General features: G+C 58.5%; 60 protein-coding genes and 1 pseudogene (2 of these 61 cut by a window edge). 30 read left to right on the top strand and 31 right to left on the bottom strand.

Going from position 1 to position 53,956, the window contains the following annotated elements:
* The 7 genes from rplO to rplQ form a co-directional block, all read left to right on the top strand.
* Positions 1–466 carry the 3' portion of a 50S ribosomal protein L15 gene (gene rplO, locus H4W29_RS01730; protein ID WP_112572293.1) on the top strand. It extends 8 nt beyond the left edge of the window, so 466 of the gene's 474 nt are visible here — the last part of the coding sequence; its start codon lies off the left edge, out of view; it ends in the stop codon at positions 464–466.
* 235 nt (positions 467–701) lie between these two features.
* Positions 702–2,042, top strand: a complete 1,341-nt coding sequence (secY, locus tag H4W29_RS01725) for a preprotein translocase subunit SecY (RefSeq protein WP_192727414.1) — start codon at positions 702–704, stop codon at positions 2,040–2,042.
* Positions 2,039–2,689, top strand: a complete 651-nt coding sequence (locus H4W29_RS01720; protein WP_192727413.1) for an adenylate kinase — start codon at positions 2,039–2,041, stop codon at positions 2,687–2,689. Before secY ends, H4W29_RS01720 begins: the two co-directional genes overlap by 4 nt.
* Before the next feature lie 219 nt (positions 2,690–2,908).
* A complete protein-coding gene (rpsM, locus tag H4W29_RS01715) occupies positions 2,909–3,277 on the top strand; it encodes a 30S ribosomal protein S13 (protein ID WP_183743762.1) in 369 nt (122 codons plus the stop codon).
* Positions 3,278–3,410: 133 nt separating this feature from the next.
* The gene (gene rpsK / locus H4W29_RS01710; protein WP_003547577.1) at positions 3,411–3,800 is read left to right on the top strand and encodes a 30S ribosomal protein S11; all 390 of its coding nucleotides are present in this window, start codon (positions 3,411–3,413) and stop codon (positions 3,798–3,800) included.
* A 97-nt stretch (positions 3,801–3,897) separates the two neighbouring features.
* On the top strand, positions 3,898–4,908 hold the full coding sequence (locus tag H4W29_RS01705; protein WP_018115507.1) for a DNA-directed RNA polymerase subunit alpha: 1,011 nt from the start codon (positions 3,898–3,900) through the stop codon (positions 4,906–4,908).
* Positions 4,909–5,033: 125 nt separating this feature from the next.
* Positions 5,034–5,456, top strand: coding sequence for a 50S ribosomal protein L17 (gene rplQ, locus H4W29_RS01700; RefSeq protein ID WP_112572283.1), 423 nt, complete (start codon positions 5,034–5,036; stop codon positions 5,454–5,456).
* A 76-nt stretch (positions 5,457–5,532) separates the two neighbouring features.
* On the opposite strand, the gene H4W29_RS01695 is transcribed toward rplQ, so the two are convergent.
* A complete protein-coding gene (locus H4W29_RS01695; RefSeq protein WP_192727412.1) occupies positions 5,533–5,916 on the bottom strand; it encodes a VOC family protein in 384 nt (127 codons plus the stop codon).
* A 28-nt stretch (positions 5,917–5,944) separates the two neighbouring features.
* A complete protein-coding gene (locus tag H4W29_RS01690) occupies positions 5,945–6,814 on the bottom strand; it encodes a DUF817 domain-containing protein (RefSeq protein ID WP_192727411.1) in 870 nt (289 codons plus the stop codon).
* Between the two features lie 149 nt (positions 6,815–6,963).
* On the opposite strand from H4W29_RS01690, the pseudogene H4W29_RS01685 reads away from it, so the two are divergent.
* Positions 6,964–7,378, top strand: a pseudogene (locus tag H4W29_RS01685) (ribosomal maturation YjgA family protein).
* A gap of 7 nt (positions 7,379–7,385) precedes the next feature.
* Here the strand turns inward: H4W29_RS01685 and msrQ are convergent.
* Positions 7,386–8,048, bottom strand: a complete 663-nt coding sequence (msrQ, locus tag H4W29_RS01680; protein ID WP_192727410.1) for a protein-methionine-sulfoxide reductase heme-binding subunit MsrQ — start codon at positions 8,046–8,048, stop codon at positions 7,386–7,388.
* Positions 8,048–8,995 carry a protein-methionine-sulfoxide reductase catalytic subunit MsrP gene (gene msrP / locus H4W29_RS01675; protein ID WP_192727409.1) on the bottom strand — a complete coding sequence of 316 codons (948 nt, stop codon included), beginning with the start codon at positions 8,993–8,995 and terminating at the stop codon, positions 8,048–8,050. Before msrP ends, msrQ begins: the two co-directional genes overlap by 1 nt.
* A gap of 319 nt (positions 8,996–9,314) precedes the next feature.
* On the opposite strand from msrP, the gene ilvD reads away from it, so the two are divergent.
* Entirely contained in the window at positions 9,315–11,153 is a 1,839-nt protein-coding gene (ilvD, locus tag H4W29_RS01670; protein WP_192727408.1) for a dihydroxy-acid dehydratase, read from the top strand.
* A gap of 59 nt (positions 11,154–11,212) precedes the next feature.
* Here ilvD and H4W29_RS01665 read toward each other — a convergent pair whose 3' ends face one another.
* A complete protein-coding gene (locus H4W29_RS01665; RefSeq protein ID WP_183730019.1) occupies positions 11,213–11,617 on the bottom strand; it encodes a GFA family protein in 405 nt (134 codons plus the stop codon).
* Between the two features lie 75 nt (positions 11,618–11,692).
* On the opposite strand from H4W29_RS01665, the gene H4W29_RS01660 reads away from it, so the two are divergent.
* Positions 11,693–12,151, top strand: coding sequence for a MarR family winged helix-turn-helix transcriptional regulator (locus tag H4W29_RS01660; RefSeq protein ID WP_192727407.1), 459 nt, complete (start codon positions 11,693–11,695; stop codon positions 12,149–12,151).
* 6 nt (positions 12,152–12,157) lie between these two features.
* Here H4W29_RS01660 and H4W29_RS01655 read toward each other — a convergent pair whose 3' ends face one another.
* On the bottom strand, positions 12,158–12,508 hold the full coding sequence (locus H4W29_RS01655; protein ID WP_192727406.1) for a lysozyme inhibitor LprI family protein: 351 nt from the start codon (positions 12,506–12,508) through the stop codon (positions 12,158–12,160).
* A 277-nt stretch (positions 12,509–12,785) separates the two neighbouring features.
* Between H4W29_RS01655 and H4W29_RS01650 the strand changes: the two genes are divergently transcribed.
* Both H4W29_RS01650 and H4W29_RS01645 read left to right on the top strand, forming a co-directional pair.
* Complete coding sequence (locus H4W29_RS01650; RefSeq protein ID WP_192727405.1) at positions 12,786–14,186, top strand: DegQ family serine endoprotease; 1,401 nt, start codon at positions 12,786–12,788, stop codon at positions 14,184–14,186.
* Positions 14,183–15,499: a replication-associated recombination protein A gene (locus tag H4W29_RS01645; protein ID WP_192727404.1), complete on the top strand. Its 1,317-nt coding sequence runs from the start codon at positions 14,183–14,185 to the stop codon at positions 15,497–15,499. Before H4W29_RS01650 ends, H4W29_RS01645 begins: the two co-directional genes overlap by 4 nt.
* Positions 15,500–15,517: 18 nt before the next feature.
* Here H4W29_RS01645 and H4W29_RS01640 read toward each other — a convergent pair whose 3' ends face one another.
* The 5 genes from H4W29_RS01640 to H4W29_RS01620 all read right to left on the bottom strand — a co-directional run bounded on the left by H4W29_RS01640 (position 15,518) and on the right by H4W29_RS01620 (position 17,619).
* A complete protein-coding gene (locus H4W29_RS01640; RefSeq protein ID WP_113324635.1) occupies positions 15,518–15,820 on the bottom strand; it encodes a DUF1883 domain-containing protein in 303 nt (100 codons plus the stop codon).
* Positions 15,821–15,944: 124 nt separating this feature from the next.
* Positions 15,945–16,208 carry a hypothetical protein gene (locus H4W29_RS01635; protein ID WP_192727403.1) on the bottom strand — a complete coding sequence of 88 codons (264 nt, stop codon included), beginning with the start codon at positions 16,206–16,208 and terminating at the stop codon, positions 15,945–15,947.
* Between the two features lie 23 nt (positions 16,209–16,231).
* Positions 16,232–16,417 carry a hypothetical protein gene (locus tag H4W29_RS01630; protein WP_192727402.1) on the bottom strand — a complete coding sequence of 62 codons (186 nt, stop codon included), beginning with the start codon at positions 16,415–16,417 and terminating at the stop codon, positions 16,232–16,234.
* Between the two features lie 122 nt (positions 16,418–16,539).
* Positions 16,540–17,460 carry a 4-hydroxy-tetrahydrodipicolinate synthase gene (gene dapA / locus H4W29_RS01625; protein ID WP_192727401.1) on the bottom strand — a complete coding sequence of 307 codons (921 nt, stop codon included), beginning with the start codon at positions 17,458–17,460 and terminating at the stop codon, positions 16,540–16,542.
* A gap of 9 nt (positions 17,461–17,469) precedes the next feature.
* Positions 17,470–17,619, bottom strand: a complete 150-nt coding sequence (locus tag H4W29_RS01620; protein ID WP_192730814.1) for a hypothetical protein — start codon at positions 17,617–17,619, stop codon at positions 17,470–17,472.
* A gap of 233 nt (positions 17,620–17,852) precedes the next feature.
* On the opposite strand from H4W29_RS01620, the gene H4W29_RS01615 reads away from it, so the two are divergent.
* Entirely contained in the window at positions 17,853–18,902 is a 1,050-nt protein-coding gene (locus H4W29_RS01615) for a trypsin-like serine peptidase (RefSeq protein ID WP_192727400.1), read from the top strand.
* 12 nt (positions 18,903–18,914) lie between these two features.
* Here H4W29_RS01615 and H4W29_RS01610 read toward each other — a convergent pair whose 3' ends face one another.
* Together H4W29_RS01610 and H4W29_RS01605 are read right to left on the bottom strand one after the other, a co-directional pair.
* Positions 18,915–19,925 (bottom strand): ketopantoate reductase family protein, encoded by a 1,011-nt coding sequence (locus H4W29_RS01610; protein WP_192727399.1) that lies wholly within the window; start codon positions 19,923–19,925, stop codon positions 18,915–18,917.
* A 153-nt stretch (positions 19,926–20,078) separates the two neighbouring features.
* On the bottom strand, positions 20,079–20,918 hold the full coding sequence (locus H4W29_RS01605; protein ID WP_192727398.1) for an oxidoreductase: 840 nt from the start codon (positions 20,916–20,918) through the stop codon (positions 20,079–20,081).
* A gap of 125 nt (positions 20,919–21,043) precedes the next feature.
* Here H4W29_RS01605 and H4W29_RS01600 point away from each other — a divergent pair, with 125 nt between their 5' ends.
* Positions 21,044–21,931 carry a LysR family transcriptional regulator gene (locus H4W29_RS01600; protein WP_192727397.1) on the top strand — a complete coding sequence of 296 codons (888 nt, stop codon included), beginning with the start codon at positions 21,044–21,046 and terminating at the stop codon, positions 21,929–21,931.
* A 3-nt stretch (positions 21,932–21,934) separates the two neighbouring features.
* Here the strand turns inward: H4W29_RS01600 and H4W29_RS01595 are convergent, their stop codons facing one another.
* On the bottom strand, positions 21,935–22,357 hold the full coding sequence (locus H4W29_RS01595; protein ID WP_246517092.1) for a lipocalin-like domain-containing protein: 423 nt from the start codon (positions 22,355–22,357) through the stop codon (positions 21,935–21,937).
* A gap of 272 nt (positions 22,358–22,629) precedes the next feature.
* On the opposite strand from H4W29_RS01595, the gene H4W29_RS01590 reads away from it, so the two are divergent.
* Positions 22,630–23,559 carry an alpha/beta hydrolase gene (locus H4W29_RS01590; protein ID WP_192730651.1) on the top strand — a complete coding sequence of 310 codons (930 nt, stop codon included), beginning with the start codon at positions 22,630–22,632 and terminating at the stop codon, positions 23,557–23,559.
* Positions 23,560–23,589: 30 nt separating this feature from the next.
* Here H4W29_RS01590 and H4W29_RS01585 read toward each other — a convergent pair whose 3' ends face one another.
* Both H4W29_RS01585 and H4W29_RS01580 read right to left on the bottom strand, forming a co-directional pair.
* Entirely contained in the window at positions 23,590–24,195 is a 606-nt protein-coding gene (locus H4W29_RS01585) for a carboxymuconolactone decarboxylase family protein (RefSeq protein WP_192727396.1), read from the bottom strand.
* A gap of 97 nt (positions 24,196–24,292) precedes the next feature.
* Positions 24,293–24,712 (bottom strand): NUDIX hydrolase, encoded by a 420-nt coding sequence (locus tag H4W29_RS01580; RefSeq protein WP_192727395.1) that lies wholly within the window; start codon positions 24,710–24,712, stop codon positions 24,293–24,295.
* Between the two features lie 117 nt (positions 24,713–24,829).
* Here H4W29_RS01580 and msrC point away from each other — a divergent pair, with 117 nt between their 5' ends.
* The 3 genes from msrC (at position 24,830) to H4W29_RS01570 (ending at position 26,881) form a co-directional block, all read left to right on the top strand.
* Positions 24,830–25,318 (top strand): free L-methionine (R)-S-oxide reductase MsrC, encoded by a 489-nt coding sequence (gene msrC, locus H4W29_RS01575; RefSeq protein WP_192730650.1) that lies wholly within the window; start codon positions 24,830–24,832, stop codon positions 25,316–25,318.
* Between the two features lie 183 nt (positions 25,319–25,501).
* The gene (locus tag H4W29_RS34270) at positions 25,502–25,693 is read left to right on the top strand and encodes a hypothetical protein (protein ID WP_246517091.1); all 192 of its coding nucleotides are present in this window, start codon (positions 25,502–25,504) and stop codon (positions 25,691–25,693) included.
* A gap of 198 nt (positions 25,694–25,891) precedes the next feature.
* Positions 25,892–26,881, top strand: a complete 990-nt coding sequence (locus tag H4W29_RS01570) for a potassium channel beta subunit family protein (protein WP_192727394.1) — start codon at positions 25,892–25,894, stop codon at positions 26,879–26,881.
* Positions 26,882–27,021: 140 nt separating this feature from the next.
* On the opposite strand, the gene H4W29_RS01565 is transcribed toward H4W29_RS01570, so the two are convergent.
* From H4W29_RS01565 to H4W29_RS01515, 11 genes are all read right to left on the bottom strand, one after another.
* Complete coding sequence (locus tag H4W29_RS01565) at positions 27,022–28,353, bottom strand: sensor histidine kinase (protein WP_192727393.1); 1,332 nt, start codon at positions 28,351–28,353, stop codon at positions 27,022–27,024.
* Positions 28,353–29,024, bottom strand: a complete 672-nt coding sequence (locus H4W29_RS01560; protein ID WP_192727392.1) for a response regulator transcription factor — start codon at positions 29,022–29,024, stop codon at positions 28,353–28,355. The genes H4W29_RS01565 and H4W29_RS01560 overlap by 1 nt, the downstream gene beginning before the upstream one ends.
* A gap of 285 nt (positions 29,025–29,309) precedes the next feature.
* The gene (locus H4W29_RS01555) at positions 29,310–30,389 is read right to left on the bottom strand and encodes an SAVED domain-containing protein (RefSeq protein WP_192727391.1); all 1,080 of its coding nucleotides are present in this window, start codon (positions 30,387–30,389) and stop codon (positions 29,310–29,312) included.
* The gene (locus H4W29_RS01550; protein WP_210332128.1) at positions 30,379–30,858 is read right to left on the bottom strand and encodes a Mov34/MPN/PAD-1 family protein; all 480 of its coding nucleotides are present in this window, start codon (positions 30,856–30,858) and stop codon (positions 30,379–30,381) included. The genes H4W29_RS01555 and H4W29_RS01550 overlap by 11 nt, the downstream gene beginning before the upstream one ends.
* Positions 30,855–32,564, bottom strand: a complete 1,710-nt coding sequence (locus tag H4W29_RS01545; protein WP_192727390.1) for a ThiF family adenylyltransferase — start codon at positions 32,562–32,564, stop codon at positions 30,855–30,857. The genes H4W29_RS01550 and H4W29_RS01545 overlap by 4 nt, the downstream gene beginning before the upstream one ends.
* The gene (locus H4W29_RS01540; RefSeq protein WP_192727389.1) at positions 32,561–33,784 is read right to left on the bottom strand and encodes a nucleotidyltransferase domain-containing protein; all 1,224 of its coding nucleotides are present in this window, start codon (positions 33,782–33,784) and stop codon (positions 32,561–32,563) included. The genes H4W29_RS01545 and H4W29_RS01540 overlap by 4 nt, the downstream gene beginning before the upstream one ends.
* Before the next feature lie 181 nt (positions 33,785–33,965).
* On the bottom strand, positions 33,966–37,778 hold the full coding sequence (locus H4W29_RS01535) for a vitamin B12-dependent ribonucleotide reductase (RefSeq protein WP_192727388.1): 3,813 nt from the start codon (positions 37,776–37,778) through the stop codon (positions 33,966–33,968).
* Between the two features lie 585 nt (positions 37,779–38,363).
* The gene (locus H4W29_RS01530; protein ID WP_192727387.1) at positions 38,364–38,954 is read right to left on the bottom strand and encodes a hypothetical protein; all 591 of its coding nucleotides are present in this window, start codon (positions 38,952–38,954) and stop codon (positions 38,364–38,366) included.
* A gap of 183 nt (positions 38,955–39,137) precedes the next feature.
* Positions 39,138–39,635, bottom strand: a complete 498-nt coding sequence (gene gpt, locus H4W29_RS01525; RefSeq protein ID WP_007812968.1) for a xanthine phosphoribosyltransferase — start codon at positions 39,633–39,635, stop codon at positions 39,138–39,140.
* Positions 39,636–39,803: 168 nt separating this feature from the next.
* Entirely contained in the window at positions 39,804–40,646 is an 843-nt protein-coding gene (locus H4W29_RS01520; protein WP_192727386.1) for a putative universal stress family protein, read from the bottom strand.
* A 99-nt stretch (positions 40,647–40,745) separates the two neighbouring features.
* Positions 40,746–41,522: a competence/damage-inducible protein A gene (locus H4W29_RS01515; RefSeq protein WP_192727385.1), complete on the bottom strand. Its 777-nt coding sequence runs from the start codon at positions 41,520–41,522 to the stop codon at positions 40,746–40,748.
* Between the two features lie 221 nt (positions 41,523–41,743).
* Here H4W29_RS01515 and wrbA point away from each other — a divergent pair, with 221 nt between their 5' ends.
* The 5 genes from wrbA (at position 41,744) to H4W29_RS01490 (ending at position 45,178) form a co-directional block, all read left to right on the top strand.
* Positions 41,744–42,340, top strand: a complete 597-nt coding sequence (gene wrbA / locus H4W29_RS01510; RefSeq protein ID WP_192727384.1) for an NAD(P)H:quinone oxidoreductase type IV — start codon at positions 41,744–41,746, stop codon at positions 42,338–42,340.
* Between the two features lie 351 nt (positions 42,341–42,691).
* Positions 42,692–43,915, top strand: coding sequence for a tyrosine-type recombinase/integrase (locus tag H4W29_RS01505; protein WP_192727383.1), 1,224 nt, complete (start codon positions 42,692–42,694; stop codon positions 43,913–43,915).
* Between the two features lie 239 nt (positions 43,916–44,154).
* Positions 44,155–44,448 (top strand): hypothetical protein, encoded by a 294-nt coding sequence (locus H4W29_RS01500; RefSeq protein ID WP_192727382.1) that lies wholly within the window; start codon positions 44,155–44,157, stop codon positions 44,446–44,448.
* A gap of 39 nt (positions 44,449–44,487) precedes the next feature.
* Positions 44,488–44,838, top strand: coding sequence for a hypothetical protein (locus H4W29_RS01495; protein ID WP_192727381.1), 351 nt, complete (start codon positions 44,488–44,490; stop codon positions 44,836–44,838).
* A 190-nt stretch (positions 44,839–45,028) separates the two neighbouring features.
* Positions 45,029–45,178, top strand: a complete 150-nt coding sequence (locus tag H4W29_RS01490; RefSeq protein ID WP_192727380.1) for a hypothetical protein — start codon at positions 45,029–45,031, stop codon at positions 45,176–45,178.
* Positions 45,179–45,222: 44 nt separating this feature from the next.
* Here H4W29_RS01490 and H4W29_RS01485 read toward each other — a convergent pair whose 3' ends face one another.
* The gene (locus H4W29_RS01485) at positions 45,223–46,125 is read right to left on the bottom strand and encodes a restriction endonuclease (RefSeq protein WP_192727379.1); all 903 of its coding nucleotides are present in this window, start codon (positions 46,123–46,125) and stop codon (positions 45,223–45,225) included.
* A 172-nt stretch (positions 46,126–46,297) separates the two neighbouring features.
* A complete protein-coding gene (locus H4W29_RS01480; RefSeq protein WP_192727378.1) occupies positions 46,298–46,849 on the bottom strand; it encodes a hypothetical protein in 552 nt (183 codons plus the stop codon).
* Between the two features lie 158 nt (positions 46,850–47,007).
* Here H4W29_RS01480 and H4W29_RS01475 point away from each other — a divergent pair, with 158 nt between their 5' ends.
* The 4 genes from H4W29_RS01475 to H4W29_RS01460 all read left to right on the top strand — a co-directional run bounded on the left by H4W29_RS01475 (position 47,008) and on the right by H4W29_RS01460 (position 50,284).
* Complete coding sequence (locus H4W29_RS01475; RefSeq protein ID WP_192727377.1) at positions 47,008–47,289, top strand: hypothetical protein; 282 nt, start codon at positions 47,008–47,010, stop codon at positions 47,287–47,289.
* Positions 47,290–47,526: 237 nt separating this feature from the next.
* A complete protein-coding gene (locus H4W29_RS01470; protein ID WP_192727376.1) occupies positions 47,527–48,441 on the top strand; it encodes a TIR domain-containing protein in 915 nt (304 codons plus the stop codon).
* A gap of 3 nt (positions 48,442–48,444) precedes the next feature.
* Positions 48,445–49,152, top strand: coding sequence for an adenylate/guanylate cyclase domain-containing protein (locus tag H4W29_RS01465; protein ID WP_192727375.1), 708 nt, complete (start codon positions 48,445–48,447; stop codon positions 49,150–49,152).
* A 265-nt stretch (positions 49,153–49,417) separates the two neighbouring features.
* Positions 49,418–50,284: a hypothetical protein gene (locus H4W29_RS01460; RefSeq protein ID WP_192727374.1), complete on the top strand. Its 867-nt coding sequence runs from the start codon at positions 49,418–49,420 to the stop codon at positions 50,282–50,284.
* A gap of 270 nt (positions 50,285–50,554) precedes the next feature.
* On the opposite strand, the gene H4W29_RS01455 is transcribed toward H4W29_RS01460, so the two are convergent.
* Positions 50,555–50,923 carry a hypothetical protein gene (locus H4W29_RS01455; RefSeq protein ID WP_192727373.1) on the bottom strand — a complete coding sequence of 123 codons (369 nt, stop codon included), beginning with the start codon at positions 50,921–50,923 and terminating at the stop codon, positions 50,555–50,557.
* A gap of 886 nt (positions 50,924–51,809) precedes the next feature.
* Here H4W29_RS01455 and mobQ point away from each other — a divergent pair.
* Genes mobQ through H4W29_RS01435 form a run of 3 tightly spaced genes read left to right on the top strand, consistent with a single transcriptional unit; the run spans position 51,810 to position 53,730 of the window.
* On the top strand, positions 51,810–52,895 hold the full coding sequence (gene mobQ, locus H4W29_RS01445) for a MobQ family relaxase (RefSeq protein ID WP_192727372.1): 1,086 nt from the start codon (positions 51,810–51,812) through the stop codon (positions 52,893–52,895).
* Positions 52,896–52,897: 2 nt separating this feature from the next.
* Positions 52,898–53,239 carry a hypothetical protein gene (locus H4W29_RS01440; RefSeq protein ID WP_192727371.1) on the top strand — a complete coding sequence of 114 codons (342 nt, stop codon included), beginning with the start codon at positions 52,898–52,900 and terminating at the stop codon, positions 53,237–53,239.
* 29 nt (positions 53,240–53,268) lie between these two features.
* Positions 53,269–53,730, top strand: a complete 462-nt coding sequence (locus H4W29_RS01435; protein WP_192727370.1) for a hypothetical protein — start codon at positions 53,269–53,271, stop codon at positions 53,728–53,730.
* A gap of 107 nt (positions 53,731–53,837) precedes the next feature.
* On the opposite strand, the gene H4W29_RS01430 is transcribed toward H4W29_RS01435, so the two are convergent.
* On the bottom strand, positions 53,838–53,956 hold the end of the coding sequence (locus H4W29_RS01430; protein WP_192727369.1) for a hypothetical protein. The gene runs 712 nt beyond the window's last position; the window shows 119 of its 831 coding nt (coding positions 713–831); the start codon falls outside the window, past its right edge; it ends in the stop codon at positions 53,838–53,840.

Raw genomic sequence — 53,956 nt, 5'->3', positions numbered from 1 at the left:
CAATGAAATCAAGGATAACGAAGGCTCTACCCATAGCCGCAAGCGTCTCGGCCGCGGTATCGGCTCGGGCTCCGGCAAGACCGGTGGTCGCGGTGTAAAGGGTCAGAAGTCCCGTTCGGGCGTTGCCATCAACGGCTTCGAAGGCGGTCAGATGCCCATCTACCGTCGCCTGCCGAAGCGCGGCTTCAACAACATCTTCGCAGCCGACTACGTCGTCGTATCGCTGGCACGCATCCAGGCTGCCGTCGATGCCGGCAAGCTCGACGCGAAGGCAACCGTTGATGCAGCTGCTCTCAAGGCTGCCGGCGTCATCCGCCGCGCCAAGGACGGCGTTCGCGTTCTCGCCGACGGCGAGCTCAAGGCCAAGATCACGCTCGAAGTTGCAGGCGCTTCCAAGTCTGCCGTCGAGAAGATCGAAAAGGCTGGCGGCAAGGTAACGCTTCTTTCTGCCGCAGCGGCAGAATAATAAACTGATGATATATCGCCCGGGGTGCTTCACACCGGGCGATTTTGCTCCCATATGTGAGCCTCACAAAAACCTGCTTGGACGCATCCGCGTCGAGACGGTAAGACTGAAAACGAGGGTGAGGCATAGGGTTGCGCCAGCGATCCGTCCGAAGCCCGGTTTTTAAAAGAAATTCATACTGATTCCGGTGCCGGCCGACTCGAGAGCGCCCGGAATTGGTAGCGCGGAGAAACGCATGGCTTCTGCAGCGGAACAACTGGCTTCGAACCTAAATTTTTCGACCTTCGCCAAAGCCGAGGATCTTAAGAAGCGCCTGTGGTTTACACTGGCAGCTCTCCTTGTCTACCGGCTGGGTACCCATATTCCGCTTCCGGGCCTCAATCCACAGGCATACGCCCAGGCCTTCCAGGGGCAGGCCGGCGGCATTCTTGGCCTCTTCAACATGTTCTCGGGCGGCGCCGTACAGCGCATGGCGATCTTCGCGCTCGGCATTATGCCTTACATCTCCGCTTCGATCATCGTGCAGCTCATGACCTCGGTCGTGCCGGCGCTCGAAAACCTGAAGAAGGAAGGTGAGCAGGGCCGCAAGATCATCAACCAGTACACCCGCTACGGCACGGTCATCCTCGGAGCGCTCCAGGCTTACGGTATTGCCGTCGGTCTAGAAAGCGGCAACGGCCTTGTCGTCGATCCGGGCTGGTTCTTCAAAATTTCGACCGTTCTGACGCTGCTCGGCGGCACCATGTTCCTGATGTGGCTCGGTGAGCAGATCACCTCGCGCGGCATAGGCAATGGCATTTCGCTGATCATCTTCGCAGGCATTGCCGCCGGTCTTCCGACCGCTCTTGCCGGTACGCTGGAACTCGGCCGTACCGGTGCGCTGTCGACGACGCTCATCCTGGCCGTTATCGTCGTAGCAATCGCCGTCATTGCCATTATCGTCTTCGTTGAACGTGCGCAGCGCCGTCTGCTCATCCAGTATCCGAAGCGCCAGGTTGGCAACCGCATGTTCCAGGGCGATACCTCGCACCTGCCGCTGAAGCTGAACACCTCGGGCGTCATCCCGGCTATCTTTGCATCTTCGCTGCTGCTTCTGCCGGCGACGCTCGCAGGCTTCGCCAGCACGACGGCGATGCCCGCCTGGGCGACCTCGGTGGTTGCAGCGCTTGGCCACGGCCAGCCGCTTTATATGGTGCTCTATGCGGCCCTCATCGCCTTCTTTGCCTTTTTCTACACGGCCATCGTCTTCAATCCGAAGGACACGGCCGATAATCTGAAGAAGCATGGCGGCTTCATTCCCGGCATCCGCCCGGGCGATCGCACCGCCGAATATATCGACTACGTGCTGACCCGTATCACGGTGATCGGCGCTATCTATCTCGTCTTCGTCTGCATCCTGCCTGAGATTCTGGTGTCGCAAACCGGCATCCCATTGGCCCTTGGTGGGACTTCGCTTTTGATCGTGGTTAGCGTAACTCTTGATACGGTGGCACAGATCCAGGGCCATCTGATCGCACAGCAGTACGAAGGCCTGATCAAGAAATCGAAGCTGCGTGGAGGAAAGAGGGGGCGATGAGACTTATACTTTTGGGGCCGCCGGGCGCGGGTAAGGGGACCCAGGCCCAGCGGATCGTGGAAAAGCATGGCATTCCGCAGCTTTCCACGGGTGACATGCTGCGCGCCGCCGTTCAGGCCGGTACTGAAGTCGGCAAGCGTGCGAAAGCTGTCATGGACGCCGGAAATCTGGTCTCGGACGAGATTGTCAATGCCATCGTCTCCGAACGAATCGATCAGCCCGATTGCGCCAACGGTTTCATCCTCGACGGCTTCCCGCGCACGCTCGTGCAGGCAGATGCCACACAGGCGATGCTGAAGGCCAAGGGTCTCGATCTCTCTGTTGTCATCGAACTCCGCGTTGACGACAAGGAACTGGTCCGTCGCGTAGCGGGCCGTTACTCCTGCGCTGAGTGCGGTACTGTCTATCACGACTCGGACAAGGTCCCGGCCAAAGAGGGTGTCTGCGACAAGTGCGGTTCGACCCACTTCAAGCGTCGTCCCGACGACAATGCCGAGACCATGACCAAGCGTCTCGAGGTCTACTACAAGGAAACCTCGCCGCTGATCGGCTACTATTATGCCAAGGGCAAACTGAAGTCCGTGGATGGCATGGCCGAAATCGATCAGGTTACTACCGAGATCGAACGCATTCTTTCCGAGCTTTAAAGCTTTGAAAATAAACTTCGCGGGAGCGGTTGCTTTTTTGCACTGATTCCGCTAAACCGCGCCAACTCGCGACATTCCCTGCGATCGGCGCGGATTTCCCGAAGGAAGTCCGGGGTCGATCGTTTTGTGATGTTACGAACCCGAATTTAATCGAGTGGCCTCTGGCTGCATAACGAAGCCCTATTGCCGGATGGCAACTGGAATGCAAGGAGAATAGGCGTGGCACGTATCGCTGGCGTCAACATCCCGACTGCAAAGCGCGTCGTCATCGCGCTGACCTACATTCACGGGATTGGATCGAAATTCGCGCAGGAAATCGTCGAGAAGGTCGGTATTCCGGCTGATCGCCGCGTTCATCAGCTCACGGATGCTGAAATCCTTCAGATCCGCGAAACCATCGACCGTGACTATCAGGTCGAGGGCGATCTTCGTCGCGAAACCGCGATGAACATCAAGCGTCTGATGGACCTCGGCTGCTACCGCGGCCTGCGTCACCGTCGTGGCCTTCCGGTCCGTGGTCAGCGCACGCACACCAATGCTCGTACCCGCAAGGGCCCGGCAAAGGCGATCGCTGGTAAGAAGAAGTAATTTCCGGGAAACCGGGATGAGGAGGCTGGCGGTCTGCGCCGGCCTCTTTTGAGTTTGGGACGGGGTCGTATAGGCGCCGTTCCGGTGTAGCCGCTGGGATTACGGCGGTGAAGAGATCCAAGAAAGGAATACCATGGCTAAGGAAGCCGTCCGCGTTCGCCGTCGCGAGCGCAAGAACATCTCGTCGGGTGTCGCTCACGTCAACTCGACTTTCAACAACACGATGATCACCATCACCGACGCGCAGGGCAATGCGATTGCCTGGTCGTCTGCTGGCGCCAAGGGCTTCAAGGGCTCGCGCAAGTCGACCCCGTTCGCTGCCCAGATCGCTGCCGAAGACTGCGCCAAGAAAGCTCAGGAACATGGCATGAAGTCGCTGGAAGTCGAAGTCTGCGGCCCGGGTTCCGGCCGTGAATCGGCTCTGCGCGCGCTCCAGGCTGCCGGTTTCATGATCACGTCCATCCGCGACGTGACCCCGATTCCGCACAATGGCTGCCGTCCGCGCAAGAAGCGCCGCGTCTGATCATCGCTATCGTCACCGGTGAGCGCCTCAGCGCTCCCGGTGGTTTTCAAGCTCGGTTGCCACGATTGGATGGTGGCAACGAACGGAAGGCAAAATTATGATTCAGAAGAACTGGCAGGAATTGATCAAGCCGAACAAGGTGGAGTTCTCTTCGAGCTCGCGCACCAAGGCGACTCTCGTTGCAGAGCCGCTTGAGCGCGGTTTCGGCCTCACCCTCGGCAACGCGCTGCGCCGCGTTCTGCTCTCCTCTCTGCGTGGTGCCGCTGTTACGGCCGTGCAGATCGACGGCGTGCTGCATGAATTCTCCTCGATCCCGGGCGTTCGCGAGGACGTTACGGACATCGTGCTCAACATCAAGGAAATCGCCATCAAGATGGACGGCGATGATGCCAAGCGCATGGTCGTGCGCAAGCAGGGCCCGGGTGTTGTAACGGCTGGCGACATTCAGACGGTCGGCGATATCGAAATCCTCAACCCCGAGCATGTCATCTGCACGCTCGACGAGGGTGCCGAAATCCGCATGGAGTTCACCGTCAACAACGGTAAGGGCTATGTCCCGGCCGAGCGCAATCGTGCGGAAGATGCTCCGATCGGTCTCATCCCGGTCGACAGCCTTTATTCGCCGGTCAAGAAGGTGTCCTACAAGGTTGAAAACACCCGCGAAGGACAGGTTCTCGACTACGACAAGCTGACCATGACCATCGAAACCGATGGCTCTGTCTCCGGCGAAGATGCCGTCGCTTTTGCGGCTCGCATCCTGCAGGACCAGCTTGGCGTCTTCGTCAACTTCGACGAACCGCAGAAGGAAGCCGAAGAAGAAGCAGTCACTGAACTGGCCTTCAACCCGGCGCTCCTCAAGAAGGTGGACGAGCTCGAATTGTCCGTTCGTTCGGCAAACTGCCTGAAGAACGACAACATCGTCTACATCGGCGACCTCATTCAGAAGACCGAAGCAGAAATGCTCCGCACCCCGAACTTTGGTCGCAAGTCGCTGAACGAAATCAAGGAAGTTCTCGCTTCCATGGGCCTGCACCTCGGTATGGAAGTGCCGGCATGGCCGCCCGAGAACATCGAAGATCTCGCAAAGCGTTACGAAGACCAGTATTAAGAACCAAAAAGGCAGGCTCTTTACGGCTGCCTTTCCCCGTCAAACAGCAGGCCTATCGCCTGCATGTGCCAGGAAACGGCAGGCCCGGTAGCAAAGTAAGGGCACTGCATTAAAGGAGAATAGCAATGCGCCACGCAAAAGCCGGCCGCAAGCTGAACAGAACCGCAAGCCATCGCAAGGCGATGTTTGCCAATATGGCTGCTTCGCTCATTACCCATGAGCAGATCGTCACGACGTTGCCGAAGGCCAAGGAAATCCGTCCGATCGTCGAGAAGCTCGTCACCCTCGGCAAGCGCGGCGACCTGCACGCTCGTCGTCAGGCGATCTCGCAGATCAAGGACGCCGCTGTCGTCTCGAAGCTCTTCGACACGATCGCTTCGCGTTACGCCACCCGCAACGGCGGTTACCTGCGCATTATGAAGGCTGGCTTCCGCCAGGGCGACAATGCCGCTCTCGCCGTCATCGAATTCGTTGACCGCGACACTTACGCAAAGGGCGCAGCCGACAAGGCCCGCGTCGCTGCTGAAGAGCAGTCTGTCGCTGCATAAGATTTTCCGGTTACGGAAACAGGAAAGCCGGGCTTTGCCCGGCTTTTTTCGTTTATGCGTTTGAGATCGTTCCCGCTCAAGCTTTCTCAAGCGGCTGATTGATCATGGCTTCGATATTGTAGCCGTCTGGATCGAGAACAAAGCAGGCATAATAATCAGGCGCGTAGTCCGGGCGCGAGCCAGGTGCACCATTATCCTGCGCACCGGCTGCCAGCGCGCTTTGATAGAAGGTGTCGACTTCTGTCCTGTTATTGACTCGAAAGGCCACGTGGACGCGTGTCAGCGGCGCAGCGCTATCGGCTTGCTGGATTTCAAACAGGCAGCCGTTGCCGATGTCGAAAGCCCAGAACACCTCCTCTTTCCCAAAGGACAGCGTATACCCCAAAGGCGCGAAGGCTTTCTCATAAAAGAGCCTGCTCTTCGTGAGATCGCTGACGGCTACGGTGATATGGTCAATCAAGTCTCGTCCTCCTCATGTCTCGAGAGGTTCAATCGGGCACATGGATCTTGTGTTTGATGTGCTTCAGATTGGCGACGATCGTAAAGGTCATGATCACCAGCAGGCACCACGAACTCCATTTGCCGATATGCACGGTCGACCACGCGCCTATCTGGTTCGGATAGCGCCACACGCCAAAGAAGGTGCTGATGTTTTCCGCAAGCCAGATGAAGAAGCCGATCAGGACGAAGGCGAGAAGCAGGGGCATCTTGCGGTCCTGATCATAGGGCCTGAAGATGACCGTGGTGCGCGCATAAAGACCGAGTGTGCAGGCGGCGATGTACCAACGGTAGTCGCCGATATAGTGGTGGGTGAAGAAATTGGCGTAGATCGCCAATGCCGTGAGACCGGCCATCCAGTAGGACGGATGATGTCTCACACGCAGATCGAAAAGGCGCCAGGCCTGAATGACATAGCTGCCGACAGCCGCATACATGAAGCCTGAAAAGAGCGGGACGCCGAAGAGCTTAGTATAGGCGAAATCCGGATAGCTCCATGACTGAATGCTGCCGGACGTCTTGAAGACCTCCAGTGCAAAACCAATCAGATGAAAGACGGAGATCGCCTTCAATTCGTCGATGGTTTCGAGCTTTGCCCAGACCATCCAGGCCTGGATTGCAAGAGCGATGATCAGCAGCAGATCGTAGCGCGGGATACCGACAAGGCCTGAATGCGGCACGAGAAAAACCGACAGAAAAAACAGACCCGCGAAGAGGCAGGCTCGAGCTTCCTTGACGCCAAAATAGAAGAATTCGACGATGAAGCGCCCGATGCCGTTGCGTTGAAGATCGGCCGGTCGGTCGATCAGATGCCTGTCCAGTAGAGGAAGCAGTCCTTGAAGCGCGGCAACTTTCGGCATGTTCTTGCGAGTGATCCCAGACTCGTTTCGAAGCAGTAGGAAGCTATCAGGCTCGGTTACGCTAGGACAGCACCAGCTTGATAATTTGCCGTTTCACAATTAGGCGTTCAAATCAGTTGAGATCATGTGGTCGATTGCAATTGCGCGGAATGATTCAAGGCAAACAGTTGCAGCGCCTCGCGGCCCTATTCCTGATCATCATTTCCGGCCTGCTGCTCAGGCGTCGGCTACTCCATCGATCTGCCCTTCGTCGTCGTCAAATATGGCGGTTCGCTGCTTTGGGCATCGATGGTGTATTTCCTGCTGGCATTTGCTGTTGGAGGCCTTAATGCAAGAATTCCGCCTGCAGGAATTGCCACCATCGCACTCGCTATCGCCATATGCGTTGAGCTCTTCCGGCTCTGCCACACCCCCTGGCTCGATGCCTTCAGATTGACGACCGCAGGCGCCTTGTTGCTTGGGCGGGTATTCTCGCTCTGGAATATTGTCGCATACGCTTTCGGAACAGCGGCCGCCTATGCGCTTGATCCTGCACGCAGGCAATCATCGCCCTTGAGGCCTTAACGCGGCTTTACGGAGCCGATGAAGCCATGGCACGGGCGCCACGTGCTCGTCCTTGCCCCTTCTTCCGGCTCCGCCCGATCGGTTTGTAGGAGCGATAGAGGATCAGCGCGATGATCAGCCCGACATAGATATATTGTTCGAGGCCGAGGATCTTCGTGGATAGTGCGAAGTGCAGCGCGGCACAGGCGCCGATGATGTAGATGAGGCGATGTAGCCAGATCCAGTTCTTGCCGAGCCTGCGGATCGAAAAGTTGTTGGAGGTGATGGCGAGCGGCACCAGCATCGCCAGTGCACCCATGCCGAACATAATGAAGGGGCGCTTCACTACATCGTCGATGACAGCGGCGATATCCAGCGCCTGATCGAGCACCATGTAGACGGTGAAATGCATCAGCGCATAATAGAAGGTCAGAAGACCGAGCGCGCGGCGATAACGCAGATAGTTCCATCCGAGAAGATCGCGGGCAGGGGTTACGGCAAGCGTCAGGATCAGGAAACGAATGGTCCAAATGCCCAGGAAAAGCTCGAAGGTTTTTACCGGATCGGCGCCGAGCTGATCCGTCGCGCCGAGATAGAAATACCAGGCAGCAGGGACTAGACCCACGACGTAAAGCAGCCAGACGGAGGCCGGCAGCCAGCGCTTCGGAATGGCGAGCGAAAGCGCCGTCATCAGAAATTCACTCTCAGATCCATGCCCTGATACAGGCTGGCAACTTCATCACCATAGCCGTTGAAGGGCAGGGTGGGGTGGCGGTTGGCGCCGAAGAAACCGCTTTCGCCGATGCGCCGTTCGGTCGCCTGGCTCCAGCGCGGATGGTCGACTGCAGGATTGACGTTGGCATAGAAGCCGTATTCCTGCGGGTTCGTCACCTGCCAGGTATTCTTCGGCTGCTGATCGGTAAGCGTGATGCGGACGATCGACTTGATTCCCTTGAAACCATACTTCCACGGCACCACGAGGCGCACCGGCGCGCCATTCTGGTTCGGCAGCGTTTCGCCATAGAGCCCGACGGCGAGCAGCGTCAGCGGGTGGCGTGCCTCGTCCATACGCAGGCCCTCGACATAGGGCCAGTTCAGAGATTGGAAGAGGCCGGCCTGGCCGGGCATCTCCTCGGGGCGCACCACGGTCTCGAAGGCAACATATTTGGCGCTGCCCTGCGGCTCCACCTTGTCGAGAAGCGAGGCGAGCGGAAAGCCGTCCCATGGAATGACCATCGACCAGGCTTCCACGCAGCGCATGCGATAGACACGCTCCTCGATCGGGAATTCCTTCATCAGCGCCTCGATATCGAAGGTGCCGGGCTTGTTGACCATGCCGTCGACCTTAACCGTCCAGGGCAGCGGCTTGAATTTGCCAGAAAGTGCTGCGGGGTCACCCTTGTCGAGGCCGAATTCGTAGAAATTATTGTAGGTGGTAACGTCCTTGATCGGCGTCAGCTTGTCATCGACCGTGTACTTGCTCTTGACGGTCGTAAGCGCCGCCGCATTCGCCTTGCCGGCGCCGTAGAGCGCCATCGCGCCAAACGTTGCAGCGCCGAGAAATTCCCGGCGCTTCAGGTACACCTCGCGCGGCGTGATCTCCGAGGAGCGGATTTTGGGCGGACGATAGGCTGGCATATCGAATTCCTCCTGGGCGGGGCGACCCGTGAATCTTTAGACGCAGATAGCGCGCTTCGGATCAGTGTGTATGCCTTGAATCTTAGGGACGAAAAGCCAATTTTTTGTGTTCGTCCGTGATGGAATAGACCGTAACAAAAGTGTCCTGGCATCCGTATAAGCCTGATGGTGCCGCCCGTACCGCTTTGGGCATTCCCGGTAGTGACAGCTTGGGCCGATTGGATTAGGACAATTCCAAAAAGCAGCGACTGCCTGGCCTTCGCAAATCCCTTGCCGCCCAGCATCGCCAGACAATTCCTGGATCTTGAGGAAGACACCGATGCCAGCTTATCGTTCCAGAACCACGACCCACGGCCGCAACATGGCGGGGGCGCGCGGCCTTTGGCGCGCCACGGGCATGAAGGATTCGGATTTCGGCAAGCCGATCATCGCTGTGGTCAACTCCTTCACGCAGTTCGTGCCCGGCCACGTGCACCTCAAGGATCTCGGCCAGCTCGTCGCCCGCGAAATCGAAGCGGCAGGCGGTGTCGCCAAGGAATTTAACACAATTGCCGTCGATGACGGCATCGCCATGGGCCATGACGGCATGCTCTATTCGCTGCCTTCGCGCGAGCTGATCGCCGACAGCGTCGAATATATGGTCAATGCGCACTGTGCCGACGCCATGGTCTGCATCTCCAACTGCGACAAGATCACCCCCGGCATGCTGATGGCCTCGCTGCGCCTCAACATACCCACGGTCTTCGTATCAGGCGGCCCGATGGAAGCCGGCAAGGTTGTCCTGCATGGCAAGACGCATGCGCTCGATCTTGTCGACGCCATGGTTGCTGCTGCCGACGACAAGATTTCCGATGAAGACGTCAAGGTCATCGAGCGTTCGGCCTGTCCGACCTGCGGTTCTTGCTCCGGCATGTTTACCGCAAACTCCATGAACTGCCTGACGGAAGCACTTGGTCTGTCGCTGCCCGGCAACGGCTCGACGCTTGCAACGCACGCCGACCGCAAGCGCCTCTTCGTTGAAGCCGGCCACCTGATCGTCGATCTCGCTCGCCGTTATTACGAGCAGGAGGATGAGAAGACACTGCCGCGCGTGATTGCCTCCAAGCAGGCTTTCGAGAATGCCATGGCGCTTGATATCGCCATGGGCGGCTCCACCAACACCGTTCTGCATATCTTGGCGGCCGCCCATGAGGGCGAGGTGGATTTCACAATGGCCGACATCGACGCGCTGTCGCGCCGCGTTCCCTGTCTTTCCAAGGTTGCGCCGGCCAAGTCCGACGTTCATATGGAAGACGTTCATCGCGCTGGCGGCATCATGTCGATCCTCGGTGAGCTTGATAAGGGTGGCCTCCTCAATCGCGACTGCCCGACGGTTCATGCAGAAACGCTGGGTGATGCGATCGATCGTTGGGATATTACCCGCACCAACAGCGAGACCGTCCGCAAGTTCTATCGTGCGGCTCCCGGCGGCATCCCGACACAGGTCGCCTTCAGCCAGGAAGCCCGCTGGGACGAGCTCGATACCGACCGCGTCGGCGGCGTCATCCGTTCGGTCGAGCATCCTTTCTCCAAGGATGGAGGCCTTGCAGTTCTCAAGGGCAATCTGGCGGTCGACGGCTGCATCGTGAAGACGGCCGGCGTCGATGAATCGATCCTGAAATTCTCTGGCCCGGCCAAGGTCTTCGAAAGCCAGGATGCCGCCGTCAAGGGCATTCTCGGCAACGAGGTCGTTGCCGGTGATGTCGTCGTCATCCGCTACGAAGGTCCGAAGGGCGGCCCCGGCATGCAGGAAATGCTCTATCCGACGAGCTATCTGAAGTCGAAGGGCCTCGGCAAGGCTTGCGCGCTGATCACCGACGGCCGCTTTTCCGGCGGCACCTCCGGTCTCTCGATCGGCCATGCGTCGCCGGAAGCTGCCAACGGTGGCGTCATCGGTCTCGTGCGCCAGGGCGATATGATCGACATCGATATCCCGAACCGTACGATCAGCTTGCGCGTCAGCGATGCGGAACTTGTCACCCGCCGCGCCGAGCAGGATCAGAAGGGCTGGCATCCGGCCGAGCCGCGCAAGCGCAACGTCTCGACCGCGCTCAAGGCCTATGCGGCCTTCGCAACCAGCGCCGATCGCGGCGCCGTTCGCGATCTGAACGCGCGATAAGACGTATAGTATTTCAAACCTACGACCCGCTGATTAAGAGTCAGCGGGTCGTGGCGTTTTCAGAGATGCCGCGTTTCGGTTGGCACATTCCACCAGCTGTTGTTCCTGCCGTCGAAATATTGCACCGGCGCTTCCGCAAGCTCGGCGGGATCGAGATCGTCAAGGCAGGCGAGATTGATCGAGACATAGGCGCCGCCGACCGCCTCGACATAGCCGTCGCCATAGGCCGCCACCCCGCAATTGGCGCAGAAGCGGTGATGGCCGGAGAAGGTGCCGAACTGGTAGTCGCTGATGCCGGTCTCTTCGCACAGAAGGCGGAAATCCTCGGGCTTGATATTCGCGCCCCAGTAGCGGCGCTTCCAGCAGATCGAGCAATTGCACTTTCCGGTTCCGGCCTGAATGTCGATATCGGCCTCGTAGCGGATCCGGCCGCAATGGCAGCTTCCGTGATAGGTCTTCTTCATATGCTCCTCCTTGCAGATTACTGCATCCTATGACAACATATTGTCACTATTAACGAATGACAATATGTTGTCAAGATGACGAGAAAACGTACGCCTGATGGTGATGCCTTCGCCGCCCTCTCCATCGCGGTGATCCGCCTGTCCGCACACTTGCAGGCTGAAGGCGATGCGCTCGCCAAACCTGCCGGGCAGACCAGTGCGCGCTGGCAGGTGCTCGCTGCGGCCGATCACGCGCCGATGTCGGTTGCCGATACGGCGCGTGCGCTCGGTCTTGCTCGCCAGGGCGTGCAGCGCATCGCCGATCTTCTTGAAGGAGAGGGACTGATTGCCTATCGGACCAACCCTGTCCACCAGCGTGCCAAGCTGATGGAGTTGACCGAGGCGGGGAGGAGGGCGCTTGCCGACATCTCCGCCCGCCAGGCCGTCTGGGCAGATGAACATGGCGCTACCTATGGCGAGGAACGGCTGCGCCAGGCCGCAAGCCTCATCAACGAGATGATTGTCGATTTCCAGCGCCGGGGAGATCAAGACTGAACCTCCTTAGAGGGGGCGATTGATGTTCTTGTAGGTCTCGCCGAGTTGCTTCAACCGTTCCTGATAGGCAGCACCGATGCATGCGGTATCCGCGCCGCAGGCCTGCCGCTTTTTCAGCCAGGCTGTCTGCTCGTCCTGAAGCGTACCGCGCGCACCCATGGCGAGCAGGCCGGACAGAAGCTCGAAGGTCGTCACCATCTTCACATCGGCATCGTTGAGCGACCGGTTCTCACAGATCACCTTCTCATCCGGCTGCAACTCCTTCGCATCGCAGTTGAAGCTTGCCGCCTGTACGCCATACGGGGCAAATACGAGAAGCGCGGCGCAGGCTGCGGCTGACGGAATGGTGGTTTTCATGATTTCTCCTGCTGCAGGACACTCTGTTTCGGCCTGACGTCAAAGATGATGCGGGTCCGGTTCAAGGCAAGGATCAACCCATACGCCTGCTTCCAGGGCAATGTCCCTATGCGGTGACTGCTCGCCGCTTTTGGACTTAGATATCAGTAACCTGTTTCATTTTCCTGATTCAGATTCCCAAATCCGTGTGGCCTCGATCTTCCATGCTTCCGCCCTCTTTCCTTTCTAGCGTCGGGCGCTACAACATTTTTCGTGAGAGCATTTCAAAAGGATTCCCATGCAAGGCCTGTTCAAACACGCCTCCGTTTCCCTTCTGGCATTGACGCTTCTGATGCCGGCAGCCGCCGAAGCACAGACCAAGACCGTGCCGGAAAGCCAGATGCAGATGCAGCTTTCTTTCGCGCCGCTGGTCAAGCAGACCTCGGGCGCCGTCGTAAATGTCTATGCTGAAAAGACCATTCAGCGGCAGTCGCCCTTTGCCGGCGATCCCTTTTTCGAGCAGTTCTTCGGCCAGCAGATGCCGAACCGCTCCGAAAAGCAGTCTTCGCTCGGCTCCGGCGTCATCGTGGAGGCGAACGGTACCGTCGTGACCAACAATCATGTCGTCGAGGGTGCCGACGACATCAAGGTGGCACTGTCAGACGGTCGCGAATTCCCCTGCAAGGTCATTCTGCGGGACGACCGCGTCGATCTCGCGGTGTTGAAGATCGACGGCAAGGCTGATTTCCCGGCACTGCCGATCGGCAATTCCGATGGAGTGGAAGTGGGTGATCTCGTGCTGGCGATCGGCAATCCCTTCGGCGTCGGCCAGACCGTCACCAGCGGCATTGTTTCCGCGCTGGCCCGCAACCAGGTCGTCAAGAACGAGTTCGGCTTCTTCATCCAGACGGATGCCTCGATCAATCCCGGCAATTCCGGCGGCGCGTTGATGAACATGAAGGGCGAGCTGATCGGCATCAATACCGCGATCTTCTCGCGCGGTGGTGGGTCGAACGGTATCGGCTTTGCCATTCCCGCCAATCTCGTCAAAGTCTTCCTCGCCTCGGCCGATGCCGGCGTCAAATCCTTCGAGCGGCCCTATATCGGTGCGAGCTTCGATCCGGTGACCTCTGAGGTTGCCGATGCGCTCGGCCTCGACAAGGCACGCGGCGCACTGATCGCCAAGGTCAGTGCGGATAGCCCGGCGGCCAAGGCCGGCCTCAAGGCGGGCGAGGTCATCACCGCCGTCGATGGCGTCTCCGTCGAACATCCTGATGCGCTTCTCTATCGATTGACGACTGCCGGCCTTGGCAGGTCGGTTAACCTGTCGGTCATGGAGAACGGGCGCGAGCAGCAGATAACGCTTGCCCTTGCCCGCGCACCCGAAACCCAGCCTCGCGATCAGCGCACGATCGGCGGTCACACACCCTTTACCGGTGCGGTCGTGGAAAACCTTTCACCGCGTGTGGCCGATGAGCTGAGGATGCCGCTCGATTCGACGGGTGTGGTCATCTCCGACGTCGAGGGCGGATCCCCTGCTTCCCGGCTCGGATTCGAGCCGAAGGATATCATCGTTTCCATCAATGGAGCCGAAGTGAAAAGCAGCCGCGACCTGCAGGAGATCGCCGATTCCGATCCCAGCCTCTGGCGGGTCGAGATCGAGCGTGATGGTCAGCGCATCAGGCAGTTCTTCCGATGAGTGATGATCTCTTCGCGCCGCGTGTTCCGGAAGAGGTCGCCAGCCGGCGGCCGCTTGCCGATCGCCTGCGGCCGAAGACGCTTGGCGAAGTCACCGGTCAGGAACATCTGACCGGTGAAGACGGCGTTCTGCGCCGAATGATCGAGAGCGGCTCTCTCGGCTCCATGATTTTCTGGGGGCCGCCCGGCACCGGTAAGACGACGGTGGCGAGGCTTCTGTCGGGCGAGGCGGGTCTGGCATTCGAGCAGATCTCGGCGATCTTCTCCGGCGTTGCCGATCTGAAGAAGGTTTTCGAGGCCGCTCGAATGCGCCGCATGGACGGCCGCCAGACGCTGCTTTTCGTCGACGAGATCCATCGCTTCAACCGCGCCCAGCAGGACAGTTTCCTGCCGGTCATGGAGGATGGCACCGTCATCCTCGTCGGCGCAACGACGGAAAACCCGTCATTCGAGCTCAACGCCGCTCTTCTGTCGCGCGCCCGCGTGCTGACCTTCAAGTCGCACGATGAGGAAAGCCTGGAGGAATTGCTGCAACGCGCCGAGACGGTTGAAGGCAGGCCACTGCCGCTGACCGAGGATGCGCGCGCCAGCCTGATCCGCATGGCTGATGGCGACGGCCGCGCGGTGCTGACGCTGGCTGAAGAAGTCTGGCGCGCCGCTCGCGAGGGCGAGACTTTCGACACAGAAGGCCTGACACGCATCGTCCAGCGGCGGGCACCCGTCTACGACAAGGCGCAGGACGGCCATTACAATCTGATCTCTGCGCTTCACAAGTCCGTCCGCGGCTCCGATCCCGACGCCGCCCTCTATTATCTCGCCCGGATGTTCGATGCCGGCGAGGATCCGCTCTATCTTGGCCGGCGGTTGGTGCGTATGGCGGTGGAAGATATCGGGCTTGCCGATCCGCAGGCGCTGGTAATCTGCAATGCCGCCAAGGATGCCTATGACTATCTCGGTTCGCCGGAAGGCGAGCTGGCGTTCGCGCAAGCCTGCGTCTATCTTGCGACCGCCCCGAAATCCAATGCCGTCTATACCGCCTTCAAGGCGGCTACGATCGCCGCCAAGCAGAACGGTTCGCTCCTGCCGCCCAAGCATATCCTCAACGCACCCACGAAGCTGATGAAGGGCGAGGGATATGGCGAAGGCTACCGCTACGACCACGATGAGCCGGATGCCTTCTCAGGCCAGGATTATTTTCCCGAAAAGATGGGCCGCCAGACTTTTTACGATCCGCCGGAACGCGGTTTCGAGCGCGAGATCCGCAAGCGGCTGGACTGGTGGGCAAAACTCCGCAAGGAACGCAATCCGCGCTGAGATCGGGTAGCGCTGATCTCAGGCGCGCTTCTGCGCAGCCGGAGCGGTAATCAGCTTGACGGAAGAATCCGCCAGTCCGTGATGGCCTTCCATGTCGACGACGATATGCCAGTGGCCGCTCTCGGGAATGGCGAGCCTGACCGGAGATTTGCGCGCGATACCGCCGATATATTTGAAATCGAGCACTTCGGTGAACCGCTGGAAGTTCGGAGCCGTCATCAGCCGGACATTGTTCACGGCGCTCAGAGACACCTCGACGATCGTTCCGGCGCGCTGTTCCTTGATATCGTAATGGGTGAAGCGGAAGTTCGGTTTCGGCATTGGTCTCGCGGCACAAATAGTCTCTGCATGCGGGACTCTATCAGGGTGGCAGTTAAAGAAAAGTTGGAAATCCGGGGCCTGGGGCCGTTCCTGCTGTTTCAAAATGGCAGGAACGGCGCAGTATTTAGTGGATATTGCCGGTGCCGCGCATAAGAGGTGCAAAATCGAGCACTATGCCCGTTGCGGCACGGCAGATCTCATTAGGATTGTGGTTGCACTCTTCCGCTGCGAAATGGAGGGCCGCGGCTTCATTGATGAAGAGACCGCCGACAAGCCCCTCGCGATCCTGGACGATCCAGCGGCCGCCCTTGTCGCGACCGACGGTAAAGCGAGCCGGACGATTGGTGAGGGGAGCCGAAATCTGCCGGCGTTGCTGTGCATTTGCCATAGTCGTAATCCTCTGTCCGGCGCTTACTGGGAAATCAGGTGGAAGCTCATCTGCACGAGCCCGGCGAAAGCCATTACGGCGCCGAGCCGCGGTGCAACAGCCACCAGGCCGGCAAACAGCGGATGGGAAGGATCGACCGCAGCCGCAGGGGCACGTTCACCACGTTGCAGCGGGTCAGTCTTGGCATGCGTATCAGTCAGGCGTGACATCGTTTGTCCTTTCGAAGTCTAACTCAACCGCCGTTTGGTAGCCGCGGCGGTGTCACGCTCATCAAGATAGATGCCGGCGGATAGGGTTTCCATTTGGCACCCGAAGCGAAAACATTAAAATCTCATAGGGATAGCGTCATACGCTGAGCACTGCCGCCGACAAAAGGAGAAAGCGCGGCTACAATCGAAGAGCGGCTTTCCGCTTCGGCCGGTACGAGTGGCAGGCGAAGATCGGCCTCTGTGCCGCGCAGCACCTGCAGGGCGTATTTCAGCCGGGCAGGATCACTCTCCGAACCCAGCGCCGTGAGGAGTGGATGCAGCCTGTCGCTGAGCGCAAGCGCTGCGGATATGTAGCTCCCATAAGCCGCCTGCTGCAGCGAGGTGACGAGGCGCGGGAGGATATTGGCAGCCGCCGATACGATGCCGTCACCACCCGCCAGATGAAAGGAAAGCGCCGTGCCGTCATGGCCTGACAGAAAACGGAACCGGTGTCGCAGCGCCGGCGGCATGTTGGCGAAGCGGGCAATATCACCGGTCGCATCGACGATGGCAACGATCGCGTCGAGTTCGGCAAGCCGCTCCAGCGTTTCCACCGTCAGGTCACTCGCCGTGCGAGCCGGCGCGTTCTCGATCAGAACGGGCAGATTACTTGCCGCGGCGATTTGCTGGAAGTGATGGAGAATGCCCTTCTGCCCCGGCTTGGAATAATATGGCACGGTGACAAGCACTGCGCGGGCGCCGCATTCCTCCGCATCCCGTATCAGGGTGATCGTGCTTTCGGTGCAATTGGTTCCGGCCGCGGCGATCACCGGAATACGGTCCGCCGCGGCCCGGATGCAGATGTCAAGCACCATGCGGCGTTCCTGCGGTGAGAGGCTCAGTCCTTCACCCGCCGCCGTGCAGACGGCGAGTCCGTCGACGCCGCTCAGCACCTGCCATTCAACAAGAGCTTCCAATGCTGCGCCGTCGACTTCCCCGTTACGGAACGGTGTGACGAGCGCGGTGATCGCGCCACCCGGGCGCAATCTTCCTTTGCTGTTCATGATGGGGCCTCAGAGCGAGCCGAGGATTATGTAGAGTTCCACGCAGGCGAGCACGATGCCGAAGATCGTCAACGCCTGGGCCGTGCGCTTCTCGCGCATCTGCCGATTGCCGCGTGTGATGCGGTGCGGGCGAAGCGGCAGATATTGTTGAGGGGACATGGCATCTCGCATGGCGGTAACCTTTGCTGTTGTGGCAAAGGCTACTGCCACCTCCGATAGGAAATCCATTCGGTGTGGAGATCGAAGATATAGGAATTGCATAAAGGGGAGATAAGCGGCTGCTCGCGAAGGCGCATGTCAGTAGATTCGTAGATCGTCACCTGATTGCATAGTTCTCGAACTATAATACATTGGTTGCAGGGGACGCATTCATACTGCGAGGGGGAAGCATCATGAGCGACGTCAAGGAGGCGGAAGAGCCATCCAAGCGTGAGCTTTTCGAATTCGAACGGGAGAAATTCGAAAGGGAATTGGAGGTCAAGAAGCTCACTTCGCGTGCAGAGATGATGCGCGAACGATTCAACTTCATAAAATCTCCGCTGGCGCTGGCAATACTGGGCGGCATCGTGACGATAGTGGTGAACTCTGTTGCCAGTTATTATTCCAACGAGAACACTATCGGCCTGGAAAGAGAGAAGCTGCAGTCGGAGCTTATCAAGAAATACCTGGAAGTACCCGATAGTGCCGGCAGGATTGCCAACCTGAATTTTCTGGTCGAATCCGGCCTCATTCCCAACTACAGCGGCCCGGTCTCCGCCTATTTGAAGAAGAACCCGGCCCTGGCTCCGCAAACAGTGCCGACGACAGCGTCCGCCGACAATTGGCGCTCCTTCGGTGGCAACAACGTATTGGACGGCGGCGTTCTGAAGCGCGTCCAGAACGCGGGAAATTCGCTTGTTGTCATCATGACACGGCAGAGTATTCGCGAATGGCAGAAATGCACCGGCTTCCTTGTCAACGACAGGACGATAGCCACGATCGGTTATTGCGTGCCGGGCGAATTATCCGCGGGTTCGCCGAAGCTCAGTGATATCAGGCTGCAGGGCATTGCCCCCGCTGGGGCCGTCGAACCGCAGGTCGTGAATGTCGCTTTGCGCGGCAAGGGCTCGTCCGATCATCGGATTGCCCTTTTGACGCTGTCATCTCCAGTCCAGGGAAAACAGGTCCTAAAGATTCGCGCGGAGGCGCCTGTTATCGGCGACCGGCTGATTATGCCGTTCCTCAAGGGAGATGCTGCCGAATTCAGCGCCTCTGTGGATGACGAATGCAGCATTAGCGAAATCGACGAGGAGTCCGTTATTGCCTATCGTTGTGACGGCGATATCGGCTCGGCCGGCGCCCCGCTGGTCTCCTTCGTGACCGGGGAGGTGATTGGCATCCACTCGTGGTCCGGCGAAAAAGCACGCTTCGGTATACGCTTTAATCCGTCGGACCTGCTGTAGAAAAAGCGGCAATCAGCGCGTCGCGCTCCGCTGGTTTTCCTTGTCGAGTTGCGTCACCAGCGCCAATATCACCTCCGACACGGGCGTCGGCACGTTCGCCGTGCGCCCTAGCGCGACGACCATGCCGACGAGCGGCACGATTTCCAGTGCCTTGCCGGCCAGCAGATCCTGCAGCATCGAGGTGCGCACCGGGCCGATGTGACGCGATTGTTGCAGTCTCTCCTCGATAGTTATGCTGAATTTTGCTCCAAGCGCACTGCCGACCGCGCGCACTTCGTTCATGATCTTCCCAACCATGTCAAAAAGCGCAGGATCGGCCATGATGTCGGTCATCAGGGCCCGTGTCAGCGCGCTGATCGGGTTGAAGGCCGCATTGCCTGTCAGCTTGCTCCAGATCTCGTCGCGAATGCGCGGCGTGGTCGAAACATTGAGGCCTGCCCTGGCAAAGAGGCCGGCAACGGTTTCGAGATCGGCCGACATCTCGCCCGAGGGTTCGCCAAGTACGAAGCGACCAACATTGGAAAGGCGGATCTCACCGGGATTGACGACTTCGGCGCCCTGCAGCGCCACGCAGCCGATCACCCTTTCCGGGCCAACCAGTCGCCATAGCTTGCCGCCGGGATCGAGCTCATCGAGTTGCAGCTCGGCATGGCCGCTTTGCGTGTCGCGATGGAAATACCACCAGGGAATACCGTTGAGCACCATGACCACGCGTGTGCCGTCCTTCAGCAGCGCTGCCATGCCCTCCGCTGCCGGGCCGAGCTGATGGCCCTTGAGGCCGGTGATGATAAGGTCTTGCGGTGGTAGCGTCGTCGGATCGTCCGTTGCGGTGATCCGTACATTGATCGGCCTGTCGGCATCGGCTTCATGAAGTGAAAGGCCGCCTTCACGGATCGCCTCGAGATGCGCACCCCGCGCGACGACCGAGACGGTCACGTCATTGCCGAATCGGCTTGCCAGCTTGACGGCGATCGCGCCTCCGAGTGCGCCAGCTCCATAGATGCAAATGGATTTGATAGTCATGCCTTGCCTTTCCGCATTCGTGATGACGCCCGTAGATTTAGGTCATCGCAGCGCCAGCGCGAGTGAAAATCCTGCCGATGCGACGATCTTCACGCCGAAATGAATGAAGCGCGCCGGAGGGCGCGCTCGTTGCAATGGGAAAGCCAAGCCTTCTCAGGCGGTCCGTTCGAAATCCGTGGAGACGGCGAGTTTGCGCCACTGGGCCAGCTCCTTTTCCACGCTGGCATGTTCCTCTTCGATCTTGGCGACCGTATCGCTGCCGAAAGGCATGCGCAGCGGCGGGTTGGCGGCGTTCACCATTTCGATAATGCCGGCGGTGAGCTTGGCCGGGTCGCCCGGCTGAGCGTGGTTGGCGCTCGCTGCAAAGTCGCGCATGTTGCCAGCCGGAGTGCCGACATAATCGGGGATGGAAGCCGGGCTGATCGCCAGTGAGTTGTCATGCAGGAAGTCGGTGCGGAAGAAGCCGGGCTCGATGATCGTGACCTTGATGCCGAACGGTTCGACTTCGGTCGCCAGCGATTCCGAAAGGCCTTCGACGGCGAACTTCGTCGAGCCGTACACGCCCCAGCCAGGAAAGCCGTAATAGCCGCCGATCGAGGAGAAGTTCAGGATATGGCCCGAGCGCTGGCGGCGCATATAGGGCAGCACGGCGCGTGTGACCTTCAGGAGGCCGAAGACGTTGGTGGCGTAGATCTTCTCGATCTCCTCTGCCGTTGCTTCCTCCACTGCGCCGAGCAGGCCGTAACCGGCATTGTTGGCGAGGATGTCGATGCGGCCGAAGCGGGCAACGGCAGCAGCGGCGGCCTCTTTGGCCTGACCTTCATTGGTGACGTCGAGAGCGACGGCAAGCAGGTTCGGATGATCGCCGAACTGTTCGGTGATGTTCCCAGGGTTGCGGGCGGTGGCAATGACAGCGTCGCCGGCAGCAAGAGCGTCTTTGGTCATCAGCGCGCCGAAACCACGCGATGCACCCGTGATAAACCAGACTTTCATAGCAATTCCCTTTCCTTGAGACTGTTTGTTTCAGCAGTGTGCTGCTGACGGAGAGGAATTTGACGCAAATTCGGCTCATGTATAAGATTTGTTATTTGAGAGACTATGATGAGTAAAATTCAGCAATGAGAGCGACCGAACTTTCCGAAATGGCAGCCTTCGCCGCTGTCGCCAGGCACAAGAGTTTCCGCAAGGCGGGAGAGGAGAGGGGTGTCACCGCCTCCGCGATCAGTCACGCCGTCCTTAATCTGGAGGATCGCATCGGCATCCGCTTGCTAAACCGCACGACCCGCAGCGTCTCGCTGACGGAGGCCGGTGAACTGCTTCGCTCCCATCTCGATCCGGCCTTCGGCGAGATCAATTCCGCACTCGATGCGCTGAATCGTTTCCGGGATACCCCCTTCGGTCGCGTTCGTATCAATGTCGGCAATTCCATTGCTCCCTTCGTCGTCGGCCAGGTCATCGGGCCGCTCCTGATGAAGAACCCCAATCTGCAGCTCGAGATCGCGGCAACGGACCGGCTGGTGGATATCGTCGAGGAGGGCTTCGATGCCGGCATTCGCTTCGGCGAACGTGTCACGGAGGGCATGATCGCCGTGCGCATCAAGCCGCGCACGCGCCTCGTCGTCGTCGGCTCTCCCGCCTATTTCGAAACCCGGACGAAGCCTGATACCCCGCATGATCTGAAGCGCCATATCTGCATCCAGAACATGTTTCCCTCGGGCGCGCGTTACCCCTGGGACTTTGAAAGGGGCGGCCAGGCCATCACTTTCCACCCGACCGGCCCGCTTTCGCTCGACGACCACGAATTGATGACAGCGGCTGCCTTGAGTGGCGTGGCACTCGCCTATGTCTGGGAGGGCAGGGTCGCGCCGCTGATCGCAAGCGGCCAGCTTATCCAGGTACTGGACGAATGGTGCCAGCCGGAGGAGCCGCTTTATCTCTACTATCCCAGCCGGCGGCATATTTCGGCAGGCTTCCGAACGGTGATCGAAGCCATCAGAGGCGATTGAGCCTTAGAGCTTGCGGAACTCCAACCTATAGATGACATCCTCTCCCGTGACGGGATCGGTGCCGTGTGCATCGCTGATGACGAGTATGTCGCCCTCGATATGCAGCGGGCGGATCAGGGGGCGTTCCCATGTCGGATTCCAGGCGGCCTCGACATGATGGATCACTTTGTCGCCCTCCAGAGTATAGGCAGCCGTATAAGCCAGCATCGTATCGAAAAGTGCGGCCTTTTCATTATCGTTGGGGGCTTTGCCGTTGGGTCTCGGCCTGCGTCGGTTGGTAACGAAGGCCATCATCCGGCCATCGGCATGATAGGCGATATATCCAATGGGATCGGCGCCCATGGCGTCGCTGACTTCTCCCGTCGCAACCACGGTTCGCGTCCACGAGATCATACGCCACGTCCCGAGCAGGGCGGTTCTGTCCAAGATCTTCCCCTCCTCAACGTATTTTAGCACAACTAAAAATACGGACTACGAACCTATGCGATCAGTCAAAACTCCCTTTTGACTCTCGGTGGCGAAGTGGTGAAGATGCGCCGCACGAAGGAAGAGCAGCGCCGGAGGGGCGAATGAGAAAGCCGGTTTTTTCCGCTGGCAATTGGTGGAAAGTGGAATGTCGTCGGACAATGCTGTCGGCCTTTGCGGCTGCGGTTCTATTTGCCGTCCCAGCGGCCGCTCAGGAAAAGGTGGCGCGGGACATGCCGGCACAGACGCCTGCCTCGCATGAGCAGGTCGAAAAACTGCTTTCTCGCTGGCAGGAACATTTCAAGGGCGCCGTAAGTCTGCGCGACCGCCGTACTGCTTTCCGCGTTTTCATGGAATCGCTGCCGGAGCCGACACGCATCCAGATCCGGCATGTCGATGCCGATGGGGTCGATGCCGAACTTATCTGGCCTGCGCGCCTTCATCATCCGATCGGCCGGCGCGTGATCCTTTTCATCCATGGCGGCGGCTTCTACGGTGGCTCCATCCGTAGTCACAGCCTGCTCGCCGGCTCGCTTGCCAAGGCCGCGTCAAGCGATGTGCTGCTCATCGATTACCGGCTGGCGCCGGAATATGGCTATCCGGCACAAGTCAATGACGCGCTGACCGCCTATCGCTATCTGCTCGACAGCGGCTACAGCAACGGAAATATCGTGGTGATGGGCGATGGTGCCGGCGGCAATCTCGCGCTTGAGGCCGTGCTGCGGCAGATGCGTTCCCGCCAGCCGCTGCCGGCTGCCGTCGTGGCGCTCAGTCCCATCACCGATCTTTCCGCTTCGGGTGCATCGGTCACAGCGAACGCGGCCAACGATCGAGTGCTGGACAAGGATGCGCTGGATACGCTGCGCAAGGCCTATCTCGGCAACAATTCCCCGACGGATCCCGACATTTCTCCGCTTTACGCCAACCTCGCCGGTTTTCCGCCCTTGCTGCTGCAGGTCGGTTCCGGTGAACTGCTGCTCGACGACACGCTGCGGCTTGCCGACAAGGCGCAAAAGGCCGGCGTCGACGTGACGGCCGAGGTCTGGCCGGGAATGCCGCATCACTGGCAGCTTTTCCCATCTGTGCTCGATGATGCCGACAAGGCCGGCCAGAGGATCGCCGAATTCGCGATTACGCATTTTGCAGACCCGCCCGCACAGTAAGGCCAATCCAAGATCGCGCGATCTGAGCTCCTACGAGTGGTTCGAATTCAGCCCTTCGATCGGCCGCCCGATGGCGAGATTCTGACGAAGCTTGGGATCGAGCCGCTCGGCATAGGCGTGATCGGGTGCGGCACCCAGCGCATCCAGCATCTTGGAGAAGAAGCAGCGCGCGGCCGCTGCCGCTGTAACGTCGAAGACCTCGGCGTCGCTGAGCCCGTGCCGTTTCAGACCATCGATATCCTGTTGCGTCACCGAGGTCGCGTCGCGCGCCACCTTGGTGGCAAAATTCATGATTGCCCGCTCGATGGCATCGATAGGCGCCTTTTCGCTGCCACCCGCCACCGCCGAAAGACTGTCATTGGTAAAGCCGTCGCGCAGCAGCACCGAACCATGGGCCAACATGCAGTAGGACGACTTGAGCTCCCTGGCTGCCGCCAGCGTGACCAACTCATAGCGCCGCTGGCTCATATGACCGCGAATGCTGGCAAGCAGCGTTCCCCAGTGCTCCATCACTTCGGGCCGGTAGCCGAAGGCGCGGTACATATTCGGCAGATAGCCGTAGCTCGCTTCGGCCGAAGCGTACATCGAAGCCGTCTTCTCGCTGGCGGATGCATCGGGGGTACGAATGAAGGCCATGGCACGATCCTCCCTTGATCCTTTGGGAGAATAGAGCGGCATCCGGCGACATCAATCTGCCCGCCGATCGCTTTCCGCAAAACGGATGCCTGACGCCTCAGCCGGCCGCCTGGCTCCGCCGATGGCGGTAGAATGGCAGGATATGGTGTTCCGTCAGCGGCGCCATGATGATCTCGCCAGGTTCAGACGGCGATACCCAGAGGACCTCCTCGATCTCCGCCGTTGCTTTGATATCGTCATCCTTCACATGCAGCAGGAAGACCTCGGCGATGACCACATGATCCGGTTCGTTGGCAGCCGTCGCCTGAAACTGACCCAGGAATTCGAGCTCCGCAGACGTCGCAGTGACGCCGATCTCCTCTGAGAGTTCTCGTGTCAGGGCTTCCTCGGCTGTCTCTCCGGGCTCGATCTTGCCGCCCGGCTGCATGAAGGCCGCCGTGCCGCGCTTGCGCACCAGAAGCGTGTCGCCATTGGCCCGCAACAACAGCGCAGCCGATATTCTGATCGTCTTCATCATGTGGAAATCTGAACGGATTCGCTGCCGCGATTCAACTGCCGTATCCTGATCGGCCGTTTGTCAAAACCTGCCTGAACGCCTATATCAGCGGCTCGGAAACAGGAAGTGGATGCGACAATGTTCCAGGCGGCGCCGATCGAAATGAATAACAAGGCCGAGTTCTACCGGGAGCTTGCCCAGCAGCTACATGGCTTGCTCGAAGGCGAGCCGGACATGATCGCCAACGCCGCCAACACTTCGGCCCTGGTGTACCAGATGATGCCCGATCTCAACTGGGCAGGCTTCTACCTGCTCAAGGGTGAGGAGCTCGTACTCGGCCCGTTCCAGGGCAAGCCGGCCTGTGTGCGCATCCCCGTCGGCCGCGGCGTATGCGGCACGGCCGTCAAGGAAGGCGCGTCGATCCTTGTGGCAGATGTTCATGCGTTTCCCGGCCATATCGCCTGCGACGCCGCATCCCGATCCGAACTCGTCGTTCCCATCAGAAACGGCGAAGAGATCGTCGGCGTCATCGACCTCGACAGCCCGCTTCCCGCCCGTTTCGATGTCGAAGACCAGGCTGGCATCGAGCGCCTGGCGGAAATCTTTGCTGCGGCAACCCGATTCTGACTGACCGGTGTGGCGACGATCCGTCGCCGGAAGGTTGGACGGTCGATTTCAGCAGACTGCGCAAATGACGAAATCTTGATCGATAGTGCTGTTCTCGGAACCCCGGCCCGGCCTATTTCCTTAGCCGACACCGACATGCATTGCGTCCGGTGTCGCCGATTATCGGCATGGGGGTAGATCAAAATGTCCCAATTTCGAAAACTGCTGATCATAGGATCAGCTCTCATCGCGGCTGTCATCAGTTCATCCTGCACGACAAGCTCGGATAGTTCGATACAAACCGGCTCTATTGGCTATGGGCCCCAAAGCACCGACTTTGGGCTCCGACCGGCGTGCCTCGGCGGATTTGGCAACGATCGCCCTTGCAGCTACTAGCGATAGGCGCGGTTTGTCCCGCAGGCCCGAATAGGCCCACGGAAAAAAGTGATGCAATAGGCCGCAGGACTTTGTGACTGCGAGGCCTCGCATATTATTGACAATAAGATAGGTTACACGAAATCAGTCATTGCCTGATTGTCCGAAGCCGGCCTCAATTTTGGGGCGGCAGATTTTATAAGTTTTGGGAGATATGTGATGGAATATCGTCGTTTGGGAAAGTCGGGTCTGAAGGTGAGCGAGTTCTCTTTCGGATCGTGGGTCACTTTCGGTAAGCAGGTCGATGGTGGCGACGCCGTCGATCTCATGAAGCTCGCCTATGACAGCGGGATCAATTTCTTTGACAATGCCGAGGGTTATGAGAGCGGCAAGTCAGAAATCGTCATGGGCGAAGCGCTGAAATCGCTCGCCTGGAGCCGCGACAGCTACGTCGTCTCGAGCAAGGTTTTTTGGGGTGGTCAGAAGCCGACGCAACGCGGCCTGTCGCGCAAGCATGTGACGGACGCCTGCCACGCAGCTCTCAAGCGGCTTCAGGTCGACTATCTCGACCTCTACTTCTGCCACCGCCCGGATATTGACACTCCGATCGAGGAAACGGTCCGCGCGATGCACGATCTCGTGGCCCAGGGCAAGGTGCTTTACTGGGGAACGTCGGAATGGTCTGCCCAGCAACTGACGGAAGCCTATGCTGTCGCCCGCGATCTGCGCATCACGCCGCCAACCATGGAGCAGCCGCAGTACAACATCTTCGAACGCCAGAAGGTCGAAGCCGATTACCTTCCTCTCTATGACCTGATCGGCCTCGGCACCACCATCTGGTCGCCGCTCGCCTCGGGCGTGCTTACCGGCAAATACAATGACGGCGTACCGGCCGACAGCCGCATGAACCTGCCCGGCTACGAATGGTTGAAGGAGAAATGGTCGACCGATACCGGCCGCGCCCAGCTCGAACAGGTTCGCCAGCTCGCCAGGCTCTCAAACGAGATCGGCCTCTCGATCACCCATCTCGCCCTTCTCTGGTGCCTCGCCAACAAGCACGTCTCGACCGTCATCCTCGGCGCCTCGCGCGCAAGCCAGCTACAGGACAATCTTGCTGCCCTCTCGCACAAGAGCAAGCTGACGGCCGACGTGCTGGATCGGATCGACAGCATCGTAGGAAACAAACCGGAAGCACCGCGTCGCTTCTAGGCAGGGCCAAAGCCAGATCGAGCATCTTTGATCTTATCTTTTTTCCAATACAAAATGGCCGGACCTTTTGGTTCGGCCATTTCATTTTTGCTGCGCTTCATCGACCACTCGTCAGAGCGAGGAGCTGACCGCTGTATCTGTCACAGGCGGATGGTCACTGTCGTTCCTGTCGGATTGCCTTCGAGAGTTATGCTCCCGCGGTGACGGCTCACGATCTGCTTCACGATGCTCAATCCGAGGCCGGCACCCGTGCTTCGCGGAGTGACCCTATAAAATGGTTCGAACACGAGGTCTCGATGCGCTGCCGGAATTCCGGGCCCTTCATCCGAGACCGAGATTCCTCCGCGTTCGGACACGCGAACCGATATCATGCCGGTATTTCCGCCATGGTCGATCGCATTGCGCACAAGGTTGCCTATGGCGCGTGACATCGCCGACGGACTTACCAGGCGATAAAGCTCGTCGACGTCACTGTCGAACGAGATCTCATATCCATTTCTGATGGCAAGCGGGGCTTGGTCGGCGACGACGTTCCTTGCGACTTCCACCAGATCGACTTGTTCAAACTGCTCCGGCGACTGCTCGCTCCGCTCGAAGTCGAGCAATTGCTCCGCCGTCTCCCGCAGACGCCCGATGTCATCCATCATGATGTCGCGAGTGTTTCCTTCCAGGGTCGTATCGATACGTGTCTGCATGACGGCGATCGGCGTGCGGAGCTCGTGTGCGGCATCGATCAGGAAACGTTCTCTGGCTGCGAACTGCTGCTCGAGGCGCTCCAGGATGGAATTGAACGCATGTATGAGCGGGACGACCTCGCTCGGAACCCGATCCACTGGCAGCCGGGATCCTGGCTGGCGCGGGTCGATCTCCGGCGCTTTCCGAACGACGTCGCTCAACCCTGAGAGCGAACGCCTGACCAGTCGCGGCACGGCGAAGAAGAGGGCGGGTAAGGTAACTGCAAGCAGGGGCACGTAGATCTTGTATGTGCCACCAAGCATCGTAAGGAATATCGACTCGTTTCCGTTGCGACCGCCATAAAGCACCCGGATCTCGGTCGTATCGATCTCGATGTCGTCGACTGAAGCCGGTACAGGGGTGCTTGCCCCCGTGCCACGAATGTCGGCGTCCTTGATAAGCGGCACGAACTTGGTGAGCTGTATGTATGCAGGTGGAATAGTTCCATATGCCACTGCCGTTCCGTCTGGGGCTGCGGCGTAGAAAAAGAGATTGGGAGTATCATTCTTCAGTGCTGTCAGCTGTTCGCTGTCTTCGATGCGAAGCCCTCGTCCGGGTTCGTAGCTCAGAGACCCTTCCAGGGCGTTCAGAAGCCGGTGCTCCATACTGACGTTCGGAGAAAGGATCATCACCCCGTAGATGCACAGGCCGACGATCACCGATGCCGTGGTGCCGACGAATAGCAGGCTGAGCTGCCAGTTCAGTCTCCACCACAGCGACGTATTCGGAAATCGCATCAAAGTTCCTTCAGCAGATATCCGACCCCGCGGATGTTGTGGATGGACACGCCGGCGTCCGCGTCAGCCAGGCGTTTTCTCAGTCGCGAGACATGAGCATCCAGCGCGTTGGATTGGATTGTCTCCTCGTAATTGTAGATTTCGGCTTCCAGCGCCGATCTGAGGACGGTCTTACCTTTTCGCTTCGCGAGGGTAACGAGCACCATCAGCTCTCGACGAGGCAGGTCGAGCTGCAGTTCGCCAACCATGACGTCCATCCGGATCGGATCCACGATCATCCGCCCTGCGACTATGGACGGCTCCGCCAAGGCAGACGGGCGTCGCAATACCGCGCGCAACCGGGCGAAAAGCTCCTCCATCAGAAACGGCTTGCCCAGATAGTCGTCGGCACCGAGGTCCAGGCCAGCTACTCTTTCCTTTGGTTCGTTTCTGGCGGTCAGCACGATGATCGGCGTTACGACGCCTGAGCTTCGTAGCCAAGGGATGAATGTGATGCCGTCGCCGTCCGGCAAGCGCCTGTCGAGTACGATGGCATCGTAGGTCTGTTGTCGAGCCAGTTCGATTGCATCCCCAAGAAGAGCGGTGTGGTCCACCGCGATGCCCTTCTTAGTGAGCGAGGCCGCAACCGCTTCCGCCAGCCTTGCCTCGTCTTCGACCAACAGGATCTTCATGTCTTGCCCACCTTTCCGATCCTATGTTCACGACGACCATTGCGACAGGATTACGGCGGGGGCGTTTCGAATGAGGGAAGTATGGGTCGCTGCGAGTTGGATAAGGGGACGAAGCGGCTTCGCTCGTCATTCAGTATGTCTTTGAAAATTTGCATCGTGGTACGCCATGCGGCTGACCAACCTTACCATCGATTTCGCAACCCTGCGCAGTAGTGGTCTTCATTTTGTCTTTGATTTGTTAATCTCCCGTTGCTCCTGCCAGCAGCACGTCGCCACGGAAGGTTGTCAGTTCCTGACAATTGACGGAGACGTCTCGCCACCGATAGGCATCCGAATTCCCCAGGGAAACTTCTTCGTGCTGTTTGCTTCGTACTGATAGACGACGATGCCGGGTAGGTTGCGCTTGTCGTAGCGGCGGCCCAGATTGAACACGACACTGTTCTGCGCCGCCAGGAGGAGGTGAATGGTCTTGACACTCTTCGCCTCGAGGAGCTTCGCTGCTTCGAAAAGCTGCTGCGCCAGTGCATTCTGTTTCGTCTGAGACCAGTGTGAAGAGTTCAGGTCCGGCAGCGACATCCGAACGACCGGAAGGTCGAAGGTGGTTGCTATGTTCTCGGATCGGACCAGGTAGGATGCGGAGATCGCCAATACGACCTCCGAAATGTTCGCGATGGCGTCGAAGCCTTCAAGCAGAAAGCGCTGTCCATCGTCGTGACCATCGAGGCTTCTCCATGCCTCGCGTGTCCTGTCCCAGTCCATCACTACGATACTGCCTTCGTCGTCGAATGCGACGCCCGTCAAGAAGGTCATCGGAACAGGCGTCAAGCCGCCGTACACGAGCGTGACGTCCTGCCTGTCGTTTTGCTTCGCATGTTGTTGGACCACCCGGCGGGTCGCATCCACTTCCGGCAGGAGTTCTGCCGGCTCAATGATGACGCCGTCACGCCGCTGCCGAAGGTCGAGGACGACCGGGATGCGATGCCCTACGATGTCCGATGAGACCGCTGCCGCAAGTGGGGAGCCGTCGTCCTCTCGTAGGCCGCGTCCCTCGACAACGACCACCTTCTTCCTGTTACGAAGTTCGTTCTCGCGCGAGAATCGTTTCCAGCCGACCCAGACACAGAAAACGAAGATACCCGTAAACAAAATGACCAACGGCCACTGCGCCCATTCCGGGATGATATTCGTCGAACCGACTTCGAAAGAATAGTCGCCTTTGACGGTGGCTTTCACCAGCCAGTTCCCGCCGAGAAGGGCGACAAGAACCGGGATGCACAAGCTGGCGATCCTGCCCTCGAATCCTTTCGGTCGGAACAGAAACTTCACGAACTCGCGAACGCCCCAGTCAATGGTTTCACGATACATGTATGTTCTCTATGTCGAGTAGGGCAGGCTCCGGCACCGTGCCACGTTGGTGGAAGGTCGCGACCGCAACGAACTCGTTCGGGCTGTCCGCTCTGACTACGAGAAGCACCGCGAACGGAATGTCGCGTTCTCCGTTCACCAAGCCTTCCATCGACTCGATGTCCGTGACGCTCGGAAGGATCGGAAGTTCGGGGTGCGAATGCCATTCGCCGATGTAGTTGAAATTCTGATAGTCGTGTCCCGTCTTGTCGAAGAACGCCCCCAGGAATTTGTTGTGATAGGCATGATCCCTAACGAAGTGCGCTCGTTGGCCGGACAGTTCGTCGACGGAGAATTCCACTATCTCAAAAGCGCCGGGCTCTCTCTGCCGCGCCATCAGGACACCGCCGATCTCTCGCCGACCGGCACGAGCGAGAACAGTCCCCATCTTCTCCACGATCGCCCGAGGAAGGACCAACTGCACCGTCACGTACGACCCTCATTCATCAGGTCGGATATAAATGAGCTGATTTCCTCGTCGGATGAACCTTCGGCCGGCAGCTCCCAAGGGTCCGTGATACGAAGTTCGATCGGCCACGTATCGAATGGCGCCTCGAATATCCATGCTTTCTTGAGCCCTATCGCGTAGCCAGAATAGGGAAAGCTCGTTTCTCCGCCTTGAAGGATGTCGATCGCGAAACGAGAGGCATGGGCAGCGATGACGGAAACGTCTGCGTCGTCCGCGATAAATGGCGGCCCGTCGTCCCTGTTCGCGTCGTAGGAGTCGGCAACCCGGAACTCCCATGGCTTATTTTGGTCTTCGCACCATGTCGTTATCTGCTTTCTAGCTGCCAGCGGATGGGGATCGGAATCCGGTCTCGCTCTGGCAATGATGCCACCGATGCCGCCTCCAAAAACCTCGGCCCATACCATCGGCCTCCGGTTCCTTCTCGCGGCGCCCGCGCACAGGTTGAACGACGTTGGATTTGCCGTCGCGTCGACGATCAGTTCGCATTCACCAATCAGTTCCAAGGTGGCTTCCATCAACGCTGCCGACGTCTGACTGCCAAGCGCCACCCTTCGGACGATCACGTCGGCGTCTGCCACTATCTGTTCGATACGGTCCGCCAGTGCCTCAACCTTGTGCCAGCCGATCGCCCGTGCATCCAGTTCGTTGCGAACGAGGTTGCTTGGCAGAAAGATATCCTCGTCGACCAGAAGAAACTTGCGCGCGCCCCCACGCGCAAGAGAAGCGGCCACCTTTGATCCGATAGAGCCGCAGCCGACGATCGCGATGCGGGATTGCGAGACGACTTCTCGATCCGATGCAGAGCGACGGGCGAGATCTGCCTCGTCAACGATCCGATAGGGAATAAGGTAGGGCTCGCCCTTTTCGCAGAGGACGTCGAACGCGGTTCGACGGCCGTTTCCCTCGATGAGAACGAGAAAAATCGGCTCTCGCGTATTCAGGAACTCCGCCAGCTCTGGTATCCGTTTTGAGAGATCACCTAGCGCTCCGCCGGGGTGTTGGGCCACCACGCTCATGTCCTGCCCGGTGCGTATCAAGAATCCTGTCCGTTCTACCGCATGAGTCGGCAGCGGCCGGGTCGACTTCCAGAATTCGTTTCCAGCGCCGCCGATTGATTTGAGATGGAGGACGCGACTATGCCGTTTTGCCGTTTGCATAAGCGAGATGTTCGCGACGAGTTCCGGAAGCTGCCCGTCGAGCGACGTCCACGCGTCACCTGGAGCCATCAGACGCCAACTCGAGAACCTAAGCTCTGCGCCGAGCGACATCTGGTGGACCGACTGGACCTCACCGAATCCACCATTAGAGGGGCGTTCCTCCTTGATAAGGTTATAGGCGCTCTCGATCATCATCGCGCCTGTCACCGAAGGATCCCAATTGTCCGGTCGCCACTGCAGGCACAATTCTCCGCCAGGCCCATATTGATGACCTGAGATGAGGCGGTCCCCGTAGGGGATTACCATAGGCGGACTGTCGGGGAAGGTGGATGGATAGAGAAGGGCGAAATGAAAGAGCTCTCCGCCGTAATCGAGTGCGACGTCGGCACAAAACTGTAGGTCATCGAACTTGACCCGCATTCCCGTGAACCAGTCATTGTCCTCGTGAAGCGCGACGAGGGCTGCCTTTTCGGCCCTCGCACGCTGTCTGTTTTCCAACCACCAGATCATGCATAGCCCTGAGGTCTCGTCGGCTGCCGCGCCGCGTTTGCGAAACTCGGCGCCGTTGTCGCAGCTCCAGCGGCGGACGCCCCGCTCGCGGCACGGAGCAGGCGGTTACCACCCGTCAGCCGGTCGGCCGCACGAGTCGAGAGCCGATAGCCCATTCGCGGGGTCAAGGCGTCTGCCATCTCCTGGAAGGAGACCGCCTGTGCCGCTGCGTAGAAATCCGCGCGAGCCTGACGGAGCCATGCAAAAAACGCGTCAGCTTTCTCCGGCTCCTTCTGCCACTTGTCTGCAAAGTTCTCGTAGGGGTCGGTCGGATTGGCGATGACGTAGTTTTGACCGTCGTACTTGATGAACTGATCCATCTTCTGGAGGATCGCGAAGAGGGCACCCGAGATCGTCTCCTCATTTTCGTAGGAGTGTGCGGCCAGAGTGGTAATGATAACCGAGATCGGTTTCATATCCGGATTGCGGGCGAAGGTGTTGTCGCGGTGACGCTTAAGGATCATGATCGCCGACTGCAGGGGTGTCTTCACCTTGAAGTCAGGCATCTCCTCGACACTAGCGCGGATACCTTGTCGGTGAAGGCTCTCAACCTTGGCCCGCTTCCGCCGTTGGAGAACTACGAGCTGCCTTGAGGCGAACCAGTCGGAGAATCCCTTCGGATTCGAACGCGGCCAGTAATCTGTAACCTGCTGGTAGTTCGGTAGACGCCGATCCGTAATCGAGATGGCCGTCGTCGCCCAGCGGGTGTCGTACATGACCGCTTCAAGAAGCCGCTTTTGCTCAACGCTGTTTGGAATGGCCGGGACGATATCCATATGGAACTGCGCGCCATCGGCGTAGTCGAGGATCCAGCATCGGTTTCCCTCTCTGACTGGCTTCGTCATGTTCTGAGCGTCGTGGTAGGCTTTCACCTCATAACCAAGCAACTGCTTCAAAGCGTAGGGTGATAACTGCTGCTTGGTCAGGAGTCTGAATTCGCAGACGGAGTCGACGTCGTATTCCTCCTCGTCCGTGAGTGGACGGATCGCCGTGCCAAGCCTGAAGGATCCCTGACAGTAGACCTGCGGGTCGAAGTGGCGAACGGTACTCTGTTCGCGATGCAGCCAGGCGCCAAATGACTTGAAGCTGCGGTCGGCCTGATCGTAGCGGTGCTCCGGGATTTCGAGTTCCGTGACCACGGCTTCGAGAAATGCTTCGATCGTATTGACATGCACATTCATGACTAGACCTCGCAATTGCGCTTGAACTCGAAGAGTGATTCCAACTCGGACGTTTGTTTCCTGTTTTGTTCCTGCGAGATTTTCCAGGCGTCGAAACGCCTGGAAAACTGTTTGGAAAATCTGCGACCGGTTTCACGTCAAAATGACAAAGTCCGTGTCACGCTACAGCCGCTCGGGCAAATCAGCTGCAGCCGCTGGTCGCGCCGCAAGTGTCACACTTCTCGCAAGTCCCGTTGCGCACCATCGTGAAGTTCTGGCACTCGCTGCACATGTTGCCCGTATAGCCCTGCATGATCGAGCGGGCGCGGCGTTCGGCCTCCACCTTCTTGGCTTCCGTCTTGGCGGATGCAGCGTCGGCTGCGGCCTTGTCGGAGAAGAGGGCGGTTGCTTCGGCGCCGGTTTCTTCGAGCACTTCTTCAGCAATCTCTTCGGCCAATTCCTTGGCACGCTCTTCATAATCGCGCTTGAAGGCGACGATTTCGGAGGTGGAGATGGCCACAGTCGGTTCCAGCTTGCGGGCTGCAGCACCTGCAAACGAGGTCACCGAACCGCTCGAGGAGGCGCGGGCAGGGGCAGCGGTTGCCGCACCCTTTGGCTCGCCGAGCTGACGGTCGTTGCCGGTATTCGAGACCAGCGTCGGCTTGTAGCCACGGGTCCAGCCGGTGGAGACGAGGTTCGTCTTGCCTTCCTGGATACCCTTGCCGAGCGCCGTGTTCGAGAAGTCGGACGTATCGACATGGGCGAGGTCGTGACGGCCGAGATAGGAGACGGCGAGTTCGCGGAACACGTAGTCGAGGATCGACGTGGCGTTCTTGATCGCGTCATTGCCGATGACGATGCCGGCCGGCTCGAACTTGGTGAAGGTGAAGGCCTCCACATATTCTTCCAGCGGCACGCCATACTGCAGGCCAAGCGAGATGGCGATGGCGAAGTTGTTCATCATCGCGCGGAAGGCGGCACCCTCCTTGTGCATGTCGATGAAGATCTCGCCAAGGCGGCCGTCGCCGAACTCGCCGGTGCGGAGATAAACCTTGTGACCGCCGACTGCAGCCTTCTGGGTGTAGCCCTGGCGGCGGTTCGGCAGCTTCTCGCGTTCGCGGGAAACACGCTCGATCACCTTCTCGATGATCTTTTCGGTCACCGTAACAGCCTGGGCGGCGAGCGGCTGCTGGATCAGATCTTCAAGCGCATCCTCGTCGCTCTCGTCCTCGATCAACGAGGCGTTGAGCGGCTGCGAAAGCTTGGAACCGTCACGGTAAAGCGCGTTGGCCTTCAGGCCGAGCTTCCACGACATCATATAGGCGTTCTTGCAATCCTCGACGGTCGCCTCGTTCGGCATGTTGATCGTCTTGGAGATCGCACCCGAGATGAAAGGCTGGGCAGCCGCCATCATGCGGATATGGCTTTCGACCGAGAGGTAACGCTTGCCGATCTTGCCGCACGGATTGGCGCAATCGAAGACCGGCAGATGCTCCTTCTTGAGGAAAGGCGCGCCTTCCAGCGTCATCGCACCGCAGACATGGATGTTGGCAGCCTCGATATCCTTCTTCGAGAAGCCGATATGCTCGAGCAGGCTGAAGCTCATGTCGGTGAGCTGCTCGTCGGAGACCTTCAGGGTGGTCTTCAGGAAGTCGGCGCCGAGCGTCCACTGGTTGAAGACGAACTTGATGTCGAAGGCGCTCTTCAGAGCCGCATTGACGGCTTCCACCTTCTCGTCGGTGAAGCCCTTGGTCTTCAGCGTCGAGGGGTTGATGGCCGGTGCCTGGTTGAGGTTGCCGTGGCCGACAGCATAGGCTTCGATCTCGGCGATCTGGCTTTCGGAATAGCCGAGCGTGCGCAGCGCATCCGGAACGGCGCGGTTGATGATCTTGAAGTAGCCGCCGCCGGCGAGCTTCTTGAACTTTACGAGCGCGAAGTCAGGCTCGATGCCGGTCGTGTCGCAATCCATGACGAGGCCGATCGTGCCGGTCGGGGCGATGACCGAGACCTGCGCGTTGCGGTAGCCGTGCTTTTCGCCGAGTTCGAGCGCCTTGTCCCAGGCAGCCATTGCATGGACTGCCAGATCCTGGTCCGGGTTTTCCTGATGGATCAGCGCGACCGGGTTGACCGAGAGAGCCTCGTAGCCGGCATTCTCGCCATGGGCGGCGCGGCGATGGTTGCGGATGACGCGCAGCATGTGCTCGCGGTTCGGCGCGAAGTTGGGGAACGGGCCGAGTTCGGCAGCCATTTCGGCCGAGGTTGCGTAGCAGATACCGGTCATGATGGCCGTCAGCGAGCCGGCAATGGCGCGGCCCTCGGCGCTGTCATAGGGGATACCGGTCGACATCAGCAGGCCGCCGATATTGGCGTAGCCGAGGCCGAGCGTGCGGTATTCGTAGGAAAGCTCAGCGATGCGCTTCGACGGGAACTGCGCCATCATGACCGAGACTTCGAGCACGACGGTCCACAGGCGAACGGCATGTTCGTAGTCGCCGATATTGATGCGCTTGGTGGCCTTGTCCTTGAACTGCAGCAAGTTCAGCGAGGCGAGGTTGCAGGCCGTATCGTCGAGGAACATATATTCCGAGCACGGGTTCGAGCCGCGGATCGGGCCGCCGGCCGGCGAGGTGTGCCAGTCGTTCATCGTCGTGTTGAAGTGGATGCCCGGATCGGCCGATGCCCAGGCGGCATAGGAAATCGTTTCCCAGAGGTCGCGGGCCTTCAGCGTCTTCATCACCCGGCCGTCCTTGCGGGCGGTCAGGTTCCAATCGCCGTCTTCCTCGACGGCGCGCAGGAAGTTGTCCTTGATCGAGACGGAGTTGTTGGAATTCTGGCCGGAGACGGTGAGATAGGCTTCCGAATCCCAGTCCGTGTCGTAGGTCTTGAACTCCATGTCCTTGTAGCCCTGGCGGGTGAACTGGATGACGCGCTGGACATAGTTTTCCGGAACCTGATCCTTTTTGGCAGCGCGGATTTCGCGCTTCAGGGCCGGGTTCTTGGCCGGGTCGAAGCAATCGCCATTGTCGCCTTCGCAATTGACGCAGGCCTTCATGATCGCCTTCAGATGCTGAGCGACGACCTTGGAGCCGGTCACGAGAGCGGCAACCTTCTGCTCTTCCTTGACCTTCCAGTTGATATATTCCTCGATATCGGGATGGTCGATATCGACGACGACCATCTTGGCAGCACGGCGGGTCGTGCCGCCCGACTTGATGGCGCCGGCAGCGCGGTCGCCGATTTTCAGGAAGCTCATCAGGCCGGAAGAACGGCCGCCGCCGGAAAGCTTTTCGCCTTCGCCGCGCAGCATGGAGAAGTTGGAGCCGGTGCCGGAGCCGTACTTGAATAGCCGCGCTTCACGCACCCAGAGGTCCATGATGCCGCCTTCGTTGACGAGGTCGTCTTCAACGGACTGGATGAAGCAGGCGTGCGGCTGCGGATGTTCGTAGGCGGACTTGGACTTGGTGATCTTGCCGGTGAAGGGATCGACGTAGAAGTGGCCCTGGCCGGGACCATCGATACCGTAGGCCCAGTGCAGGCCGGTGTTGAACCACTGCGGGGAGTTCGGGGCAACGCGCTGCGTGGCGAGCATATAGGCAAGCTCGTCCTTGAACGCTGCTGCATCTTCCTCGGAAGAGAAATAGCCGCCCTTCCAACCCCAGTAGGTCCAGGTGCCGGCGAGGCGATCGAAGACTTGGCGCGCATCGATTTCCGAGCCGGTCTGTTCGTCCTTCGGCAGGTCCTTCAGCGCAGCGTCGTCGGCAACGGAGCGCCACAGGAAGGAGGGGACACTGTTCTCCTCGACCTTTTTCAGGCGGGCAGGGACACCGGCCTTGCGGAAATACTTCTGCGCCAGAACGTCGGTGGCGACCTGGGAAAACTGCGCGGGAACGTCGATGTTTTCGAGGCGGAAGACGATCGAGCCATCCGGGTTCTTGATCTCGCTCGTCGCCTTGCGGAATTCGATATCCGCATAAGCGCCCTGACCAGCCTTCGTAAACCGACGTTCGATGCGCATGTTCTTAACCTCTTGTTGGCACCCGAAAGGGCGCAAAATTCCCGTCCGGCTACGCGTTGTCCCCTAGCGCGGCCAGTGCTCGTTCCGTCTTGTGACAGGATTGTCATCCGGAGATGGTTTTCCTGTATCTTGTGGTGAGGCTGGCTGCAAACACTAAATATAGTGTTAACAGCTTATTTTTACCAGTCCCCGATGTCGCTTTTTGGGGCCGGAAATAAGGCGCAGAAATGCCTGCGGACGTCACCGCTCTTGGCGGTCCAACACCCTGATTCTGCGTTCAATTTTCCTTGGAAGAACCGGTCTCGTTACCTCCGGTTCAGTCGCCGCCGCAACATCTGAAACATTAAGTTTGAAACTGCTGATTCCGTCAAGGGGTGGAACGTAACCGAATGCTAACCACAACATCTTGTGGATGCTGTTGTGAAGACTGGGGAAAGTCCGGGGAAGCCTGAAAATACAAGGGCTTGCGTCGTTGTTCAGGCAGGGGAAAGGCCGGAATCTTAAAAAAATCAACTGCGGCAAAAGTTAGGATGGCTTTTGCGACACAAATGCGCATGGCGATTCGTTGAGGGAAATCAGCCCTTTCTAGAGGGCGTCGATGGAAATCGTGACGGTCGCCGTGCCAATCGGCTTGCCCGCCTCGTCGGTGATCACGAAGCTTGCCTGAGTCTCAAGAAGCTGGGTCGACTCGTCGCGCTCGGCCTGGCTGATGTATATCTCCTGCGAACCGCGAGCGAAGGTTTGGAGAAATTTGTCCTCATCACCCTGCCAGTAGTCCGTCGTGAGGGTGCTCTGGCCGACATTCAGCCCGTGACAGTCGGTCACGAAGAATTCGAGGATCGTTCCCTGCGAATCATCCTGTTTCGATTTGAGATAATGCGAGACAGATTTCGCCATCAGCGCCTTGACCATCTGGAGATCGCCCTGGGCGACCTCCGCCTGGTAGGTTTCGTCCAGCACCCGCACGTCCATCTCGCTGACATCGCCGAATTTGGCGTTCTGCTCCTCGATGGCCTTCACGACAACGGAGGCCTCGACCATCGGCCGGACGAGCGTTTCGACATATTCACGCACCACGCCGATATAGGCCGGCTCGGCACCGGCAGGCGTATAAGGAAACAGGCAGCCGATCAGCCCGAAGGCCGCTGCCGTTCGAATCTTGCCCCAGCATACCATTGCGCTTCCCCAACCGCATTCAGCCCCACTTTGTGTTCGGTCTCTGCGACCGGTGGTTGCCTGACGTTATGCTAATAAAATAAAACGGACGTTACCGAGCAGGGGCTGGAATCCGCTATCGGGAAGACAAATATTGGGACAATTTTTGGTCGCAAAACCGGAGGTTGCTCGCGTCGATGGCTGTTAGCCGCGAGCACCCTTGGCGATCGGCTCCTGGTAGGTAAAGCCCATATCCCAGGGGAAGTAGATCCAGGTGTCCTGGCTGACTTCGGTGATGAAGGTATCGACGGTCGGCACGCCCTTAGGTTTGGCGTAGACGCAGGCAAAATGCGCCTTCGGCAACATGCCGCGCACTTGGGCGGCTGTCTTGCCGGTATCGGTAAGGTCATCGACGACGAGCACGCCTTCGCCGCCGTTTTCCATCAGTTCAGGCGCGATGCCTTTGAGTAGCACCATGTCGCCCTGGTTGACGTAGTCGTGATAGGACGCGACGCAAACCGTCTCGATAAGGCGGATGTTCAATTCGCGCGAAATGATCGCCGCCGGAACGAGGCCGCCACGAGTGATACAGACGATCGCCTTGAACTCCTGCCCGAGGCCGGCGAGCCGCCAGGCAAGCGCACGCGCATCGCGGTGGAACTGATCCCAGGAAACGGGGAAGGCTTTATCGGGAAGGGACATCGGGCTACTCCGCGGCATGAAGAAACGACACGCCGTTTGCCGGCGACCGAATGGACATCGGCGGGCAAAACGCAAATCGCGCAGCCGGAACTGCGCGATGGATGCCGAAGCCTGATATCATCGGTCGCCGCAATTAGCGGGATTTGGAGGCAAAAGGCAAGAGCGGCCTTAACGAGAGAGCAATGTCAGCGCCGTCATCGACTGCAAAAGCGTCCTTGTCGTACCTCCGAAGATCGCCTGCCAGAGCCAGGAATGCGTGTAGGCGCCCATGACCAGAAGGTCGATACTGTCGTCCGAAAGCCGGTTCTCGATGACATGTGAGGCGTTCTTGTCGCCGCTTGCGGCCGTGGCAAGTGTCACGTTCACGCCGTGGCGGGCAAGCGTCGCGGCGATCTCGGTGCCGGCCATCGTCGCCGATTGCGTTGCGGTCTCGGCCGGATCGACGGAGAAGATCTCCACGGCTTCGGCAGCCTTCAGGATCGGCAGGGCATCAAAGGTGGCGCGCGTCGCTTCCTTCGAGCCATTCCAGGCAATCAGCACGCGCTTGATCGGTTTCGGGTGGCGGATGATAAAAGGGATCATCAGTACCGGTCGGCCGCTTTCGAACAGGAATTCGTCGACATTCACGTGGCTGTCGGAGGGTCTTACCGGATCGGCTTGCGAGGCAATCAGCAGGTCGGCGCTACGCGCGCTTTCGATCAGCGGCCCCGAGCCGTATCCGGTCGACGTCGCAAAGGCCCGCCATTCGAAGGACGCGCCGGCAGCCTCGGCACGGGCGCGGAAAATCCGCTCGACCGCGATAGTCTCTGAATGGGCCATGTCCTGAAGCGCCTGCACGGCGACCGGATCGGGAATTTCCATCGGCGCGACCAGCGGCACGGCGGCAATCGTTTCGGCATGCAGACCGATCACATGGGCGCCGCTTTCTGCGGCAATGGCAAAGGCGAAATCGGCGACGGCGCCGCTATTGTCTGCGGTATCCAGAATGGCGAGAATGGTTTTATAAGACATATCAATTCTCCTTTGCGGCTGAAATGATGCTCCGCGAGGAAAGGAATGCGCCGGAATGCGCTGCGGTTCCTTGACCATGATCAAGACCGCACCGTGTCCTCATGCTTCCGCCTGATAGTTCTCGGCAATATCCTTCCTGCGTCTGATAGCCTCGATCATGGCCCGTACATCCGCACCCGCCGCCTCGATCACATCCTGCGAGCGGCCCCGCACCACGATCTCGGTTGAAAATTTCTGCCCCACGTAACGCGGATAGGAGCCGATGCTGGTTTCCGGATGTGCCTTCTGGATCGCTGCCAATGGCGTGCCGATCTCGCCTTCGCCATAAGGGCAGGCGATAGCGAGCGAGAGGACCGGCGTGCCCGTCTTCAGCATCGGCAGTACATTATCGACCATGGCCTGGAAGACCTGCGGGACACCCGCCATGACATAGACATTGCCTATGATGAAGCCGGGTGCGGTCGACACCGGATTGACAATATGGGCTGCACCACGCGGCATGCGGGCCATTCGCTGGCGGGCCTCAGTGAATTCCATCTCCCGGCGCTTATACATCTCGGCAAGCAGCACCATCGCCGCCGCGTCATGCTCGCAGGGAACGCCAAAGGCCTTCGAGACGGCATCCGCAGTGATATCGTCATGCGTCGGCCCGATGCCGCCCGACGTGAAGACGTAGTCGTATTTGCCGCGAATTGCATTCAGCGCTTCGACGATCGCATCTTCCTCGTCGGCGACGATGCGAACCTCTTTCAGGTCGATCCCCGAAATGGTCAGCATATCGGCGAGGTGGCCGATATTCTTGTCCTTGGTCCGGCCGGAAAGAAGCTCGTCGCCGATGGCTAGCATGGCGGCGGTAACGACAGTCTCATTGCTCATGGGGATATTTCCGTGGTGTGAAGCTTGGAAATAGGTAGCGCCGTTTGGCCACTTTGCAAACGGCAAAGCGACGCGGCCGAAGGGTCGAAACGAAACGGCAAGTGAAATTTCGTCTACAGGCGGTGAACAGTGAGTTCTTGCGTGCAGGACTATGTTGAACCGGATGCGCTGGTAGAACGGTCGCGGTCACGAAATTCAACCAATCCTCGTTGGAGATAACAATGGCGAAGATTCTCGTCCTCTACTATTCGGCTTATGGCCACATCGAAACCATGGCTTATGCCGTAGCGGAAGGCGCGAAGTCCGCCGGCGCTGAAGTTGTTGTCAAACGCGTTCCGGAACTGGTTTCCGAAGAAGTCGCCAAAGCTTCCCATTACAAGCTCGATCAGGCAGCCCCGATCGCCACAGTCGACGAACTGCCTGATTACGATGCGATCATCGTCGGCGCCGGCACGCGCTTCGGCACGGTCGCATCGCAGATGCGCAACTTCTGGGACCAGACGGGCGGTCTGTGGTTCACCGGTAAGCTCGTCGGCAAGGTCGGCTCGATGTTCACCTCGTCCGCGACCCAGCATGGTGGCCAGGAATCGACGATCCTCGGTTTCGTCCCAACCTTCCTCCATCAGGGTATGGCCTATGTCGGCCTTCCCTATGCATTCCAGGGCCAGATGGGTACGGAAGAAGTCAAGGGCGGCTCGCCCTACGGCGCATCCACCATCACCAACGGTGACGGCTCCCGTCAGCCTTCGGCAATCGAACTCGAAGCTGCCAAGTATCAGGGCGCGCACGTCGCCAAGATCGCCGCAAAACTGGCTTGAGCTTCGCCACAATCACGTTCTGAGACGGCGGTCCCTTGGGCCGCCGTTTTATTTTTGGGATAAAGTTATCGGCAGGTTTCGCAAAACGCAGAGGTTGTCCTGCAAACAAAAACTTGACGAATCCGGCTAAGTCGTTGATCTGGACGGCGCGCGAGCGTGGCGAAACTGGTAGACGCAAGAGACTTAAAATCCCTCGGCCTTAGGCTATACGGGTTCATAGTAGAAAATAAAAATAAATAAGATCAATAACTTAAAAATCAGCGCACCACAATTTCTCCATGTTTATCGCGTACACACTCCATACACAGTCTGATCCTGCCGATTTCGGAACGCAAAGGGTGGATTTGAGGGATGGCCAGTCACGAGATTTTGGGAGGTAAGGTTCTCGTCTATCGCCGCGAGAACAGTAAGAAGTGGCAGTGCTCGACCCGCATCAACGGCAAGAACTGGCGGACGAGTACCGGCGAGGAAAGCCTGGCTCTCGCCAAGGAATTCGCGGAAGACTGGTTCTTCCGGATGAAGGCCAAGGAAAAGGGTGGCGGTCTCAAAGACGAAAAGACCTTCAAGGATGCCGCCAAGCGCTATCTTGAGGAATATGACGTCGTAACCAGCGGCACGCGTAGCCGCGTCTATGTTTCGCACAATGAGCGGCGCCTTCGCCTCTACCTTCTGCCGTTCTTCGGGGATCTAGGCCTTTCGGAGGTGACGGCGGGTAAAGTGCAGGAGTTCCGTGTGATGCGCTACAACTCTGCACCCGAGAAAGTCCCAGCCAACGAGCCGGATGGAAAGCCCCAAAAGAAGCTGCCCGCAAGAAGCACTCTTCATCAGGAGATTGTCACCCTCCGCCAGGTCCTCAAGACCGCAATTCGCCACGGCTGGCTGACGCACCTTCCAGATCTCTCGACACCTTATAACTCATCGTCAAAGATCTCCCACCGGGCATGGTTCTCTGCTGAAGAGTACAAGCGGCTGTACACAGCAACCCGCAATCGCGCTGAAAAGCACCGTGACAAACGCTTCCAATGGAATGCGCAGCAACTGCACGACTACGTTCTATTCATGGCGAATACGGGCCTTAGGCCTGATGAGGCCAAGAGGCTTCAATACCGGGATGTTGAGATCGTCGAGGATGAAGAAACGGGTGATACGATCCTTCTCATCCAGGTGCGCGGCAAGCGTGGCGTGGGGTATTGCAAAAGTATGCCGAGTGCCGTCATTCCTTTTGAACGGCTGCTTAAGCGCAATCTTCCCAAACCGGATGCGCTCATTTTCGAGGACAACCATGTCGAGATGTTCAACAACATCTTGGAGGAGGAAGGGCTCAAATTCGACCGAGAGGGCAATCGCCGCACGGCCTACAGCCTTCGCCACACCTACATTTGCCTCCGACTCATGGAGGGCGCGGACATCTATCAGGTGGCTAAAAATTGTCGGACCAGCGTGGAGATGATTGAGAAATACTATGCTTCGCATATCTCTACCAGTATCAGCGCTGCCGCTGTAAACGTCAGGCGTAAGGTGAAATCGAAGAAGCTGATTGTTGCGCACGAAAAGCGAAATGCGCATCGCATATGACGCCCGTCGCAACGCAACCATTATTTCGCTTGCACTGGATGCGATTCGCGCGAAGTTGTGAGAGCCTTCGCCAAAATCAGGGAGAACCATTTCGGCAAGTGGACGACACGACACTTCCCTTTGCATCTTCGCCATGAAGCCACATTTGCGATTTTACGGAAAATCGCAACCGCTGCCTACCGTCTTGCCACGGTCAGCGGTCTCTGCTGGAATGGCAATCTCAGGGGGGATTCCATCGCATGAAGTCATACAATTGCGGCGCCATTCTAGTGGCGGCCTTGCTGGCGGCCTGTTCGGGTAAATCCGACAAGGTCTGGATCGTGGTCGATTTTACTGACGCCAGCGGCCGGCCGGCCCAGATGGCTTTCGATAACCCATCCGTGCCCGACATGACGCTTGCGGACTGTGAGGGCGCTCTGCCGTCAGCCGGCCCGACGCTGATGCAGGGAATTCTGACCCATAGCCCCGGGGCGAAGTTCGTTGCAGCGAAATGCGTGCAATCGGCCGAAGACCCGATCAAGCCGAAAGCGTAAACACGATTTTCTGTATTTGCGATTTTACGGACACTCGCCATGAATGAAACCCTCGATCTGATTGCCAACGCAGCCTCGATCCTGACGGCCGTGGTGGCGGTCTGGGCGTTCTGCACTTACCAGCTGACACGTTACTGCCGGCGCCGGCGGCTAGAAGCGTATCTGAAGGACGAACGTGGTATGGGCGACGACGGTGGTCAGCGCACTGTCCTACACCTGGTGGCGCAGCTCGGGATGGCCGAAGCCGAAATCGTCGATGCGGCGTTCCGCAGCAAAGTGATCACGCGGAAGGTATCGCGTGACGAGCAGGGAAGGGCGGATCGCTTGTTCCTGGTCTACAAGTCGGATGAAGACGACCATCAATCTCGACGTGGGCGCTCAAAGTTCTAAGGCCTGTCGTCGTATTTACAGAAAAACGTAAATACGACGATGGCGCCGACTGTTTTCATTGATGTATTTCAGAGCCGATTCGCACTTAACGGTGCGCAATCGCGGTTTAGGCTTGGCCTCTGAGACCTGTGCTTTGCGGCGACAACTATCGTCGTGCATGGTTCTCCTAAACCGTATGTGAGGTAGGGCCATGAACAAAAACGAGCTGGAAGTGACGATTTGGGGAGTGACGATCAAAGCGCGAGGGCTGGCAGCCGTGTTCGTGCTGGCAGGCTGCCTCCTCCTGCTCATAGCCTTGGCGTGGATCGTGGGTGCGCCGGTCTGGCGCACCATCAGCTAATGCAGAAATGCGATTTTAAGAAACGTCGTAAATGCGCATGCAGCTCAGAAGAGATCCCGCACAGAGACGTGGCAAAGGCCGGTTTCAACCGCTCGACGTGCTTTCTTCGCGATAACGCGATCAAGCGGCAGGCCTCGGCTCAAAGTCTCGTAGAGATCAAAGCCGTCCATACATATCAGGCTGCTCTTGCCTTGATTGAAGGCGGCAAGCCCGTCCGGGCTGAATCCTCCGTAGCTGATAAAGAGCGCACGCGACCATGTTGGTCGGCCATTAAGCTTGCCATTCAGGACATGGAGGTCGGCAGCAGGCGTTGGTGCACTATGCCACTTCGCCTCCAGAAGGTAAGTGTCGCCATCAAGTTCGAAACTGCCGTCAATCTGCTCCCCGGAACGTGGACGGAACGATGCGCGCGGCGACAGGCCGTAGGCATCGAACAGGTCATGCAGGAACCGCTCGAACGCGAAACCTCGCTCCTGCGGTGCCAGGGATCCAAGATCACGGATCCGGATGCTCAACTCAGCCAGCTTGGCGGGATCCGCCGCCTGTGATTGCGTCGTAGGGGCGGTCGGTGTTGGTGCAGCCGCAGGAGTGCCGGGAAAGGTATCCAGGAACTCGGGCTCCAGAAGATCCGGAATTTTGAAACCAACCCCCGGCAGTAGTTTGTTGAGCTGATCGATCTCTGCGCGGGTGAGGGGATCGCGTTTGCCGCGCCAGGTCATCGACTGCCGGACGATTTCGAGGATCAAAGGGCAGAAGCTGCTGCGACGATGCTCCAGAGTCAACGTCAGAAGCTGGGTGAGGGACGGCAGCTTGCTACCAGGTTGCCAGTATTGGGCAACTCCGACTTTCTGGGCCGCTAGAGGAAAGGCTGTCGCATTGTTTCCACTTCCAGGAAGAAAGTCGTAGAGGAGGCCTGCAAGCGCAGCAATCGCGCTGGATTCTTTCATGGATAGCGTCATGGGTCGGGCAGCTCTTTCGGTTGTCTTGAATTTACTAGCAGACCGCCGCCGTCGGCAAACAAATCCAATGCAATCCACAATGTGATTTTACTGAAATACGGAAATACGACGCACCACTATGCGAAGCACTGGCGGGAGTGGAGCGGGGAGACGCCATTCCTTATGCGGCAGGCTTGGCCGCGACCTTCGGGGCAGGCGGCGGCGCCAGGCTCTCGTCATCGATTTCGACCGCGCGTGCCACCAGTGCGTTGTACTTGTCCTGACGAACGCCCTTACCGGCGGCATGCAGGTTGCGGATGACATGATAGGGGTTCAAGATCAGCGCGTAGCTACTATCTCCGGATGGACCAGCTGCGAGCTTGATAAACCCTAATTCGGCGAGAAGCTTGAGCCGGCCTTTCCAAGTTCGGACAGCACGCTGACCGCTGAAGCCGGAATGGAACGCGATTTCCTCCTGTTTGGACAGGACCACGAAATTATCGTCGAATGTCCGGCACCAAAGCTCAAGATAGGTTCCTGAGACGGGCTGGCCTCCAGCGAGGTCGTCCATGATGCCAAGCATGAGGGGCATCGCCTTGGGCAACGTCGTAAAGCCATTGTAGACCTGACGGGTCCACAGCAGCTCGTCTTCGTTGGTATCGAGATCGAGATCCGCCCATAGCCGGTTTCGAAGCTCTAACTGTCTTTTTGCAATCTTTTTACGCGGGGCCATCTTTTTGCTATCCTTATGAAGAGGCTGGGTTTGGACCCCAGCTGGTTATGCTCACTGCCAAGTGATGGATCCGGGACCGACGGGGTTGGAAGCCGTCGGCCCGGGCCTCTGCATTAGTTTGGCCGGGGTTGGAATCCGGCCGGGGTTTCCAGTATGGAATGGCGGATTTGGACGCCGCCTCCGTAATACCGGACATTACTTGGCTGGGTTTGGACGCCAGCCGGTCATTGCTCACTGCCAGGCGATGGATAAAAGGTCTTGCAGGTTTGGACGCTGTTTCTTTTATCCTCAATGACAACCTTAATATAGGAAATTTATACAATAAAAACAAGGCTTTAGATATTGCTGGTGCGGCGTCAGATAGCTCTATTGCCTGTAAACTCACCATAACACATGCCACGAAATGGTGTAACTGGAAATTGATTAAAGCAGTCGGGTGATATTTAAATGCATTCTTTTCTGTGGCTTAGTGGGGAATTGCTATACTCGCGCGTCCTGATGTCCTGACCGTGCTCGACGTGCTCACCCATCCTCAGGAAATTCCCCCCCACCCGGCCTCCTGCCAAACTCACAAATCAGACAGCCAGAAGCTCCCTACGACGGTTCGTCTAATCCGCCGATCGATTGTCTTCGTCCGAAGGTTGCATTAAATTCCCCACGAAATGGATGGGGGATAAATGAAAGAACGTTTTGAGGGCGATGACGGTCGCCGACTTCGCATCGATGCTTTAGCGGGTCAAAAACTGGTCAGGGGCAAAGAGGATGTCGCCACGGAATTGGCCGATCGTTGCACGATCGAGGAACATCCAGCCGGGTTTGAACTGATCCGGCAGGACGACGACAGCAATGATATCTACTTCATCCTTGCCGGCACCTTCCAAGTCGTCGTGAATGGCCGTCCGGTCGCAACACGCGGGCCGGGTGACACCATTGGCGAAATGGCTGCGATTCAGCCGACGCAAAAACGCTCGGCGAGCGTGGTAGCTCAAACATCTGCAGTGGTCGCAAAGCTAACCGAACCTGAGTTTGACCAGGTCGCCACCCTCTTTCCGCACCTCTACCGCACGATCGCGCAAGAGCTTTCGCGCCGGCTGATCGAGCGCAACAAGCTGGTGAATGTGCACCGGGATAAGATCCGCGTGTTCATCATTTCATCTGTTGAAGGGCTGCCGATCGCGCGTGCCATTCAGAGTGCTTTTGAACACGACCCTTTCACCTGCACGATATGGACGGACGGCGTTTTTCGCGTCGCCAACTACACTATGGACGCACTTGAGGCGGCGGTTGACGACTCCGACTTTGCGATTGCGATCGCTCACGGCGATGACGCCACGGTCTATCGCGGGCAGGAATGGCCATCGCCACGCGATAACGTCATCTTGGAGCTGGGCCTGTTCATGGGCCGTCTCGGCCGCCGCCGGGCTATCCTCATGGAGCCGCGAGACGAAAAGGTCAGGCTTCCGAGCGATATGGCTGGCCTGACCACCATCCCTTACCGCTTTGAGCCGGGACACGACATGGCTGCTAAGCTGGCGCCCGCTTGCCACAAGCTGCGCGATCACATCATGGAAATGGGACCAAACAACGGATAACGAATGGGCCTGCTAAAAGACCTTCAAGATCACGCAGCTCAAACGTTCCGGGAGCAATGGGCGACACGGGCCGGGCAGGTTGTTCCCTCACCAACTGATCTGAAACTGTCGAATGATGCGGTCGAATTCGATCGTGCCACGGTGCTCTATGCAGACCTTACCGGCTCGACGAACATGGTCGATACCCTCGGATGGCAAAAAGCGGCTGAAATCTACAAAACGTTCTTGTTCTGCTCTGGGAAAATCATTCGCGATAGCGGGGGCGTCATCACCTCTTACGACGGCGATCGGGTGATGGCAGTATTTATCGGCAACACCCAAACCTCGGATGCGGCGATCTGCGGATTGAAAATCAATTGGGCAGTCCAGAACGTTATCAACCCAGCTCTGTCTAACCAGTATTCAGGCAACACCTTCACTGTAAGCCAGGTAGTGGGCATCGACACAAGCCCGGTACGAGCTGCGCGAACAGGCGTTCGAGGCGATAACGACATTGTCTGGGTCGGGCGAGCCGCCAACTATGCGGCTAAGCTTACTGAGATAAAGCTTCCACAACGGACATGGATCACGGAAGACGCTTATAATCGGTTGAGGGATGATGCCAAATATGGAGGCAATCCCCGGCAGGATATGTGGAAAAAATTCAGCTGGACTCAGCAGAACGACATCCCTGCCTATGGTTCGACTTACTGGTGGGCAGTCTCCAACTAGCTGCTCAAACCAACCGCCGCTAACTTAGTCGTTCCATCGGGTCGCGTAGTGTGGCGAGCAAAACTGCGCAGTACCCAAGCCTTCAGAAGTCCGCCGGTCGCAAAGCCACCCGCGCCGACATATCGCCGTAAAGGGTGTAATTGCTGGAGCGCACGATGACGCCGTCCTTCGCGAACTTGTCGCGGTTGAGATGCGAGGGCGCGCCCTAGAGATGGAGCAAAAAATATAATTCTGGGATATGATGAGGCCCTTATCAGGATGATCCATGCCCAAAGTCGCACCCCTTCTTCTCATGTTTGCCCCCGAGTATTGGGGGGAGGTCACGCGTTTCGGGAAATACTACGGCGAGACCTATAAGCTGGAGAAACGCGACCACCGTGCCGTCGTTGGCGTCGGGGCGCATTTCGAGAAGGCACTGCGTCTGCAAAGCCTGGCTGTGAAGCTCAAGCCCGGGCTGGCGATTGACCATCAGCAGTTGGAGGAAAACGGTCATTCGCCGGCTGAGAATGGCGCTGAGCTGGCAACGGTAATCGAGGCTTCTTTCCTCGAACTTTACTCGTCGATCGACTGCACCGTGAAGGTGCTACGGGCTATCTATAGCCCTGGTACGCGCGGGTTTAAAGATTCGACGCGGGGGCTGTTCCAGGATCCCGACAAGCTCACAGGGTCTTTCCCTGATCACTTCAAGCAGCACATTCGTGAGGCAACCTGGTTCAAGCGGCTGGTGAACCTTCGCGACGAGCTGACCCATCTTTCGACCGGCCATGTATCGTGGGACGCTGAGGCAGATCTCGTCAACTACATGCATCATGGCCTGACAGAAGCCGACAAACCACTGATCATCAATGACGTCTTTGGCGCGCTGACAGAACTGACGGAGAGCGTCAATCGCTTCCTGGGCACCATCTTCCATCATTTGAACGGGACGCTGAGCGATAAGCCGGTGTTTCAGATCTGCGGCATGGTCGATGGACGTCTGCTGCAGCGCTACATCAACCCGCAGGAACGTCCGTTGTCCTTTAACAGCGGCCAGTGTGGATCATGGGTCTGGTTCGAACAACCGGACTTCCCGACCTGTCCCTTCAAGGACAACTGTGGAGCCTATCTCAACAAGGCGCCAGCTCCCGCGTAAGCGTCGTTCCTTCCGTCAAAAAGCAGGAGCAGAATCCCCTGCAACCCTGCCTGACGGGCGAGGTTTGGGGTAGCAAGGGCAAGGGTATCAGGCGGCGGGCGCACAAGCGCAGCGCCTCGGGAACCGCCCCCTTGCCGGCGCGAGGGGCAACGCCCCTAAGGGTTTTGCTCCTTACGGGGTAAAGGTCGGGGAGAGGAGCGCTCACTAGTCGCAGCGATCCTCCCCCAGCCCGAATTCACAAATGAAGCGGTGCAGATTCTGCAGTTCTCGTCAGATCCCAAATATATCGTTTAGCGACTGCCGCGTGACGACCCATTTTCCATTGGTGAGCACAGCTTCAAGGCTGGACAGGCCAAAGCCATGCTTACTCCTCTCGCCATCTTTCTTGACCTTTGGACCCTGCACTGACCAACCCGACGCCAGGCCAACCACGGGATCCAGCAGTTCTCGCTTGTCGGCTGCGCTGGATATGGATGTAACAATGCCGTCGTACTCGTTCGCCCCGTCAACGATCGTAATCCGATCACCAATTGCGAGTGGGCAGGTGTCGTGAGCGATTTTGTTACGCAAACGCCGAATTTCCTCCTTCGCGTCCAGAAAGGCCTGGCGGGCGATATCCAGTAGTTGCTGGTCGTCCATATTGTCCTCAAATCAGAATTCGTTCGATCTCGTCCAGGCTGACGTCATCGCTACGGTGATCGTAGAGCTGGGTCGTCCTCGTCGAGGAGTGGTTCGCGATATTAGCGGCCATTTCCAGCGTGCCTCCGTTTTTCAGGTAAGCGGTGACCGTCAGCTACCTTAATCATGTAATCTCCTATCTGCGATAAAGGACATTATCATCGATATTCTAAGTAAACATCATTGGCCGCAAAGGGCCGAACTTGAATCAGAAAAATCTGTAGCATTGGTAGAAAAGGCATTGGGCAGGGTAGCTGGTGCGGACGGCGGGGGTCGAACCCGCATAGCCGAAGGCCGAGGGATTTTCGTACCATCTACGGCTTTCGCCGCCGCCTCCCGGCGTTTGTGGTCTGGACTATACCTTCACCCTAGCTTTCGCCTTAGGTGCCGCCCGTCTAGTCTCTACACCTTCCTCTTGCGAGGCTTGGCTCGGGATTGCCATGTGACAGGTTTCCCCGACTTTGAGCGGTTCTACAGCCGGCGTTTCCGCCGGTGCACTCAATTTTGTCTTAAGTCCCTTGTGTCTACCGATTCCACCACGTCCGCGTGGTGTTCTCTGCTAACAAAGAGAGCCGGTATTCTCAACCGATATTCACGTGGTTGAGAAGCAATTCCGTTGCTAAATCCAGCCGGTTGACATCATTTGCCGTTGTTACTGATCTTGAAGAAAATCAACGCCTCCTTGTATGATGCGTACAGCGCACCTACGCATCGCCCAATGTGTACGCATTGAGCAAAAAGTGGCGATGCGTTGCACGGTTTTTTGACCAGCCGCACGGCGTCTGGAGAAAACCGGCAAGTGCGCCAGGGGATACCCCTGGACCCCGTCCGTGCCGAGGAGAGGCTGGTGGCTATCTACCACCTGCATATCAAGAACATCAGCCGCAGTGACGGTCGCTCGATCCTCGCCGCTGCCGCCTATAGGGCAGGGGAGACGCTGCCCAACGAAGCTGAGGAGCGAATGTCAGTGTTCGGCGGACGGCGCGATGTCGTTGCCAAGGAAATCCGCCTTCCTCCAGGAGCTCCGGCTTGGATGGCTGATCGCGCGGCGCTGTGGAATGCCGTCGAAGCCGCCGAAAAACGTAAGGATGCTCGCCTGGCCAAAGAGCTGGAATTCGCGTTGCCGCGCGAACTGCCGCGCAGCGCCTGGCTTGCCGTGGCCCGTGCCATGGCCGACGCCTACACGGCCAAAGGGTTCATTGCCGACCTGGCCATACACGATGACGGCACCCAACATAACCCGCACGTCCATCTCCTGCTGACCACCCGGGTGGTCACCGAAGATGGCTTCGGGCCCAAGATCCGCAGCGCGGATGGTCGCCCCTTTGTCATCGAGGCGAGGACCCTTTGGGCCAGAGTTGCCAATACCGCCTTAGGCAAGGCCGGTGTGACGGTGACGATCGACAGCCGCAGTTATGCGAAGCGCCAGATGGAACAGACGCCGGGTGAGCATAGAGGTCCGAACCCAGAGGAACGACGGGCGCGACGCGCCGGTATACAGCAACGGAGACCACCAATCATGCCGCGAGAACCAGAAGACGATTTACCTGTTCCGGACCCAGATGGGAATCCGATCCACCCCCGCGAGCTGGCGGCGGCGGAAGAGCGGATGATTCATGACATGGAGAGCGCGCCTGCGCGCCCTGCCGAACCGGAGCTCACGGGAGACATGGCTGAGGCGCGGGCAGCTGTCGACCAGCAGAATGGCCGTGAGCTAAGCGAGGACGAAGCTGCAGATTACCGTCTCGCTTCTGAGAACAGGCTGGACTGGCTCGATGAGCCTGTGACGCAACAGGACGCCGCGGACCAAGAGGTTTTGGAGCGCTGGGAAAACCATCTCGATTGGCTTGACCTCGAGGAGCCGGGTCGCGAGGCGCCGGAACCGGCGGAACGGCCGCGCGAACAGGAAATCGATCGCACGCGGGGCTTGTAAGAATGAGCCTTCCGTCCCATCATGTCTCCATGGGAAAAGTTCATACCGGGTCCGTCTTTGGAATTCAGCCGCTGAGCGACGAGCGTCGCGCTGGCTTGCGGCGCGAATTAGAGTGGCTGGAAACCGATCTGATCCGGCGACGCAAGAAACTCGCATTCTGGAGCAAATGCCAGGCGCTGGCCGAGGCAGACGCTACAGTTGATGACCATCTGCGCGAGGAAGCACGATACTTTCACGCCCAGGCGCAGAAACTGGTCGATTCCGGAGAAAAACTCCGGGCTTATCTGATTGCCGATATCCAGGATCAACCCGAACACTTGCCTGCCTATCACCACATCCACTAGGGAACCGGCGACGGCCGGAGCATCGCAGTATGACCGAGAACGAGCTGAAACAGCTCCAGGAGCGCGCCCAAGCTCTGGAGACGCAGATTCAGGATATCGACGATGAGATGGAACGGTGCGTTCAGGGGCTCGGCGCCGGCGACGATCCGAGACGAACCATTGCGTTTCTCCGGGACCGCTTCAATGCGCAACTGGGGTATATGTACGATCTTGGTAAGGTCGAGGCACGATTGGAAGACTTTGCCAATCGTGCTCGTGAACAAGGCGAACTGGAACGTGAGGAGGGAGTGGCTTCCACACTGATCGAGCGGCTACCCTTGGCTCCGGTCGACTATCTTGATTGGTTGCGCCCTCATATCGAGGAACCAGACCAAGAACATCGACAGGAAGACCATGACCGGCGTGATGAGGGCGAAGAACGTATGTTGACCGAGATGCATCGGGACGATGTGGAGCCGGAAGAGTATTCGGACTGGCAGAGAAGCCGCTAGGAAATGCGCTGCTGCCCGTCGATTTATTCCCGCCAGGACATGCACCGAAAGGCCATTCTGTGTGCCCGAGATTCGAGCGAAACTCTATGCTCCAAAAGTAAAACGTATTACAAATAGAGCCAGTCGAGTTTTACCTTATGGAAAGTGGCCCATTTCGACCAAAATGCTTTGGCGTTATCGAGCTGCTTCTGTGAATACTTTCCTTTAATTTGGTAGACCCTTAGAG

Origin of the sequence: Rhizobium viscosum, assembly GCF_014873945.1 — a bacterium.
GTDB classification, from domain to species: Bacteria; Pseudomonadota; Alphaproteobacteria; order Rhizobiales; family Rhizobiaceae; genus Rhizobium; species Rhizobium viscosum.
This window is presented reverse-complemented; position numbering and strand designations above follow the sequence as displayed.

Bases quoted from the DNA above. Each gene is read 5' to 3' on its own strand.
- secY (WP_192727414.1), top strand. From the start codon at position 702: ATGGCTTCTGCAGCGGAACAACTGGCTTCGAACCTAAATTTTTCGACC.
- H4W29_RS01720 (WP_192727413.1), top strand. From the start codon at position 2,039: ATGAGACTTATACTTTTGGGGCCGCCGGGCGCGGGTAAGGGGACCCAG.
- rpsK (WP_003547577.1), top strand. From the start codon at position 3,411: ATGGCTAAGGAAGCCGTCCGCGTTCGCCGTCGCGAGCGCAAGAACATC.
- H4W29_RS01705 (WP_018115507.1), top strand. From the start codon at position 3,898: ATGATTCAGAAGAACTGGCAGGAATTGATCAAGCCGAACAAGGTGGAG.
- rplQ (WP_112572283.1), top strand. From the start codon at position 5,034: ATGCGCCACGCAAAAGCCGGCCGCAAGCTGAACAGAACCGCAAGCCAT.
- H4W29_RS01690 (WP_192727411.1), bottom strand. From the start codon at position 6,814: ATGCCGAAAGTTGCCGCGCTTCAAGGACTGCTTCCTCTACTGGACAGG.
- msrQ (WP_192727410.1), bottom strand. From the start codon at position 8,048: ATGACGGCGCTTTCGCTCGCCATTCCGAAGCGCTGGCTGCCGGCCTCC.
- msrP (WP_192727409.1), bottom strand. From the start codon at position 8,995: ATGCCAGCCTATCGTCCGCCCAAAATCCGCTCCTCGGAGATCACGCCG.
- ilvD (WP_192727408.1), top strand. From the start codon at position 9,315: ATGCCAGCTTATCGTTCCAGAACCACGACCCACGGCCGCAACATGGCG.
- H4W29_RS01665 (WP_183730019.1), bottom strand. From the start codon at position 11,617: ATGAAGAAGACCTATCACGGAAGCTGCCATTGCGGCCGGATCCGCTAC.
- H4W29_RS01660 (WP_192727407.1), top strand. From the start codon at position 11,693: ATGACGAGAAAACGTACGCCTGATGGTGATGCCTTCGCCGCCCTCTCC.
- H4W29_RS01655 (WP_192727406.1), bottom strand. From the start codon at position 12,508: ATGAAAACCACCATTCCGTCAGCCGCAGCCTGCGCCGCGCTTCTCGTA.
- H4W29_RS01650 (WP_192727405.1), top strand. From the start codon at position 12,786: ATGCAAGGCCTGTTCAAACACGCCTCCGTTTCCCTTCTGGCATTGACG.
- H4W29_RS01645 (WP_192727404.1), top strand. From the start codon at position 14,183: ATGAGTGATGATCTCTTCGCGCCGCGTGTTCCGGAAGAGGTCGCCAGC.
- H4W29_RS01640 (WP_113324635.1), bottom strand. From the start codon at position 15,820: ATGCCGAAACCGAACTTCCGCTTCACCCATTACGATATCAAGGAACAG.
- H4W29_RS01635 (WP_192727403.1), bottom strand. From the start codon at position 16,208: ATGGCAAATGCACAGCAACGCCGGCAGATTTCGGCTCCCCTCACCAAT.
- H4W29_RS01630 (WP_192727402.1), bottom strand. From the start codon at position 16,417: ATGTCACGCCTGACTGATACGCATGCCAAGACTGACCCGCTGCAACGT.
- dapA (WP_192727401.1), bottom strand. From the start codon at position 17,460: ATGAACAGCAAAGGAAGATTGCGCCCGGGTGGCGCGATCACCGCGCTC.
- H4W29_RS01620 (WP_192730814.1), bottom strand. From the start codon at position 17,619: ATGTCCCCTCAACAATATCTGCCGCTTCGCCCGCACCGCATCACACGC.
- H4W29_RS01615 (WP_192727400.1), top strand. From the start codon at position 17,853: ATGAGCGACGTCAAGGAGGCGGAAGAGCCATCCAAGCGTGAGCTTTTC.
- H4W29_RS01610 (WP_192727399.1), bottom strand. From the start codon at position 19,925: ATGACTATCAAATCCATTTGCATCTATGGAGCTGGCGCACTCGGAGGC.
- H4W29_RS01605 (WP_192727398.1), bottom strand. From the start codon at position 20,918: ATGAAAGTCTGGTTTATCACGGGTGCATCGCGTGGTTTCGGCGCGCTG.
- H4W29_RS01600 (WP_192727397.1), top strand. From the start codon at position 21,044: ATGAGAGCGACCGAACTTTCCGAAATGGCAGCCTTCGCCGCTGTCGCC.
- H4W29_RS01590 (WP_192730651.1), top strand. From the start codon at position 22,630: ATGCCGGCACAGACGCCTGCCTCGCATGAGCAGGTCGAAAAACTGCTT.
- H4W29_RS01585 (WP_192727396.1), bottom strand. From the start codon at position 24,195: ATGGCCTTCATTCGTACCCCCGATGCATCCGCCAGCGAGAAGACGGCT.
- H4W29_RS01580 (WP_192727395.1), bottom strand. From the start codon at position 24,712: ATGATGAAGACGATCAGAATATCGGCTGCGCTGTTGTTGCGGGCCAAT.
- msrC (WP_192730650.1), top strand. From the start codon at position 24,830: ATGTTCCAGGCGGCGCCGATCGAAATGAATAACAAGGCCGAGTTCTAC.
- H4W29_RS34270 (WP_246517091.1), top strand. From the start codon at position 25,502: ATGTCCCAATTTCGAAAACTGCTGATCATAGGATCAGCTCTCATCGCG.
- H4W29_RS01570 (WP_192727394.1), top strand. From the start codon at position 25,892: ATGGAATATCGTCGTTTGGGAAAGTCGGGTCTGAAGGTGAGCGAGTTC.
- H4W29_RS01565 (WP_192727393.1), bottom strand. From the start codon at position 28,353: ATGCGATTTCCGAATACGTCGCTGTGGTGGAGACTGAACTGGCAGCTC.
- H4W29_RS01560 (WP_192727392.1), bottom strand. From the start codon at position 29,024: ATGAAGATCCTGTTGGTCGAAGACGAGGCAAGGCTGGCGGAAGCGGTT.
- H4W29_RS01555 (WP_192727391.1), bottom strand. From the start codon at position 30,389: ATGTATCGTGAAACCATTGACTGGGGCGTTCGCGAGTTCGTGAAGTTT.
- H4W29_RS01545 (WP_192727390.1), bottom strand. From the start codon at position 32,564: ATGATCTGGTGGTTGGAAAACAGACAGCGTGCGAGGGCCGAAAAGGCA.
- H4W29_RS01540 (WP_192727389.1), bottom strand. From the start codon at position 33,784: ATGAATGTGCATGTCAATACGATCGAAGCATTTCTCGAAGCCGTGGTC.
- H4W29_RS01535 (WP_192727388.1), bottom strand. From the start codon at position 37,778: ATGCGCATCGAACGTCGGTTTACGAAGGCTGGTCAGGGCGCTTATGCG.
- H4W29_RS01530 (WP_192727387.1), bottom strand. From the start codon at position 38,954: ATGGTATGCTGGGGCAAGATTCGAACGGCAGCGGCCTTCGGGCTGATC.
- gpt (WP_007812968.1), bottom strand. From the start codon at position 39,635: ATGTCCCTTCCCGATAAAGCCTTCCCCGTTTCCTGGGATCAGTTCCAC.
- H4W29_RS01520 (WP_192727386.1), bottom strand. From the start codon at position 40,646: ATGTCTTATAAAACCATTCTCGCCATTCTGGATACCGCAGACAATAGC.
- H4W29_RS01515 (WP_192727385.1), bottom strand. From the start codon at position 41,522: ATGAGCAATGAGACTGTCGTTACCGCCGCCATGCTAGCCATCGGCGAC.
- wrbA (WP_192727384.1), top strand. From the start codon at position 41,744: ATGGCGAAGATTCTCGTCCTCTACTATTCGGCTTATGGCCACATCGAA.
- H4W29_RS01505 (WP_192727383.1), top strand. From the start codon at position 42,692: ATGGCCAGTCACGAGATTTTGGGAGGTAAGGTTCTCGTCTATCGCCGC.
- H4W29_RS01500 (WP_192727382.1), top strand. From the start codon at position 44,155: ATGAAGTCATACAATTGCGGCGCCATTCTAGTGGCGGCCTTGCTGGCG.
- H4W29_RS01495 (WP_192727381.1), top strand. From the start codon at position 44,488: ATGAATGAAACCCTCGATCTGATTGCCAACGCAGCCTCGATCCTGACG.
- H4W29_RS01490 (WP_192727380.1), top strand. From the start codon at position 45,029: ATGAACAAAAACGAGCTGGAAGTGACGATTTGGGGAGTGACGATCAAA.
- H4W29_RS01485 (WP_192727379.1), bottom strand. From the start codon at position 46,125: ATGAAAGAATCCAGCGCGATTGCTGCGCTTGCAGGCCTCCTCTACGAC.
- H4W29_RS01480 (WP_192727378.1), bottom strand. From the start codon at position 46,849: ATGGCCCCGCGTAAAAAGATTGCAAAAAGACAGTTAGAGCTTCGAAAC.
- H4W29_RS01475 (WP_192727377.1), top strand. From the start codon at position 47,008: ATGGCGGATTTGGACGCCGCCTCCGTAATACCGGACATTACTTGGCTG.
- H4W29_RS01470 (WP_192727376.1), top strand. From the start codon at position 47,527: ATGAAAGAACGTTTTGAGGGCGATGACGGTCGCCGACTTCGCATCGAT.
- H4W29_RS01465 (WP_192727375.1), top strand. From the start codon at position 48,445: ATGGGCCTGCTAAAAGACCTTCAAGATCACGCAGCTCAAACGTTCCGG.
- H4W29_RS01460 (WP_192727374.1), top strand. From the start codon at position 49,418: ATGCCCAAAGTCGCACCCCTTCTTCTCATGTTTGCCCCCGAGTATTGG.
- H4W29_RS01455 (WP_192727373.1), bottom strand. From the start codon at position 50,923: ATGGACGACCAGCAACTACTGGATATCGCCCGCCAGGCCTTTCTGGAC.
- H4W29_RS01440 (WP_192727371.1), top strand. From the start codon at position 52,898: ATGAGCCTTCCGTCCCATCATGTCTCCATGGGAAAAGTTCATACCGGG.
- H4W29_RS01435 (WP_192727370.1), top strand. From the start codon at position 53,269: ATGACCGAGAACGAGCTGAAACAGCTCCAGGAGCGCGCCCAAGCTCTG.